This is a genomic window from Methylotenera sp. (assembly GCF_036401095.1).
Classification (GTDB): Bacteria; Pseudomonadota; Gammaproteobacteria; order Burkholderiales; family Methylophilaceae; genus Methylotenera.
The window spans coordinates 1-57,671 of sequence record NZ_DASWWA010000015.1 but is presented as its reverse complement, the minus strand read 5'-3'; the positions used below and the strand labels follow the sequence as shown (position 1 = coordinate 57,671).

Sequence of the window (57,671 nt, the reverse complement as noted above, 5' to 3'; positions counted from 1 at the left end):
TGGCTTCGATTTCATCAATCTCAGCTTTGACCTTGGCGCTCAGGTTTTCCGTGTTTTTAGGAGCAGCGCCAGTTTGTACTGCCGCTAATTTCTGCGCCTTGGCACGTTCAATTGCAGCAGCAATTAATGCTTGCTTATCTATTTTGCTTTGTGCCTCATTAGTCGCCGTGGTTGTGGCGTCAGGTTTCACTCCAGTTGCGCTAGAGGTTGCGTTATCTGCTGGTGATTCAGCTTGTAGTGGCTGTTCGGTACTGGTTTGGGCTGCACCACTGTTTGCCGCCGTCAACTTGAGTGCTTTTGCGCGCTCTACAGCTGCTGCAATAGCTGCTTTTTTTGCCTCTACCACGTCAGGATTATTCGCTGCTTTATCGGTTTCTGCGGATTCTGGCTGGGCTAGATTGTTTTTCGCTGCGGCTGCCCGTTCAGCATGTTTTTGCGCTCGCTCCAGTTTTTCGCGTTCGATACGCGCTAGCCTAAAGTCGTTGCGCTCACGTGCCAAATCAGCTGCTTCTTGTGCTTTGTCTAGGGCAATAATCTCACTTTTTGCGTAGCGATAGTATTGCACGAGGGGGATATTGCTGGGGCAAACGTAAGTGCAGCAGCCGCATTCGATACAATCAAATAGGTTGTAATCTCGTGCCTTTTCAAAATTGTCAGACTTGGCAAACCAATACAGCTCTTGCGGTTGTAAGTTCACCGGGCATGCGTCTGCGCAGCGCGTGCAGCGTATGCAAGGCTGAGCTGGCGGCGGCGGTGCAAACAAGGTGGGACTGGCGGCAATAATACAATTAGCGGCTTTGGTCACGGGTACGTTGAGACTGGGTAAGTCAAAACCCATCATAGGGCCGCCCATCACAAAGTGCGTAGTATCGGGTTTAGCACCGCCTGCCGCAGCCATTAGTAACGGCATTGGTGTACCTAACAAAGCCTCAAAGTTCTGCGGAGCTGTGACGTTGCCGGTTACAGTGACGATGCGGCTGACGCTAGGTTCGCCAAAAGTGAAGTAGCGATAAATGGCTAATACCGTTGCTACGTTAAACACCTGAATGCCGACTTCGGTTGAGCGCTTATGATGAGGCACCTCTACACCTAGTAATAAATGAATGAGCCGGCGGGCATCGCCACTGGGGTAGAGGGTGGGCACAGTTGTAACAACTGCATTAGCTAGAGTTTTGCTGGCAGCACTCATGGCTAGGGTGGCCTCAGGCTTATTATCTTCAATGCCGATGACTACTTTAGCCGCCCCCAGTAAGTGCTGGGCGATGGCTACTCCTTGAATGATTTCGTCAGCACGTTCGCGCATGAGCATGTCATCACATGTGATGTAAGGCTCGCACTCCGCAGCATTAATAATTAGGGTATGGATGGCTGATGATCCATCCTTACGCAGTTTAATGTGGGTAGGGAATGTTGCGCCGCCTAACCCCACAATGCCCGATGCGCGCAAACTGCTAATCAACTCGCTGTGCGCTGTGTTTTTCCAGTCTATCGGTGTTAATGGTTTCCATTGGTCTTTGCCATCTGGCGTTAAGGTCACGCACATGTCGGGTAAGCCGGAAGGGTGCGGGATCACAGCCTCTTCTATCGCGCTAATGGTGCCGGAAGTTGGTGCATGGATAGCGGCAGATACTGTGCCTTCTGCCTCGGCTAGCATCTCACCTTTTAATACGTAATCGCCTACTTGGACTTTCAATTTAGGAATGTAGCCCACATGTTGACGTAAAGGTAGTGTCAGTGCTTCTGGAATCGGAAGTTGCGCAATCGGGCGTGAGGTTGATTCATCTTTATGGCCATCCGGGTGTACACCGCCATGAAACTTATGTACTTCATTTGCCGTGTTAGCAGCAAGGTTTTTAATCAGCTTGCTGGCAAATTGAATAATATTGTTCATGAAGACACCTTGCCGGAGTTTGCGGGCAACGCCTTGATGGGGAATACGGGATACTTCCATTTCCAGTTGTCAGGCGTTTCAGCCAGCGGCACCATGCTAATGCAGTCTACCGGGCAGGGCGCCACACATAATTCGCAACCTGTACATTCGGATGCAATAATCGTATGCATATGCTTGGACGCACCTAAAATGGCATCGACCGGGCAAGCCTGTATACATAAAGTGCAACCAATGCAGGTGGTCTCATCAATAAAGGCAACAGACTTGGGTTTGGGTGAGCCGTGCTCTGCGTTGAGAGGCTTATACTCTACGCCTAATAAATCAGCCAGCGCATGCACCCCAGCATCACCACCTGGTGGGCATTGGTTAATGTCTGCCTCGCCATTGGCGATGGCGGTAGCATAAGGTTTGCAGCCAGGGTAGCCGCATTGGCCGCATTGTGTTTGCGGCAGAATGGCATCTATACGCGCTACCAGCGGGTCGCCCTCTACTTTAAAAAGTAATGCCGCAATGCCTAATAAAGCACCCAGCACTAAGGCTAGCCCAAGCATGACGTAGATGGAGGTTAATAACATATCGCTTTTTGATTATTTTTAAATAAAGTGGCTAATATTTTAATAGTTGCTAATGCTGTGTAATGAAAATGGGCGGCACCTAAATCTGGTTTTTATCCTTAAGCCTAATATTTATCTAGGCCCATAAACCCCATAAATGCCAAGCTCATTAATGCAGCGGTAATCATCCCGATAGCCGAACCTTTAAATGCAGCAGGCACGTCCGCACCTTCTAACCGCTCTCTCATGGATGCAAACAGTATCAACACTAATGAAAAACCAAGTGCGCCACCTAAGCCAAAGAACAGAGACTCTAAAAAGCTATGGCTGGCTTGTGCATTGAGTAGCGGTATGCCTAACACCGCGCAGTTGGTAGTAATTAACGGTAGAAAGATACCCAAGCCTTGATGCAGGGTAGGGAAGTTCTTTTCCATGACCATTTCTGTTAGCTGCACAACGCCAGCAATAATCACAATGAAAGAAAGTGTGCGCAGATAAAATAGGCCATTTGGCTCCAACAGGTAGTGATTGATGCCCCAGCTCGTCATCGAGCCCACGCTTAATACTAGCGCAGTGGCGCCTGCCATCCCAATCGAGGCTTCCAGTTTTTTAGAAACACCCATGAATGGACATAAGCCCAAAATCTTCACCAGCACGATGTTGTTTACAAACACAGTGCCAATCAAAATCATAATGTAATGATGAAAATCGAAAGTCATATTTCAAATATGGGTTTCAGCGATAATTTTTTAGATTATACAGCGTTTGTTCCGGTGTAAATCAGTTAAGGGCACACTTGAGTTAAGTGTTTGATATATAAATGCTGCCATAAGTTTTCACTGCTGCTGAGCTAGTTTCTGCTGGGTGCAGGCACTAGCAATTTTGCAAGGTGATTTTGGTGTTGCAGTTGCTATAAGTTTTAAGATTAGCAACGTCTGCCGAAACGATGCTAGCGAATGTTTTTATAAAATCATCGTCAAATGGAAAATGTGCGTAATAAATACAGAAAATTATGAAACATTCAGGTTAAAATATAACATTATGAATCAGGTAGATTTCCTATGTTGCAAGGCAGTTTAGTTGCTATTGTTTCGCCCATGTTTGAAGATGGGCGTTTAGATATCCCATCTTTAAAAACATTGATTGATTTTCATATTGATCAAGGCTCGGATGGTATTGTGATTGTTGGCACTACAGGGGAATCTCCTACTGTAGATTTTGATGAGCATTGCTTGCTGATTGAAACAGCCGTTGCGCAAGTGGCTGGCCGCGTGCCAGTGATTGCAGGTACTGGTGCAAACTCAACCAAAGAAGCCATCCTGCTGACGCAAAAAGCAAAAGAGCTGGGCGCAGACGCCTGCCTTTTGGTTGCGCCTTACTATAACAAGCCTACACAAGAGGGCTTATACCAGCATTTTAAAGCCGTGGCAGATGCCGTGGCTATTCCGCAAATTCTTTATAACGTACCAGGCCGTACTGGCTGTGACATCAGCAACGATACCGTACTGCGTTTAGCTACCCATGCCAATATTGTCGGTATCAAAGATGCGACAGGCGGCATTGAGCGTGGAACTGATTTGCTGTTACGTGCTCCTAAAGAGTTCGCTATTTACAGTGGCGATGATGCAACTGCATTGTCTTTGATGTTATTAGGCGGGCATGGCGTGATTTCAGTTACCGCCAACGTTGCACCTAAGTTGATGCACGACATGTGTGTGTCTGCACTGGCTGGTGATGTAAAAGTCGCACGTGAAATCAATGCAAAACTGTTCGGTTTACATCAGAAGTTATTTGTAGAGGCGAATCCAATCCCGGTTAAATGGGTGTTGGCAGAGATGGGCATGATTAAAACTGGCATTCGATTGCCAATGGTTAATTTATCAGCTCAGTACCATGAAGTTTTGCGTAAGGCATGTGAGCCTGCGCAAATTCTATAACGAACAACAGAGTTCTAACACGAGGTTTGAATGAAACAAGTTAATTTCAACGCAGGCGCTTATCGTCTAGGCGTGTTGCGTAAAGCAAAGTCTGTAGTGCTGCCTTTGTTTTTAATGGCAAGTTTAAGTGCTTGTGATTCTATTCCTTTTATTGATACAAAATCAGATTACAAAGGTGCAGGTCGTTCACGTCCATTAGAAGTGCCGCCGGATTTAACCGCGAGTCCAGTAAGTGATGCTTATGCTGTGCCAGGTAGTGCGAGCTATTCTAGTTATAGCCAAGCGCAAGAGGGTCAAGAAGCAGGTGTTGAAAAGGTGTTGCAAAACCCTGATGGCGTGCGTATGGAAAAATCAGGCACACAGCGCTGGTTAGTGGTAAACGCGCCAGCCGACAAAATATGGCCGGTGATTCGTGACTTCTGGACCGATATGGGCTTTGCTGTGCGTGTAGAAAACCCACAAGTTGGGTTTATGGAAACAGAGTGGATTGATGCTGAAGCTCTGAAAAAAGATGACTCAGGCAACGCGCTCGATAAGTTTGATAAATGGCTGGATAAATTATCAGGCTTTGCTGATAAGAGAAAATTCCGTACACGCCTAGAGCATGGTAACGATACCGGTACCACCGAGATTTATATGACGCATCGTTCAGTGGTTGGTGCACCAGATGATGGTAAAACCCGTATTAGAACGCAATTGGGTGAAATTGAAACCGGTTACAAAGCTGAAGCAGCAACTAACCCTAGAGATGATGCTTTTGATGCAGAGTTGGATGCTGAACTATTGCGCCGCTTGATGGTGAAGTTAGGTGTAGAAGAGAAAAAATCGCAAACAATACTTGCTGATGCTACAGCGACTAAACATGCTGAGGTGGTGAAAGAGTCTGATGGTAGCGCTAGACTGTTGCTGAATGACCAGTTTGACCGTGCATGGCGTCGTGTTGGCTTGGCTTTAGATCGCGTTGGTTTTGTGATTGAAGACCGAGACCGCTCAAACGGCCTTTTCTTTGTGCGTTACGCTGATGTAGATATTGACGACGCACCTAAGAAAAAGAAAGGCCTGATTGAGAGCCTTAAATTCTGGGGTGATGATGAGGCGAAGAAGCCTGATGCAGCAGCCAAAAAAGAAGATAAGGGCATCGTGGATAGCTTGAAGTTCTGGGGTCGTGATGACAAACAAAAAACTAACCGTGAGCGTCAATACCGTATCAAGGTAAGTGATGCTGATAACGGTGCTGTGGTTACTGTCGTTGATAATGATGGTGCGCGGCTTGGCACCACAACGGCAAATAGAATTATTGCCCTGATGTACGAGCAGTTACGCTAGTTAAATATAAGGCGGCTTGTTAGCCGCCTTTTTTGTTGGTGATGTGGCACAAGCTTACTGGTATAAGATGGGCTGGTTATTAGCTGCCCTCGTTAATGGTCCTCGGGTTTATATGTTTGATGCACACCGACTTAACACTGTGGCTATCTTGCCTTTATTTATTGTCAGTTTATAAAAGAGAGATCAAAGATGCGCTTTGCTTCGCTCGGTAGTGGCAGCGCTGGCAATGCGCTAGTGGTTGAAGTCAATAACACGCGCTTGATGCTGGACTGTGGCTTTAGCATTAAAGAAACCACCAACAGATTAGCTCGTTTAAATTTAAATCCTCAAGATTTGGCAGGCATTGTTATTACGCACGAGCATGACGATCACGCTGGAGGCGCTTTTAAGTTTGCAGCCAGGCATCACATCCCAGTTTGGCTCACTTACGGCACACTTAAAATGGCCGAGCGATATTTCCCCAATCAGCACGATCTGCAGCTTAATGTGATTGATAGTCACACACCGTTTAGCGTGGCTGATATTGAAGTGTGTCCATACCCAGTACCGCATGATGCGCGTGAGCCTGTGCAGTTTGTATTCGGTGATGGTCAGTATCGCCTAGGCGTGCTGACGGATGTTGGGCGAACCACCGTGCATATTGAGCAGCTGTTAAGTGGCTGTGATGCATTGGTGCTGGAATGTAATCACGATAGCGCTATGCTGCGCAATGGACCTTATGCAGCCTCTTTAAAGAAGCGAGTGGGCGGTGAGTTAGGGCATTTGGAGAATTCAGCTTCAGCTGAGTTGCTAGCCAGATTGAATCGCTCCAAATTGCAGCATCTGATCGCTGCGCATCTAAGTGCAAAAAACAATACACCGTTGTTGGCTCAATCTGCGTTAGCAAAGGTTGCTGATTGTACGCTGGATTGGATAGGTATTGCTGATCAGTCCTTGGGATTTGACTGGCGGCAAATCAGCTAGATTGCTTGGTAAGTAAAGCTGATGCTAACTGCTGTAGCCTTAGTCTTTAGACGTAAAAAAGCCGACTTGCGTCGGCTTTTTTAATAACTATTGATTAAACAATAAATTATTTTGCAGCTTCAGCAGGAGCAGCTTCAGCAGCAGGTGCTTCAGCAGCAGGAGCAGCTTCAGCAGCTGGTGCTTCAGCAGCAGGAGCAGCTTCAGCAGCAGGAGCTTCAACAGCAGGAGCTTCAACAGCAGGAGCTTCAGCAGCTTTTTCACCACAAGCAGTAACAGCAAGAGCTAACAATGCAGCTAACAAAACAGAACGTGTCATTTTAAATTTCCTTATGAGTTTAACTGGTTAAAAAACTGTTTTCGATACTACTTAAAAAGTGACTAATAACTATATCGAGTGGCGCAAATTCTAGCAGGAATTAAAAAAAAAAACACTACATTTCAAATATTAAGCTGAAATATAGTAAAAAAGTTCCCGCTTTGATACAGCTTGCCCAAAAATGATTATTCAACACGAATAAAAAGCTGGCTATTCTGGGAAGATTGCCCGCTGCTACTGGTCAATATAGCGCGACTAACCTCGTCTTTGTCTTGCATTATGCCGCCTATATTTACCCATTCACCGCGCTGCGCTCGCACTGTAGATGATAGTTGCTCAAATTCTATACGGCCATCCTGTTGCAGGCTAGAAAATGTAGGGGTGATTTCAAGTTCAACCTGGCTGCCTATGCTACGGGCACGTACTGTAAAGCCTGTGCCTATATCTACAAATTGTGTGCTGACTTGTCTAACGGCGTAGCGGCGAGTGAACAGTACCCATTCGCTAGTGTACGGAATGGATTCACCTACGCTGATATAAGCAGGTGCGCCATCTGTAACCCTAATAAACTGCTGGCTACTTTGTTGTGAGTTGGTTTGGTTGTCTTCTATACCTATTTGAATACCGTCCCTGCCGTTTCTAGCATCATTACCCGTTTGTATGGTGGCATTGCCTATGCGGGTGCGGCCTCTTACTATGCTGTTACGGCTATTGCCTGTAAAGTTATTCTGGCGCTTTACACTAATGGTGAAATTTTCACGTGTAGTGTCCAATGTGGCGATAGTTTGTTCAACTTCAGCCATCGTTTTACTATCGGTACGTACGATGAGTTGGTTTTGTATGGCAGATGCTGTGCCATGGTTGCCAATCACGGCTTGTATCGTCGGTAACACTTCTTCAGCAAAGCGGTACTGTAGGGTGAAAATTTTAAAGTCATTGGCGGCGTGTCCTTGTAGCGTGAGGCTTAATGCCATCAACAGCCACAGCCCACGATTTTTTATCAATAGTCGTATCATGTTAATGCCTTTATAACCCTAATGGTGTGGTGCTCACCGTGTCTTGAATCGCCTCTGTTAGCTCTTCAAATCTGGTGTTAAGTGCTTTAACCGTTGCAATGTCATCATAAGCATACTTAAATCGTGCCTGATCGATATGTATACGCTTAACGTAGTGTTTACCATCCGCAAGAATAAAACAGTCTTTTGCATGCTTTGCGGACTGATTGGTGACATGTACGCTCATTTTGTGCCCAAATGTTTTAAGCAGGTTCAGCAGTCTGGGGCATTTGTCTTGGAAATGAGCGCTATCATGCAAAATAATGGATAAGCGGCTAGTAATCTGCTGGCTTAAGAATCGCTGTAGCAACTCATAGGTCGCCAGACTAGAGAACTCACCTAGCTTTAAGTCTTGGTCAAAGATTAAAAGTTCATGCTCTGCGCTTTGTATAACGAGCTTGATGGCCTCGTTATACAAATGCTCACCAACAATGATTTTATCTGGCATCAATGTGCTGTCCATGATGGTAATAATACGCGCTATATTTAATTAAAGTAAAGGTAGCCAGCCAGATACCAGACATGCAATTGTTCAATGACTGCAGCCTCTATATCGCCTGTTATTGCAATGTCGGCGCTTGCTAATTTACGGTGATCAGCTAATGCGGTGAGCAAGCTTGCTGACGAGCCTGTCGCTGCAATAGCTTCGCCGTTTAAATAAAAATACTGAGCTGTGAACAGCATTTGGCTTTTTAGATCTAGGCAAATACCATGCTTTAGAAGATTTTCATGGAACTTACGTAAGGATATTTTTTTGTTGGGATTAAAAAACACGTCAGGCTTAGGCTCTGATAAATAAGACCCTAAAAAATCTGCCACATGCTGATCTGACCATTGAATCGTTTTTAAAATATCGGCCACTTTGCTGATCATACCGTTGCCAATCTCTGCAGGGTGTTCTTGCAGAGTTAAATCAGCATCTTGATAGATGCCGGGTAAGGCGTTTACATCTTTATTGAGTTTATCTTGCATGAAGCCAAGAAACTCTGTGGCGAGTTCCTGCACTTTTGGCGCTCTAAATCCAATGGAGTAGGTCATACAGTCAGTATTGCCATCAGAAACGGCAATGCCCCAATGTGCTAAGTGCGGTGGTAAATAGAGTAAGTCACCGGCTTCAACTAGCCACTCTTGTGCTGTATCAAAGTTCTTTAAAATGCGTAATGGGGCGCCTTCTACCAAACTCAAATCGGTTTGCTCGCTAATGCGCCATAATCGCTTGCCTTGGCCTTGCAGTAAAAACACATCATAACTATCAAAATGTGGCCCGACACCTCCGCCGTCCGGAGCGTAGCTCACCATCAGGTCATCCAGCCTGGCATGTGGAATAAAATTAAATTGGCTTAGAAGTTCAGCTGCTTCAGATAAGTGATGGTTCACACTCTGTACCAGCAAGGTCCAGCGGTGCTTAGGGTCTGGTTTTTCAGGTAGGTTTGAGAAGTCACTTTCATCAAATGGGCCGTGGCTTGCATGCCATTTGCCTTTAATTTCTTCCACGATGCGGGATTGAACCTCGTCTTCGCAAGCTAGCCCTGCTAGCTCATCTGGGCTTAATAATCCTTTAAATTCCGGAATTGCATTTTTAATCAGCAAAGGTTTTTTATGCCAATAGTGTTGTAAAAACTCGCTGGCAGTGATGCCGCCTAGTAACTGTATTGGTTGGTTAAGATTATTCATGGATCATGTTGATTAAAAATTCAGTCAATAATTATGCCATTGCATTGATATACCGGTGAGTATATATTAGTGAAAAGGTGTAAAAATTAAATCAATCTGTTGCAATCTAATATCACGAATCATCGCTGTATTATTTTTTAAGGATTATTAATGATGAGCGCTCTTACTGACTCTCCTGTTCAAACCTTTCATGGTGGATGCCCACATGATTGTCCAGACACCTGCTCCATGGTGTATACGGTTAAAGATAAAAAACTTATTTCAGTAACAGGTAATAAATCTCACCCCATGACGCGTGGTGGCTTGTGTGTGAAATTAAAAGATTACGAAAAGCGTCACTATCACCCAGATCGTTTGCTCTATCCACTAAAACGTACCGGTCCCAAGGGTAGTAAGCAATTCAAGCGCATTTCTTGGGATGAAGCCTTGGATGAAATTACGAGCAAGTGGAAAGCGATTATTGATGCCGATGGGCCACATGCCATTATGCCGAACAGTTATTTAGGTAACCAAGGGTTGGTGCATGGGCTCAATGGCGGCGATGCATTTTTTAATCGCATGGGTGCAACAGTTTGTGAACGTACTTTTTGTGGCGAAGGCTCTTGTACTGCCTGGTTGCTAACGGTAGGGCCTACAGCAGGGGTAGACCCAGAAAGCTTTGCGCACGCTAAGTATATAGTGATCTGGGCGTGTAACTCAGTGAGTACTAACTTACATCATTGGCACATTATCCATGAAGCACAAAAACAAGGCGCTAAAGTCGTAGTGGTGGATTCTTATGCTTCTAAAACTGCCAAAGAAGCCGACTGGCACATTGCACCGAAACCAGGCACCGATGGTGCTTTAGCCATGGCCATGATGAATGTGATTATTAGTGAAGGTTTGGTAGACCAAGACTACATTGATGAGTACACCGTAGGTTATCAAGAACTAGCCGAGCGTGCTAAAACCAGAACGCCAGAATGGGCGGCGGAAATCACAGGCGTCTCAGCTGCTGATATTCGAAAGTTTGCTCGTGAATATGCGACCACGCCGCCAGCCGTCATCCGTCTGGGCGTAGCACTAGAAAGAAGTTACGGTGGTAGTCAGGCGATTCGTGCTGTAACAAGCCTGCCGGCGCTCATTGGTGCATGGCGTCATGTTGGTGGAGGGGCGTTACAGTTTCCGGTATGGGAGCATCCATATAAATTTGACGTGATTTCACGCCCAGATTTAATTCCGGAAGGGACGCCAGTGGTAAATAACCTGCAACTAGGACGAGCACTCACGGGCGAACTAGACCTTAAAACACCGATTAAATCGATGATGGTATGGAATACCAATCCGCTCACTCAAGCACCGGAAACCGATAAGATAGTCAAAGGCTTGGAGCGTGAAGACCTATTCTTGGTCGTCGCTGAGCACTTTATGTCGGACACCGCGGCTTACGCGGATATTATCTTGCCAGCTGCGATGGGCGCTGAGATGGAGGATATGGTGCTATCGTGGGGGCATTTGTATCTGACTTACAATCAAAAATGTATAGAGCCACCAGGTGAAGCGATTCCCAATAACGAGATATTTAGACAGTTAGCCAAACGCATGGGCTATACCGATGTTAATTTCCAGTGGAATGATACTGAGTGTTTAGAAAACTACGTGGATTGGAATTCACCTACCTGTGATGGTATAGATTTAGATTACTTACGCCAGCACGGCTTTGCACGACTAAAAGCGTTTGGCGACAAAGACACGCGTGCACGTCATGCCAAAGGTGAGTTCCCTACCCCTACTGGCAAATGCCATTTCCTAGTGGAGGGAGCAAAGAACTTTGTGGCGGGACCTTTCCGCCAAATGTATGATGGTTTTCAACCGGGTGAAGATTTAGATAGCTTGCCAGACTACGTGCCATCACGTGAAACGCCAGCAACCAATCCTGAGCTTGCCGCCAAATACCCTTTAAATATTATTTCACCAAAGAGCCATGGCTTTTTAAACTCATGCTATGCCAACGTTACAGAAAAAATTAAGGGGCAAGGCGAGCAGTTTGTGATGATTAATCAGTTAGATGCTACAGCACGTAATATTAAAGCAGGTGATGTAGTGAAAGTGTTTAACGACCGCGGTGCGTTTGAAGGTGTGGCGAGGATATCTGACGATGTGAATGCAGGCATAGTGGTGGCTACGCTTGGTTATTGGCGGCAGTTGAATAATGGTACGGTGAACTGTATCAGCTCGGCAGAGTTTGGGGATATGGGGCACTCGACTACGTTTAGTGATAATTTGGTGGAAGTGGCGTTGGGGTAGTGGTTAGTGTTATCGGATAGTGTTAAGAGAGCTGTATTAGTTGGCTTGTTATAGCTCTCTTTTTTAGCAAGGAGCACTCACCCTCATTTTGGAGATGTTCAAGAATGCAGTAAAATCACGTTATGAATATTTACTCTCTTGCACGTCCTCTATTATTTCAGTTTGATGCTGAATCTGTTCACGACTTTACTTTAAAAAGCTTAAAAACTGCCGAGCGGTTAGGCGTTTTGAAGTTGTATCCATCGGCGCCGATATGCCAGGCTAGACAGGTGATGGGTATTACTTTCCCCAACGCGGTTGGTTTGGCTGCAGGCTTGGATAAAAATGCAGCGGTGATTGATGGCATGGCAGCCCTAGGGTTTGGCTTTATTGAAGTCGGAACAGTTACCCCTAGGCCGCAGCCAGGCAACCCTAAGCCACGTTTATTCCGCGTAGCTGAGGCGCAAGGTATCGTGAATCGCTTTGGTTTTAATAATCTAGGGGTAGATAACCTGATAGAAAACGTGAAAGCGGCCAAATACAAAGGCGTACTTGGCATTAATATTGGTAAAAACTTTGATACGCCCAATGAAAATGCAGTGAATGATTATTTGATTTGCATGCGTAAAGTGTATGCATATGCAAGTTATATCACGGTCAATATCTCCTCACCCAACACTAAAAACTTACGCGCTTTGCAAGAAAAAGATGCGTTGTCAGATTTGCTTGCTACATTAAAAGCAGAGCAGTTGAAATTGGCTGAGCAGTTTGGTCGCTATGTGCCGATTGCTTTGAAAATTGCACCGGATTTAGAGCTTGAACAAGTGAATGAAATTGCAGATTTGCTCATGGCACATAAAATAGATGGCGTGATTGCAACCAATACCACGCTTTCGCGTGATGCGGTGCAGGGGATGCGAAACGCAGCAGAAACAGGTGGCTTGTCCGGCGCGCCAGTACGAGATAAATCCACAGTAGTGATTCAGCAGCTATCGCAGCGCTTACAAGGTGCGCTGCCGATTATTGGCGTAGGCGGTATTTTGAGCGGTGCTGATGCGGTAGAGAAAATCGCCGCCGGTGCTAGCTTAGTGCAGTTATACAGCGGTTTAATCTATAAAGGCCCGCAACTTATTCGTGACGTAGCGCAGGCATTAGGCTAATTTTCATTTTCTGCTGATGACCTTGCCGATTTTATACTCCTATCGCCGTTGCCCTTATGCCATGCGTGCACGCATGGCATTAAAGTATGCTGGTATTGCAGTAGAAATACGTGAGATATCATTGCGCGATAAGCCCTCCCATTTGCTCGAAATCTCCCCCAAAGGCACCGTGCCTGTATTAGTGACTGCAAATGGTGTGGTGCTTGAGCAAAGCTTAGACATCATGTATTGGGCATTGCAGCAAAATGACCCTGACGGCTGGCTTGCGGTAGATGCCACGCAAACACAACAGCTTATTACTGAAAACGATACCAGTTTTAAGCAGGCTTTAGATCGTTATAAATACGCGATACGTTTTCCTGAGCAAGCAATGGAGGATTATCGCTCCCTCGGTGAGGTGTTCTTAACTAAGCTTGAGCAGCAACTGAGTCAAACAGCCTTTTTAATGGGTGCTAAGCTGACGTTAGCCGATATTGCAATCTTCCCATTTGTTCGCCAGTTCTCAGCGGTAGATGCGGTATGGTTTGAGTCTGCAAACTATCCTAAGTTAAAGATCTGGCTGAGTTTGATGCTGTCATCTGCACTGTTTAATAGCATTATGGATAAGCATCCGGTCTACGTTGCGTAGTGAGCCTGCGGTTAACTATAACCCAACGTTTAGTTCGACTCTGTTTTCCAGTGTGGCAGGCGCCATTCAAAATAAATCGCTAAGACACGCAATATCGTCATCAGTGTGGCTGGGATGAAAATGCAAAGCCAGGATGCCAGATGGAGTTGGTTAAGCAAGCATACCAGCAAGCCACCAAAGAACGCAATCACCGCATACGGCTGGTAATCGCTAAAGGCTTTAGGGATTTCGTCGCAAAAGATATCTCGTAATACACCACCAAACACCGCAGTCATCACGCCCATTAAGGTACAGACAATCACTGGTAATTGCTGCTGCAATGCGATTTGTGTGCCTAGCGCTGCATATAAACCCAAGCCTAGGGCGTCAGGGATTAGAATAGCGCGCTCGGTGAGTTGTATATGTTTATTGCGCATAAACAACATGGCCAGCATGCATACGCACAGCATAAGCCATATCCAGTTGGCGTGATCAACCCAGAAGAAAGGGCGTCGATCAAGCAGCACATCACGTAAGGTGCCACCACCAAAGGCTGCTACCCCTGTTACCACAAACACACCAAAGGCGTCCAGCTTCTTTCTGGCACCAGCAACTAGTCCGGAAAGGGCGAAGGCCGAGGTGGCAAAAATCTCAATAGCCACTTGTAGTGTGGATGCAGTGACATCTACCATGGCTTATTACCTTAATAGCAAATAGCGACTGTTTGTTCACTCAAGCACACAACTACATCGTGTATTGCTACGCGATGCATGTCAGCAAACAGTCTACGAGATTTAAGTGGTTGCTAAGTCTTTAGCTTCGTTCTGATTATTTTCTTCAAAGATGAGTTTTACTTCGTCTTTGTCATCAATATCCACGTGTACATTGCCGCCGTTAGCCAATTTGCCAAATAGCAATTCATCAGCCAGCGCTTTACGGATGGTGTCTTGAATCAGCCTTGCCATTGGGCGCGCACCCATTTGTGGGTCAAACCCTTTTTTGCCGAGGTAAGTTTTGAGTGCGTCACTAAATGTAGCCTCAACTTTTTTCTCATGCAACTGGTCTTCCAACTGAATCAAGAATTTATCCACGACGCGGATAATGATGTCGTGTGACAATGCGGTGAACGAAACGGTAGCATCCAACCTGTTACGGAACTCAGGAGAGAATAGGCGTTTGATATCTGCCTGTTCATCACCAGCTTGTTTTGCTGTAGTAAAGCCCATGTTAGATTTAGATAAACTCTCAGCACCAGCATTGGTGGTCATAATGATGGTAACGTTTCTAAAGTCTGCCTTACGGCCATTATTATCGGTAAGCGTACCGTGATCCATCACTTGCAATAAGATATTGAAAATGTCTGGATGCGCTTTTTCAATTTCATCTAATAGCAATACGCAGTACGGATGCTTGGTGATTGCTTCGGTCATCAGGCCGCCTTGCTCAAAACCTACATAGCCCGGAGGCGCACCAATTAAGCGTGAAACTGCATGGCGCTCCATGTATTCACTCATGTCAAAACGAATCAGCTCTATGCCCATGATGTAAGCCAACTGTTTAGCCACTTCCGTTTTACCAACACCAGTCGGCCCGCTGAACAAAAAGCTACCAATCGGTTTGTTATTTTGGCCTAAGCCGCTGCGTGCCATTTTAACGGCAGAAGACAGGGCTTCAATTGCTTTGTCTTGACCAAATACCACTGCTTTCAAGTCGCGCTCTAGTGTTTTCAGCGCGTTGCGGTCGTCTGAAGAGATGTTTTTGGGCGGAATACGCGCAACTTTGGCAATAATGTCTTCAATTTCTTTATTGCCAATGACTTTCTTCTGTTTAGACTTTGGCAAGATGCGTTGTGCCGCGCCCGCTTCATCAATCACATCAATCGCTTTGTCTGGCAGGTGACGGTCATTGATATATTTAGCAGATAACTCTGCCGCTGTGGCGAGCGCCGCTGCTGTGTATTTCACGCTATGGTGCGTTTCAAAGCGTGATTTCAGCCCTTTGAGGATCTCAATTGTCTCAGCTACGCTAGGTTCTACCACATCTACCTTTTGGAAACGGCGAGATAGCGCGTGGTCTTTTTCAAAGATGCCACGATATTCTTGGTAAGTGGTTGCGCCTATGCATTTGAGAGAACCATTAGATAGCGCTGGCTTTAATAGATTGCTGGCATCTAAAGTGCCACCGCTGGCTGAGCCTGCACCAATCAATGTGTGAATTTCATCAATAAACAGAATCGCGTCAGGTTTTTCTTCCAATTGTTTCATCACTGCTTTGAGGCGTTGCTCAAAGTCGCCACGGTATTTGGTACCTGCAAGTAGCGCGCCCATGTCGAGTGAGTACACCACGGCATTTGCAAGCACATCCGGAATGTCTTTTTCTACAATACGGCGAGCTAATCCTTCAGCAATGGCAGTTTTACCAACACCAGCTTCACCTACAAGTAATGGGTTGTTTTTACGGCGGCGGCATAGCGTCTGCACCACGCGTTCTAGCTCAGATGCACGACCTATCAGCGGGTCTATCTTCCCTGCGACAACCTGTAAGTTCAGGTTGAGGGTATAGTTCTCAAGTGCGCCATTAGGTGCGGCTTCTGCCTCGGCTTCTTGCTCACCACCTTCTGGTTTAGCAGTTTCGCCAATTTTTGAAACGCCATGTGAAATAAAGTTGACGATGTCTAGGCGAGTGATACCTTGTTGATGTAAGAAGAACACAGCATGTGAATCTTTCTCACCAAAAATAGCTACGAGCACGTTCGCGCCCGTCACTTCTTTTTTACCTGAAGACTGTACATGCAACATTGCGCGCTGGATTACACGTTGGAAGCCCAGCGTTGGTTGCGTATCCACATCATCTTGCCCAATTACTGTGGGAGTGTGTTCTTCAATGTACTGGTTTAACTCGGTACGTAATGTTTCTAACTTGGCACCGCAGGCACGCAAAACCTCAGCCGCGGTTGGGTTATCAATCATTGCGAGCAGCAAATGCTCAACCGTGATGAGCTCGTGGCGTTTTTGTCTTGCGTCCATAAACGCCATGTGCAAACTAACTTCTAATTCCTGCGCTATCATCTCGGTACCTAACTTTCTATTATGTATCTCGCCTACATTTATGCCATTTCAATGATGCATTGCAATGGATGCTGCGATTGCCTTGCATAGCTCACTACTTGATTCATCTTTGTTTCTGCAATGTCTTGTGGGTAAATGCCACATATACCTGCGCCCTCAGTATGTACTTTGAGCATAATTTGCGTTGCTTGTTCACGGCTCTTGTTAAAAAAACGCTCAATCACTTCAACAACGAACTCCATTGGTGTGTAGTCGTCATTTAACAGTAGCACTTTAAACATGGGGGGTAATTTTGGTTTTGCAACCTCAGGCTTAAGTGCAATGTCATTTTCGTGCGGTTTATTTGCCATAGTATGAGTCTATTTTGAGCCAAACTGAAAAAAATTCAAGTCTAATTTGGTGTATCTTGAAGAGATATTATTGCGAACTGGCAATCAGCGATTGCCTAGGCTAAGGGAAGATTTTGACGCTTTTTACAATTCTATCTTGTGTCTGCAAGATCTCGAGGCGATGAGGGCCAATTTTGAAGCTGGTGTTAGGCTCAGGAATGTCTTCAAAATGTTCAAGAATCAAACCATTCAGAGTGCGAGGACCATCAAGCGGCAGTTCAAGATTTAATTTTTTATTAAGGTCGCGTAAGGTGCTGGTGCCATCGGCTAGCCAGCTACCGTCTTCTTCCTGATGGTAGCTGCCAAGTCTTGAAGGCAACTGGGTATTAAAGTCACCAATCACTTCTTCTAAAATATCTTCTAAGGTGACTAAACCTTTTAATTCGCCATATTCATCAACTACTAGCGCAATTCGCTCGTGGTTTTCTTGAAACTGCTGAATTTGTGTAAATAGCGGCGTGCCTGATGGAATAAAGTAAGAGTCATCAATCACTTCAAGCAGTGCGGCTTTACTAAAATCGTCTCGCTGGTAGTGTTCACGTAACTGGTTGATTACTCTACGCACATGCAAAATACCAATGATTTCTTCTGACTCACCCTGACGCACCGGCAGGCGGGTGTGGTGTGTATTGGTGATATGGCTGAGGATGTCTTCTAATGGCGCATCAAAGTTAATGCTTTCAATCATGGTGTGCGCCGTCATGACATCATCTACAGTGATTTTTTCCAGCTCAAATAGGTTTAGTAGGATAGTGCGGTGCTTCTTGGGCATAAAGTGGCCAGCATCAGTCACAATGCTACGTAACTCATCCATGGTGAGGGATTGTGCTTGCGCATCAAAATTCACTTTAACCCTAAGTAGGCGTAACAAGCCTACGACAAATAGATTAACAAACCATACGATTGGGTACAGCGCTTTTAGTAAGGGGTACAAAATGTAGCTGGCAAAAAATGCGAGCTTTTCTGGGTAGGCCGCCGCGATAACCTTAGGTGAGATTTCGCTAAACACTAAAATAGCAAAAGTCACGGTCATAGTGCCAAACATGAGTGTCCATTCACCCTCACCAAACAGTTCAACTACGATAATAGTGACTAGAGTGGCAGATGCAGCGTTGGCAAAGTTATTGCAGAGTAGGATTACGCCTAGTAGCTTATCTGTTTTTAGTAGCAAAAATGTTGCTAGCCTAGCGCCGCGGTGCCCTTGATTTGCTAAATGCTTTAAACGATAACGGTTAACCGACATCAAGCTGGTTTCAGCCAGTGAGAAAAAGCCTGAAATTAAAAGCAGAATAGCTAGGGCGCCAAGCTGCCAGGAAATGGGTATGTTGTCCAAAGTATGATGTGATGGTTACTACGAGAAGGTAGTGTATACGTGATAAGGGCTTAGAACAAGTGCCGTGATTCTCTTTGTGTTATTGTAGAAGCTACTGTTACTGTATTGCGGGTGATTTTCAGAGAGGCGGTTGTCGCAGGGTGTCGTGTGTAGAGGTATCCCATGGCGCTACAACAACATTTCGATTTATTGTTGTAGCGCCATGGTTGTTTTAAGCAAATTCTGATGGGTCTGGATCAGGATGTGTTTCTTTTTTATCGCCGTCTTTCTTTTCCACGTCACTCATTAAGTTGGCACGGCTAACGCCTAACCACATGGCAATCGGGCAAGCTACCAGTACTGATGAGTAAATACCAAATAAAATACCAATAGTCAGTGCTAGTGCAAAGTTATGTAACACTTCACCGCCAAATAGCAGCATAGACAACACCATCAGCTGTGTAGAGAAGTGGGTGATGATGGTACGTGACATGGTGCGTGTAATCGCATTATCAATCACGTGAGTGACGCTAGCTTTACGCATTTTACGGAAGTTCTCACGCACTCGGTCGAACACCACCACAGATTCGTTCACTGAGTAACCCAATACAGCAAGCACTGCAGCTAGTACGGTCAGGTTGAACTCCCATTGGAAGAACGCGAAAAAGCCCAGAATAATAATCACATCATGCATGTTCGCAATGATTGCCGCAACTGCAAAGCGCCATTCAAAACGTAGTGCCAGATAAATCATGATACCTGCAATTACCAATAGCAATGCTAACGAACCTTTTTCATACAGCTCGGTGCCCACTTGCGGGCCTACAAACTCAATGCGGCTCATTTGTACTGAGTCGTCTACTGCTTTAAGCGAGCCTAATACCTTGTCTGAAAGCTGTGCACCGGTAAGGCCTGTTCTGACCGGTAAGCGAATCAATACGTCACGGCTAGTACCAAAGTTTTGTACGGTGGCATCTTTCAAGCCGATGCTATCAATCGTGGTACGAATCTTGGTTAAGTCTGCTGCATGCGGGTAGTTCACTTCAATCATTGTGCCGCCCGTGAAGTCCACACCAAAGTTCAAACCGCGTGTAGCAAGAAACACAACAGCAAGGATAAAGGTAATCATGGAGATGGCTGTGGTTAGACGGCCATAGCTCATGAAGGGGATGTCTTTTTTTACTCTAAAAAATTCCATAGTTTTTACTCTATATTTTTGTCTGAGGGCGCTAAATTAACTGGAGCGCTTAACCAATTGAAAGGTGTGTTGTTTTACGACGGCTACCGTAAACCCAGTTAACAATCGCACGTGAAACCACTACCGCACTGAACATAGAGGTGAGGATGCCAAGTACATGCACAACTGCAAAGCCTTTAACCGGGCCTGTGCCGAATAAGAATAAGGCAATACCTGCAATCATAGTGGTAACGTTAGAGTCTAGAATCGTATCCCAAGCGCGGTCATAGCCAATGTGGATAGAGGCTTGAGGCGTATTGCCGCTGTGTAGCTCTTCACGGATACGTTCATTCACCAGCACGTTCGCGTCAATTGCCATACCCAGCGTTAGCGCTACCGCTGCTAGTCCTGGTAAGGTTAATGTTGCTTGTAGCATAGACAGTATAGCCACGAGTAGTAACAGGTTAATACCTAGTGCCAATACTGAAATCCCACCAAATGCTAGGTAGTAAATAATCATGAATACTGCGATGGCAGCGAAACCCCACAAGGTAGAGTGCATGCCGCGTTTGATGTTCTCTTCACCCATGCTTGGGCCAACGGTACGCTCTTCAATGATGTCCATTGGTGCAGCCAATGCGCCTGCACGTAATAGTAAAGAAATATCCGTTGCCTCTTGCGTGTTTGCCATGCCTGAGATTTGTACGCGGCCGCCACCAATCTCTTCGTTAATCACAGGTGCGGTGACTACTTCGGTGTTGCCTTTTTCAATCAGCAAGATAGCCATACGTTTGCCCACGTTTTCACGTGTTACTTGCTGGAATACGCGTGCGCCGCGTGCATCTAGTGTTACGTTCACTACTGATTGCCCAGTTTGTCCGTTTACACCAGGGCCCGCATCGGTAATGTAGTCACCAGTGAGTACCACGTTCTTTTTCACCAGAATAGCGCGACCTTCGCGGTCTTTAAATGCATCGGTACCAACAGGTGCTTGGCCTTTTTGAGCTTTTTCCAAAGTCATTGCATCTGACTTTTCTTCATCTACCAAGCGAATCTCAAGCGTAGCGGTGCGGCCTAAAATTTCCTTAGCCTTGGCGGTATCCTGCACGCCAGGTAGTTGAACCACTACACGGTCTGTGCCTTGCTGTTGGATAATCGGCTCGGCAACACCTAGCTCGTTGATTCGGTTGTGTAAGGTTTGAATGTTTTGTTTTAATGCAAATTCTTGAATACGTTTTTGCTCAATCGCGTTCAATGAAGCGCTCAGTACAATGTCTTCGCCATTGACGCTATCTTTAAGCGTAAGGTCCGGATATTGGTTGCTGATGATTTTTCTGGCTTTAGCTAGTTCAGTCGCACTGGTGAAGCGGATTTGTACGGTTTGACCTTCGCGAGTAACGCCAGCGTATGAAACACGCTCTTTACGTAATGCGGTTCTGAAGTCACCAACAAAGCGTTCTGCGGCCTTGTCTAAAGCCGCTTTCATGTCGACCTGCAGCAGAAAGTGCACGCCGCCACGTAAGTCTAATCCCAGGTACATAGGTTTAGCACCTATGCTGCGTAACCAGTCTGGCGAGCGTGATAGCAAGTTTAAGGCGACGGTATAGTCGCTGCTTAGATTTGCCTGTAGTAGGTCTTTGGCCTTGATTTGCGTGTCGGTATTTGCAAAGCGCGCTTTTACACCGCGTGCATCTAAATAAATACCGTCGTATGCAATTTTCTCTTTTTGCAGGATCTGTTCTACTTGCGCAAGTAAAGCGGGGTCAACCTTGCTGGTACTTTTTGCGGGTGTGACTTGAATTGCAGGCGATTCACCAAACAGATTGGGGATGGCGTAAATCAACCCCATCAGAATCATGAAGACAACAAAAATGTTTTTCCACAGTGGGTAGCGGTTCATAGTCAGACTCTAGTCAACGGTTTGCAGTTACTTAGTAGCAGTGGTGCAAGTGTTTAGTTAAATTTAGGATGGTGCTTAAGGGTTAAAAGCCTTGGGCTTAGATGCTTTTAATCGTACCTTTTGGCAATGCGCTTTGAATTGCATGCTTTTGCACGGTGATTTCAGTGTTCGCTGCAATCTCAAGCGTAATAAATGTATCGGTTACTTTAGTGACCTTACCAACGATACCGCCAGAAGTGACTACTTCATCACCTTTTTGTAGCGCTGCAATCATGTTACGTTGTTCTTTTGCTTGCTTCATCTGCGGACGAATAATCATAAAGAAGAACAGTAAAAAGATTACGATCAGTGGTAAAAAGCTAGTGAAATCTGTAGCAGGCGCTGTTGCAGCATAAGCATTTGAAATAAACACGATATAACTCTCTTTAAAAAAACTTAAAAAATGATCTAAAAATTAGCCTTTAATTCTAGCACATACTGTATCTGAATGCAGACGGTGCAGATTTTCGTTCAGTTGACTCAGGTCAAGCTTTTGCGCTTTGCTGCAAATTCTTGCTTGAACGTGTCAAACGTACCTGCTTCAATCGCGTTACGCATACTAGTCATGAGTTGTTGGTAATAATGCAGGTTATGTATGGTGTTGAGGCGTGAGCCTAAGATCTCGCCAATTCTGTGCAAGTGGTGCAGATATGCACGCGTAAAGTTACGGCAGGTATAGCATGTGCAGTCTGCATCCAGAGGGTTGGTGTCGTTTTTGTAGCTGGCATTTTTAATTTTCACGTCGCCATATTGCGTAAATAGCCAACCATTGCGTGCATTGCGCGTCGGCATAACGCAGTCGAACATATCCACGCCTTGTGATACGGCCGCGACTAAATCCTCAGGCGTGCCGACTCCCATCAAGTAACGGGGCTTCTCTTGCCGCATCTTGGGAGCAGTATGCGCCAATATACGCAACATATCCTCTTTAGGTTCGCCTACTGAAAGGCCGCCAATTGCATAACCATCAAACCCAATTTGCTCTAAGCCTTCGCGCGAGACGTCACGTAGTTCTTCGTGCATGCCGCCTTGAATAATGCCAAACAAGGCATTCGGGTTGCCTTCGTGCGCTTGCTTACTACGCTTTGCCCATCTGAGTGAAAGCTGCATAGAGTCGTTTGCCTCTTTGAGAGTGGCAGGGTAAGGCGTGCACTCATCAAAAATCATGACAATATCTGAGTTCAAAACACGCTGGATGCGCATAGATTCTTCTGGGGTGAGGAAGCATGAGTCACCATTGATAGGGGAGCGGAATTTAACTCCCTCTTCAGTAATCTTGCGTAAATCACCTAGACTCCAAACCTGGAAGCCGCCTGAATCGGTGAGGATTGGCTTATCCCAGCCCATGAATTTATGTAGGCCGCCATGTGCCGCAATCACTTCTAGCCCTGGACGCAACCATAGATGAAATGTATTGCCGAGTACGATATGTGCATCAATCTCGGTTAGTTCTAGCGGCGACATGGCTTTAACTGTACCGTAAGTGCCAACTGGCATGAACGCAGGCGTTTCAACTTTGCCGTGCGCTAGTTCTAAAGTGCCGCGACGCGCGAGACCATCTTGTTTGTGTAAGGTAAATTGCATGGTAAAACAATAATATTTTGAATGTCGCGATACTAACATAATATGTTTATGTTTGTAGGAGTCAGCTAATGCTGACATGCTGTAACTTAGTGGGCTTAATATGCTGAATGTTGAACCTTATTAAAACTATTTTGGCTGGCTGCAATCCAACGGTTAGCATTAATATAAATATCTGGAGGGTATTATGAAAAATACAATGGTAGTAAGCTCGGTAATATTAGCTTTGGTGCTTGGTGGTTGTGCCAATATGACAGAAACCCAAAAAGGGACGGCCAAAGGCGCTGCGATAGGTGCCGGTGCCGGTGCTGTTGTAGGTGCGATTGCCGGTAAAGGTAAAGGTGCTGCGATTGGCGCAGCAGTCGGTGCTGCTGCAGGTGCAGTTGCTGGCAACGTTTGGACTAAGCGCCAAGAAGAGCAAAAAAAGAAAATGGAAGAAGCGACCGCTGGCACTGGCGTGGGCGTGACGCAGACCGCGGATAATCGCTTGAAGCTAGACATTCCTAGTGATATTTCCTTTGATGTGGGTCGTGCCGATATCAAATCAAATTTTAGAACTGTGCTGGATACTTTTGCTACCAGTTTGATGGATAATCCAGCAAGTAACGTGACCGTGATTGGTCATACAGACAGCACAGGTAGCGACGCTGTTAATAACCCGTTATCGTTAAACCGTGCTGCGAGTGTGCGTGATTATGTTGCAGCGCGTGGCGTGGCATCGAGCCGTATTGCAATTGAGGGCAGAGGCTCTCGTGAGCCTTTAGTTGCCAATGATACTGCGGCAAACCGGGCAAAAAATCGCCGTGTGGAAATTTTTGTAGCAGAACCAGCTAAATAAAATAAGCTATGGTAGCTAAAACAAGGCCGGCTATTTGCCGGCTTTGTTTTGTAGGGTGGGTTGCTATCCGTATTAAGATTAAAGGTCAGTGTTTTATAAAAGTTTAAAGTGAACAGTGTTTAAATTTGATTTCGAGTATCGCAACAGGCTTTGTTATACTAATCAAAATTTAAATATGATCATATATAAAGGTATGATGTAAAACATGATTGAACCTAAACAAAAAACATTTCGTCGTAACTCTGACTCACCGTCTTTACGTGAGCGCGGTATTTATTTATTGCCTAATTTATTTACTTCTGCCGCTTTGTTTGCTGGTTTTTACGCAATTGTACAGGCCATGAATAGCAACTTTGAGCAGGCTGCAGTTGCGATTTTTATCGCCATGGTGATGGATGGCCTGGATGGCAGGGTTGCGCGTATGACGAATACACAAAGTGCTTTTGGTGCGGAGTACGATAGCTTGTCTGATATGGTGTCATTCGGTGTTGCACCAGCGCTTATCTTGTATGTTTGGGCGCTTAAACCTTTAGGTAAGCTGGGTTGGATTGCAGCATTTATTTATTGTGCTTGTGCTGCGCTGCGCTTGGCTAGATTTAACACCAAGCTGGATGACGTGAATCAAGATAAACGTTATTTCCAAGGTCTGCCTAGCCCGGCCGCTGCCGCTTTGCTGGCTGGCTTTGTTTGGGTGTCTTATGAGTATGGTGTGAATGGCCGCGACGTATTTTTTGGCGTGTTGCAAATGAAATGGATGGCATGGTGCATTACAGTATTTGCGGGTGCCTCTATGGTGAGTGATCTACGTTATTACAGCGGTAAAGACATTAACTTAAAAGCGAGCGTGCCATTTTTTGTCATCCTCGGCATTATGTTGGGCTTTGTATTGATTTCATACAGTCCGCCAGAAGTATTGTTTTTGATTATGACAATCTACGCACTTTCAGGCTATGCGATGTGGCTGCGTGGGAAATTTACTGCCAGATAGTTTAAACCCAAGTTCAAGTGCTTAAGAAATATACCTTAAGAAATAAACAAAGTTAGTTAAGATTTATTGATCATCATGATAAATAAATTCAAATACTTAAGCACTTGCGAAACCACTTAAAAAACATTATATTGCTAGAACTATGTTCAATTTCAATATTACATTTACTCAGTATGCGCTGCATCAACATGCCAGTGCCGATTTGCTACGCAAATTATCTGCTTTACGCCTTCTTAGCTTTCTGCGCTAGTGCGCAGACTAAACATACCCCCAATTCAAGTATTACTACGCGCATCCATTGTTTGCATGAGATGCCAGCTAGCAGCCTGTTGCCTTGTCGTGACCGGCTCAAACAAAATAAAAACTTAAGGTAATTATCATGACACAAGACCAAATTATTATTTTTGATACGACATTGCGTGATGGCGAGCAGAGCCCAGGTGCCGCAATGACCAAAGAAGAGAAAATTCGTATTGCACGCCAGCTTGAGAAGTTAGGCGTTAACGTGATTGAGGCTGGCTTTGCGGCGGCGAGCCCTGGCGATTTTGATGCGATCCACGAAATTGCAAAAATTATTAAAAACTCAACCGTCTGCTCATTGGCGCGTGCCAGCGAGAACGATGTACGTCGTGCTGGTGAGGCAATTAAACCTGCGGCAAAAGGGCGAATTCATACATTTATTGCCACCAGCAAAATCCATATGGAAAATAAACTCCGTATGACAGAAGATCAAGTGGTTGAGCGCGCGGTACAAGCGGTGAAATGGGCGTTGGAATATACAGATGATGTTGAGTTCTCTGCTGAAGATGCGGTGCGCTCAGATATGGATTTCTTGATTCGCGTATTCGATGCGGTGATTCAAGCCGGTGCTAAAACCATTAACGTGCCAGATACCGTAGGTTATTCTATCCCTGCGGCATGGGGCGAGCGTATGCGTGAATTGATTGCACGTGTGCCTAACAGCAATAAGGTAGTATGGTCTACGCATTGCCATAATGACCTTGGCATGGCAGTGGCAAACTCATTGGCTGCGGTAATGGGCGGTGCGCGTCAGGTTGAATGTACGATTAACGGTTTAGGTGAGCGTGCAGGTAATGCTAGTTTGGAGGAGGTAGTCATGGCGGTGAAAACACGCAGTGATATTTTTAACTTAACCACCACGATAGATGCGACCCAAATCGTACCAACCAGCAAGTTGGTGTCTTCTATCACCGGTTATCCGGTACAGCCTAACAAGGCGATTGTAGGTGCAAATGCGTTTGCGCATGAGTCTGGCATTCACCAAGATGGCGTGTTGAAGCATCGTGAGACTTATGAAATTATGCGTGCTGAAGATGTGGGTTGGAACGCAAATAAATTAACTTTGGGTAAGTTGTCAGGCCGCAATGCATTTAGAACCCGCTTGAAGGAATTGGGCATTGAACTTGAAACTGAAGATTTGTTAAATGCAGCGTTTGCGCGCTTTAAAGATTTAGCAGACAAAAAGTCTGAAATTTTTGATGAAGACTTACATGCTTTGGTAAGCGATGAGTTTGTGTCTGAAGCCAGCGAGAACTATAAATTGGTGTATTTGCAAGTAGCATCACAAACCGGTGAAGTACCGCATGCTTTGATTACAGTGAGCGATAACGGTAGCGAGAAAAAAGCGGAAGCTGATGGCGGTGGTCCTGTTGATGCATCCTTTAAAGCGATTGAGCGTATTGTAAACAGTGGTGCAGAGTTGTTGCTTTACTCAGTAAATAACATCACCAGTGGTACAGATGCGCAAGGGGAAGTTACTGTGCGCCTTTCTAAGGGCGGACGTATTGTGAATGGCCAAGGTGCAGATACTGATATCGTTGTAGCTTCTGCAAAAGCTTATTTAAATGGTTTGAATAAGTTACATAGCAAACTAGAGCGTGCGCATCCTCAAGTATAGTTTTTGAATGCAGACGTGTTGTTGATACTAAGTCGGGCGAATCCATGAGTTTGTTAGGGCAGATGAAGCTTCAGGCGCAGCAAACGCTTGAGGAGAAAAGCAATCAAAGCAAGCTAAGTGCTGATTCGCTCGCTTTGCGTAATACAAAGCTTAAAGAGGTGTTTAATTATTGGCGTGAATTCTCAGAGCTAATCCGAGTGATTGAGCCTGAGTTTTCCCATGTAATTTCATTGCCCAGTATCGGTGATTTGTCTGAGTTAAGGGTGACCGAGCCTTTTGCTGAGTATCGATATAAACTCTTGAGCAATGAGGCTTTCTCGGATGAGATTAGCCATGTTTCATTATTCTACTTTTACAAAGCACCACAGGTGTTTAAGTTTGAGCGGGAATTAGGCATTGCACAGCGCATTAAGGATGTGTTGTGGCGTTATGGCATTGTACATACCGCTGAAGATGTGAAAAATGAGCATGCACGGGTGGCTGCGGTGTCTTTTACTATTCCTTGGCAAGTCAAAGGCTCAATTTTGGTCACGGCATTATCTGATTCTGAGGTGTTGCACTTTTCACTAAAGAATATTGCAAAGCTTGGTGAGATGGAGCTAGAGATGCCGTTTGATCAGGTGGACGCAACGTTTTTGGATGAGCTTTCTAAGCTGCTGCTCGGGCAGAACAACTTTTTTTGGAAACTTGCTAAGTTCTAGCAGGGTAACAATATGCGTCTACGTATGAGTCGGCAATCGCTTTTGATTGTGTTGGCATTGTTCTGCACCTACTTTATTTGGGGCTCAACCTATTTAGCCATCCGTTTTGGTATAGAAAGCTTTCCGCCATTTTTAATGGGAGGCATACGCTTCACCATCGCCGGGGCGATTTTGTTTGTGGTGATGCGTTACCTAGGTTCTGCCATGCCTACTGGCCGTGAATGGATTGGCGCTGGCGTGGTTGGCTTGTTGCTACCTGCATTGGGTAATGGCACCGTGTGTTATGTGCAGCAGACAATTTCATCCAGCGTTGCGGCGTTATCAATTGCCACTGCGCCGATTTGGATGGCGATTTTTTCCTCAATTTGGGGGCATAAAATTACGCTAAAAGAGTGGCTGGGCATTGCCATCGGTCTAGCTGGTATTGTATTGCTCAATTTAGGTGGCAGTTTTGAAGGCGATTTTACTAGCGCTTTCTTACTGATCTTCGCTGCAGCGAGCTGGTCGTTTGGCTCGGTGTGGGGTAAGCATTTAGCGATGCCTGCAGGCTTGATGGGCGCTGCGTGCCAGATGCTTGTGGGAGGGCTTGCGCTGTTGTTAGCAAGTGCTTACGCCGGTGAGTCATGGCCGCAGCAAGTGTCACCTAAGTCATGGGGTGCGCTGTTGTTTTTGATTGTGCTGGGGTCGTTAATTGCATACAGTGCATACCAGTACTTGCTTAAGACAGTGCGGCCTTTAGTAGCCAGCAGTAATACTTTTGTAAACCCCATCGTGGCATTTGCGGTAGGAATCTGGTGGGCAGGCGAGCATGTGACCATGGTTGAATTGGCGGCGTTAGGTGTGATTCTGGTAGGTGTGTTTTTAGTACTTTCTGTAACGAACGATAAAGATATTTAATATGAAACAAGACGTAACTCCAACGCAGAATTTAGCGTTGTTTGATTTAGATAATACTTTGCTGGCTGGTGATAGCGATTACAACTGGGGCATGTTTTTGATTGGTCAGGGCTTGCTGGATGGCAAGACGCACCAAGAGCGCAATGACCAGTTTTACCAAGATTATAAAAACGGTAATCTGGATATTTATAAATTCCTTGAGTTTCAGCTAAAGCCGTTAAGTGAACACTCTAAAGAGTTTTTAGATACGCTACATTTGAAATATATGGAGCAAGTGATTCGCCCGATGATGACCGTGAAAGCACAGGAGCTAGTGGATCAGCATAAAGCGGCTGGTGACTTGTGCGTGGTGATTACAGCGACTAATAGCTTTGTGACTAAACCGATTGCTAGCGCATATGGAATTGAGCATTTGATTGGTACCGACCCAGAAATGGTAGACGGCAGATACACCGGTGGCGTGCAAGGTGTGCCGAGCTTTCAAGAAGGTAAGGTAACGCGTATTAACGCATGGTTAAATGCGCGTGGTCAGCAATTGGGTGACTTTGCGAAAAGCTATTTTTATAGTGATTCACACAATGATTTACCGCTAATGAAGTTAGTGACTAACCCTGTTGCGGTTGATGCAGATCCTACGCTTACTAGTTATGCAGAGCAACATCAGTGGCCGCGTATTAGTTTGCGCTCATAGCTGAGTGAGGTCGGCGCCTAGACACAGCGCAGGTCGATTTTTCGCTACGTATAAATTAAAAAACAGCCTCGGGCTGCTTTTAACGTTTTTACCTGTCTAAGTGTTAGTGCCCTAATAATATCTGCGACACAAACTTGCTGCCAATATAAGCCAGCACTAGCAGGACAAACCCGGTTAGGGTCCAGCGGATAGCTTTTAATCCGCGCCAGCCATATTGGTATCTGCCAAACAATAGTGCTGCATAAATAAACCAGCTAGCAATCGAAAAGATGGTTTTATGATTGAATTGCACAGGCTTATGGAACAAAGCCTCAGAGAACCACATGCCGCTTACTAACGTGGCGGTGAGTAAAATAAATCCAAACCCTATCATTTTAAATAGCAGGCTTTCCATCACCATTAATGGCGGGAAGCTAGGCAGTTTAATCAACGTGGTTTTATGGTGCAGGTTGCGTTCTGCAATGGTCATCAGCAAGGCATGTAATGCGGCAAACGTAAATAGGCTGTAAGCGATCATGGCTACCCAGATATGCGCAATAAACAGCGGATTACCAGACTCAGGCAAGAAATGTGTTTCGGTAAAGAAGGCTGGCAGTAGTGAGAAGATGGCAGCAGGTGGCAATACAAACGCCTGTAAGCTGTACAGCTGATGATTGCGGTCTGTTACCCAATACACCAACACTGTTAACCAAAGTATTGCCGAAATCGACTGATAAAAGCCCAAATTAAAACCGATAGCGAAAATGCTTTGGTGTAATAGCCAACCATGAATCAGCAAGCCCAAAGCAATCATGGCTGAGTGCAGTTTTAATGCATCTGGTTTTATATTGGCATGGCTTGGTGCTTTTGCATCGCGCCAGAAGTCAATAGCCACTGCCATATAAATGAACGCAACAATAAAATAAGGAATCAATTTTTGCATAGTGCAATTATGGCGCAATTAGCGCGTAAATATAATAGCTGAGATTAATAAATATAAGATTTATCACATCGCTCACTACGCCAGTGGGCACTATTGCAATCGGGCTGCCAATAGTGAAGTTTAAACTTACTTAATATATTGGATTGATTAAACAAATGTATTAATAGGACAGGTCTGGCGCTTGATGTAAAATTAGGCCTAATATTATTTGTACGAGTATAAAGATGCTAGAAAATTTGACCGAGCGCTTGCAGGGCGTCATTAAAAATCTACGTGGGCAAGCACGCTTAACTGAAGAAAATATCGCCGATGCGATGCGTGAAGTGCGTATGGCCTTGCTAGAGGCTGACGTTGCCTTGCCGGTAGTGAAAGATTTTATTGCTGCGGTGAAGCTGCGCGCGCAAGGTAAAGAGGTGTTGCAGAGCCTAACCCCAGGTCAGGCAGTGATTGAGGTGGTAAATGATGAGCTGACCTCACTCATGGGTAAGGCTAATGAGGGCTTAAATCTGGCAGCAGTGCCTCCGGCAATTATTTTGATGGCTGGTTTACAGGGTTCAGGTAAAACCACCACTTCTGCAAAGTTAGCAAAACTATTAAAAGAGCAAAAAAAGAAAGTGTTGCTGGCGAGTGCCGATGTTTACCGTCCAGCCGCGATTGAGCAGCTTAAAACACTGGCAAAACAGTTGGAGATTGAGTGCTTTGACAGCAATGCCACTCAGGCGCCGCTTGATATTGCCACTGCAACTTTAGATTTTGCCAAACGTGGTTACTACGATGTGGTGATTTTCGATACGGCAGGTCGCTTAGGTATTGATGAAGCGATGATGGCGGAAATCAAAGCATTGCATACCTTCTTGAACCCGATTGAGACCTTGTTTGTGGTTGATGCGATGCAGGGTCAGGATGCGATTAATACAGCGAAGGCTTTCGGCGATACTTTACCGTTAACTGGTGTTATTTTAACCAAGCTGGATGGTGACTCGCGCGGCGGTGCTGCATTGTCAGTGCGCCATGTGACAGGTAAACCAATCAAGTACATTGGTGTCAGTGAAAAGGTGGATGGCTTGGAGCCATTCTATCCAGACCGTATGGCATCACGTATCCTCGGTATGGGTGATGTACTTGGCTTGATTGAGCAAGCGCATAAAAATGTAGATATGGCAGAGGCGCAAAAGCTTGCCGATAAAGTTAAATCAGGTAAGAACTTTGATTTAGACGACTTTAAGGCGCAAATGTCGCAAATGCGCAAAATGGGGGGTATGGGTGCGCTGATGGATAAAATGCCGTCACAGCTGGCAGGTATGGCGGCTAAAGTGAATCCTGACGATGCAGACAAGAGCATTCGCCGTATTGAAGGCATTATTAATAGCATGACACCGTTGGAGCGCCGTAAACCTGAGCTGATTAAAGCGACACGTAAAAAACGTATTGCGGATGGTTCTGGCGTGCAAGTGCAGGAAGTGAACCGTTTGTTGAAGCAATTTGAAGAAACGCAGAAGATGATGAAGATGTTTAGTAAAGGCGGCATGGCAAAAATGATGCGCAGTATGGGTGGCTTGATGGGCGGTAAACTACCTGGAATGCGTTAATGCGCTAGTTAGGGTGAATCAGTGTATTTTAGTAAGTCTTGTTAAAACAATCTCTTACGAAAAATAGAAAACTTTTTTACAAAATAATTAAGTTATTTGTGAATTTCTCATTGACCAACCTGATAGTTTCTATATAATGGCGACCTTTCGTAAGTAACGCGGTTAGTTACGAAATGAATGGGGTGTTAGCTCAGCTGGTAGAGCAGCGGACTTTTAATCCGTTTGTCGTGGGTTCGATCCCCGCACACCCTACCAAGATATATAAGGCTTAATCAGAAATGATTAAGCCTTTTTTCTTTTGTACTATCACCTCCGATTAGCGCTATTATTTAATCCATCTGCAAGCATCTTTGGATGCTGTCTTTTTAATCTGCCTATCAAGATATTTTGAAACCTGAAAATACCAAATCTGCGTTGCATCCGCGTAATCGACATCGCGAGCGCTATGACTTCGATGCGCTGATTCAAACTAGCGCCGCGCTAGCTCCGTATGTGCAATTAAATGCGTACGGTGATGCATCTATTGATTTTGCAGATGCGCAAAGTGTTAAGGCGCTTAACCAGGCCTTGCTTAAACAGTTTTATGCGGTGGATGTTTGGGATATTCCTAAACATTATTTATGCCCACCCATCCCTGGGCGTGCGGACTACTTGCATTACCTTGCTGATTTACTGAGTGAGGTGCATGGTATGGTGCCGCGTGGGCCATCTGTGCGCGTGCTGGATATAGGCGTAGGGGCGAATATGATTTACCCGCTGATTGGCACGCGTGAATATGGCTGGCAGTTTGTGGGTGCGGATATCGACGCTAAGGCACTGCGGAATGCGCAGCAGATTGTGGATGCGAATGCACTAGCCGATGTAATTGAGCTGCGTTTACAGGCTGCACCCTCCTCTATTTTTAAGGGCATGATTCAGCCGGGCGAGTCATTTACATTGACGATGTGTAATCCGCCGTTTCATGGCTCATTAGCTGAGGCACAATCCGGTACACAGCGCAAGTGGCGAGGGCTAGGCAAGCATGTGACGAAGCTTGGCGAGGGTGACAAGCCTGCTGTATTAAATTTTGGAGGCCAAGGTGCGGAGTTGTATTGTGAAGGCGGTGAAGAGACGTTTGTAGTGGCCATGGTTAAGGAAAGCAAGCAGTATGCAGCCCAGTGTTTATGGTTTACCACGCTCATATCAAAAGCCGCTAACTTGCCTAGTGTTTACCGTGCACTCAAAAACGTGCCGGCACGTGAGGTGAAAACGATAGAAATGACGCAAGGTCAAAAGCAAAGTCGCATTGTGGCTTGGACATTTTTAGATGCCAATCAACACAGGCAGGTTTTAGGGTGATGTGACGGATAATCTGCCCATGTAATAGATGTCAAATACGTATGTGATACATAATCAAACAGCCTAGTCGATTCAGATTAGGCTGTTTGATTTTAGCTAGCTAGTTGGCGTTGCAAAAGTGGCTAGTGGATATGTATATTTCTTGACAAGCTCTAGTGCTGGTAGCACAGTGGATATAAGTAATGGTAGCTTGTTAAATTGATTGAAAGTCAACATGATGGCTAGCAAACAACAAGAAAATACACCCGCTATTAAATTCATGTTTGTTTTGGCGCTGGATGCGCTCGTTTGCGAGCATATAGAGGGGAATGCCAAACCTCTAACCGGATGGAGCTCTGCGCAGTTATCAGCATCCAGTCCCGCACTCAAAAGTTTATTTCATCCAGATGACCTAGATATCTATGATGTCATTTTCTCACACACATCTCAGATTGAGCCAGTTAGCCTGACGTTTCGGATTGTTGATAAAAAGGGGCAGGCTAAGATACTGAGGGCTTCCTATCAAAAACATCTAGATGTGGATCATTTAAAAACGCTTATCACGCTCACACTTGCTCAGCCTGAGGTTAATCTCGATGTTGCGCAAGGCATGATGTATAACAGTTTCGTTGCGATGCTGGAAAATACGGATGACTATATCTATTTTAAGGATATCAACCATCGCTTTACCAGTGCTAGCCAAACGATTGTGAATGTTACACATGGCATTACGCATTGGTCAGATTTGATTGGTAAGACCGACTATGATGTTTTATCTAGAGAGTATGCCGATATTTATTACACCCTGGAGAAAAAGATTTTTAATGGTTTTTTACCTATGGCACAAGAGGTGCAGCCGCTGTTAGATAACCATGGCAAGCATAGCTGGGTGGATAACCGAAAGTACGCCATAAAAGATAAGGACGGCAATATTGTTGGTTTGTTTGGCATCGCCAGAGATATTACCGAGTTAAAGCAAGCCGAGGCGCAGCTGCGTAAAAGTGAAGATAGAATGCGCCTTGCGTTACTGGCCGCTAGTCAGGCTTGGTTTGATTTAGAAATTCAGACAGGTGAGATGACAACAAGTGATGAGTACTCCCAAGTGCTAGGTTATGCAGAAGGTGAGCTAGATCATAGCTTGCAGGAGTGGCAGGCAGCATTGCATCCCGAAGATAGTGCTAAGGTGATGTCTATTTTAAATACGTGCATGGCAGGGGGAGACTCGGCCTCTGTAGATTATAGACGTCGTGCAAAGAATGGAGATTGGGTTTGGATGAGTAGTGTGTTCAAGGTGGCTGAGTTTAATGAACAGCTACAGCCGGTGCGCATGATAGGGGTGCATGCCAATATTAATAACCGTAAATTGTTGGAGCTAGAGCTTAGCCAGAAGGCGCAAATTGATTACCTGACGGGGCTAAATAATCGCGGTCATTTTATGGAGCAGGCGGAGAAAGAGTTAAGCCGAAGCCAGCGCTATGCAAAGGAAATGGCCATTTTTATGATGGATATCGATTTTTTTAAGAAAATTAATGATAGTCATGGCCATAAAGTTGGCGACATAGTGCTGAAAAAATTGGCGGAAGTATGCCGCCACACTTTACGTGAAGTTGATATTATTGGGCGTGTCGGTGGTGAGGAGTTTGCTATTTTGCTGCCAGAAACCAATCGCGCAGAGGCGCTTGAAGTGGCTGAGCGTTTAAGGCTGGCAGTAGCTGATTCTAAAGTTCCGATGAGGGATGGATTGCCTGTGCAATATACGGTTTCAATCGGTGTGTCTTCTGTGGTATCCCCTGATGACAATATTGATATGTTGCTTAGCCGCGCAGATAAAGCGCTTTATCAAGCAAAGCAGACAGGGCGTAATCGGGTGTGCGCCGCCATTTAGCACTTGTTGCATATAGTGCTGCATTTTTCGTGTTGGCTAAGCTGGCAGCATGTTAAAGCCTAGTTTTTATTTTTTCTGCTTATTAATTAGTGATTATATAAGTTAATATTCGGCTTGATTTTGTCAGGACTACTTTAAGGGAGCGTCATGTTTTTTATTGAGCTGATTCACAACACGGCTTTGTTAGTTGCGCTCACAACGATCTACCAAGTCACCTCCTCCCGTAGTAAAAAGAATCCGTTAACACAAACGCTATTTTTTGGGTTTTTATTTGGTATTGCTGGTGTGATTGGCATGATGACGCCAGTACAGTACGGTAATGGTGTCATTTTTGATGGCCGTTCCATAATTTTGTTTGTTGCAGGCATGTTTGGCGGCCCTTTTGTGGCGGCGCTGTGTGCGTCGATTATTGGTGCATACCGGATATGGCTTGGCGGGGTCGGTGTTTATATTGGGGTTATCGTCACCGCGATGGCTGCCTTATTCGGCGTGGCATTTTATTATTATCGTAAAAGTGTCGGTGGCTCTTTAAACGCACTGCAACTGTTAGGTGCTGGGCTGCTGGTGCACCTCGTGATGCTACTGCTCTTTTTATATTTACCTGGTGGTATAGGTATTTGGATTGATAAGCAGCTTGGCCCTACCATAATTTTGTTTTATCCGGTGGCGACCATGCTTATTTGCCTACTTTTTCAAGATTACGAAGAAAAAGAGCATGGCCGTGTTGAACTGCACCGTCTGGCATACTATGACTCATTGACTGGTTTACCAAATCGATCACTGCAGATTGATCGCCTTAATCATGCTTTATTGGAGTGCAAAAACACTGGCGCTAAAGGTGCACTCATTTTATTAAATCTCGATCGCTTTAAAACGCTCAATGAGGCGCGAGGACATGCGGTGGGTGACCTACTGCTATGTTTTATCGCTGATAGGCTTAAACTACTGGTAGAAGCCGATGGCATGCTGGCGAGAATGTCTGCTGACGAATTTGCGGTGCTAGTACAGAGAAATGCAGGTAGTACAACAGATATTGACTCTGTTGTTAACCACTTGCTGGACAAAATTAGGGTGCAGCTTAAGCTTCCAATTCAGTTGGGAGATGATGAGGTCATCGCTTCAGGCAGTATTGGTATTGCTACCTTTCCCGTTAATATTGAAGATGATGCTGGCGACGTGTTCCGTCGGGCTGATACTGCCATGCATCGTGCCAAGCAGAATGGTGGTAACCAAAGTATCTTGTTCGAGCAGTCGATGGCGAGCGTGGCTGAGCAGCGTTTCAAAATCGAACGTGAACTACGCTTGGCGATCCCAGCGGGTGAGTTAATGCTATATCTGCAGACGCAAGTGAATGCAGCCGGCGTGATGGTTGGCGCAGAGTCTCTAGTGCGCTGGCAGCACCCTGAGCGCGGCTTGGTGCCACCTTCTTTATTTATTCCGGTGGCTGAAGAAACAGATTTAATTGTAGATGTGGACGTCTGGGTGCTCACGGAAACTTGTCGCATTCTGGCAAGGCAGGATGTTTACAGTTTGCCGATTCGCGTGTCCGTCAATATCAGTCCGCGTCACTTCCGTCAGCGTAGCTTTGTTTCTAGCATTAAAACAATTTTAGCCGATACCGGAGCCGACCCCACTCATTTGACGTTGGAGGTGACTGAAGGCTTGGTGATCGATAACATCAGTGAAGTGATTGCCAAAATGACAGAGCTTACTTTACTGGGGATACACTTCTCTCTGGATGATTTTGGCACGGGTTATTCTTCACTGAGCCATCTTAAGCGACTGCCGATTCATGAGCTGAAGATAGATAAAACCTTTGTGCAGGATGCCCCGCATGACCCTGATGATGCAGCTTTGGTTGAATCAGTATTGGCAATTGCCAAACATATGCAATTAAACGTGGTGGCAGAAGGCGTGGAAACGCAGGAGCAGGCAGACTTTTTAAATGCCAGAGCAGAGGTGATTCATCAAGGGTATTTGTATAGTAAGCCCGTCCCTGCAATTAGCTGGGTTCAGAACTTGGCTTAATGGTGCCAGCTTTAAGCTAGGCCATTTACTGCATGGCGATATAAACCCGATTGCGCCCATATTTTTTAGCCTGATATAGTGCTTCATCCGCTAGGTTCAGCAGCATGTCGATGTTGTCTTGCTTGGATACTCTTGAGGCGACGCCGATTGAAACTGTGAACTGAATGGGAACGCCAGCCTCCAGCGGCACTTTCTCGTTGGCAAGTACTGCACGTAGCCGTTCGGCAACTTCTGCCGCTTGCGCCTTATCTGTTTCCGGCAACAATATGGCAAATTCTTCACCACCCACGCGGCCAATAATGTCGATCTCACGTAAGGTCTCACGGCACACGGCTGCCATCCTTTTCAGTACAATATCGCCCGATTTGTGGCCGTATGTGTCATTGACCTGTTTAAACAGGTCAATATCTAGCATAAAGAACGAGAGTGGCGTGTCATAGCGGCTGGTTCGCTGTATTTCTTGCTCCGCCTGCTCCATAAAATAGCGGCGATTGCTGACTCCGGTGAGAAAATCAATGCGCGCTTGGCGCTTGAACTCATCTTCAAGCTGTTTACGTTCTGTAATGTCGGTAGAGGTGCCTATCATGCGTAATGGTTTTCCATCGCTGCTGCGGCTGATCACCATCCCTCTGTTTAGTAGCCACTTATAAGACCCATCACCACATAGTTTTTGCTGTTCTAACTGATACCGATCAGTTTTGTTGTCTTTCATGGCTTCTATTGCCATCATGGTATTGGTAATGCTGTCAGGATGGGTATGTGCTGCCCAGTGGTGAAACCTTTCGATATCTTCTGGCAAATTGGCATCTAAGCCCAAAATTTCCATGAGCCTAGGAGATGCTTCAGTTTTTCCGGTCTGAAAATCATATTCCCAAACGCCATCTCCTGCGCCCTCTAAGGCAAATCTCCAACGCTCTTCATTCTTCTTTAATGCAAGTTCACTATGATTTTTTTCAATGGCAATACTTGCTAAATAAGCAGCTTGCTCAATCAGCATGATATTGGCCTCAGTTGGCTGATATGTATTCTGATGGTAAATGGCAACGGTTCCCAGTATCTTGCCTTGCGTTGAGCGTATTGGCTCCGACCAGCAGGCCCCTAGCCTTGCCTGACCAGCGAGTTCTTTAAAATAGTGCCAATAAGGGTGGTTTTGAATGTCTTCAACAATCACTCGTTTACCTGTAAATGCAGCTGTGCCGCAGGAGCCAACGCCCTCCCCGATGCTGAGGTTGTTGATGGCAACTACATAGAATCTAGGCAGATTGGGTGCTGCCGTGGCGAGCAGTCGCTTGCCTTCAGAGTCCAGTAGCATAATGCTGCCGCGTATCGCCGGATTTTCTTGTTCCACCCACAAGATAATCGCTCTAAGTATATTGGCTAGCGGTGCACCTTTGGTTATCAGTTCTAATACATGGCTGCGAAATTTTTCTCGTACTTCAGCATGTTTGAGTTCATCGCTATAGTGACTAAGCCTAGTAATGATTAAACCAATGAGGCAGGATGTCAGGGCGAAGAATATCAGAGGGAGATAGCTTTTTTGCGCACTAAGTAATATGCCAAATGGCTTCACAAAATAGTACTCACCGGCTATCGCGGAAAGTATGGCAACTAAAATGCCAGGGCCAGTGCCAAGCAGGTAGAAACTGATAAGTGTTGGTAAATAAAAGGTGATGTATGCCAGATTTTCTTGTGCGGGGGCGATAATAAAGCACAGAAAAAGGGCTATGAGGAACAGCGCTATCGCAATCAGGTAACGATAGGGGAGCGGTAATCTTGTATGCATTTCTTCGAAATTCAACAAAATAATCCTTTCGTTTACTTACGCATTTAGCGTTAATAAACAATGCTACGCTGTTAACTTAGCATCTTAAAAATTGATTATAATGAATTTTAGTGAGTTATTGGTGGTCATTAATAACTCATTCAATTAAATAGCTAGATTAAGTTACTATATTCGTTATGTCTGTTAAACATCCTTTTTTTGAATACCTCGGCGAGAATTACCCCTACGCGCTTGAGGATAAATTTGATCGTATTTTGATACGCATTGAGAAGTTATGGTCTACACCACAAATCCATGATTATTTCAGTGAGTTGATTATTGACTCACGTGGCGGGCGTCAGGGTTTTCCAAAAGATGTGATGGAAGATATTATCAGGCTACGGCAAGTGCGGCAGTCTCAGCACATTCGTGAGGCTGAAGGTATAGACAGTGCCATCAAAGAGTTAGAGCGGTTGGGCATTCCGCGCAATGAAGAGCAGTTACTGCAGGCGATTCATGCCGGTAATCAGGCGGTGGTTGATCTGTTTGTTCGTAGTAATTTCAATATACACATTTCAGATGCAGATGGTACGCCAGCACTGTTGGTCGCGCTAAAAAAAGGCTACACGGTGATTGCGAGTATATTGATTAAAAAGGGTGCGGATGTAAATGCCTACGACCGTAAGACCATGACCCCGCTTTTACTTGTATGTGGTCAACAACAGCCAGGTTATAAAGCGATTGCAGAAATGTTGATTAAAAGAGGGGCTTTTATCAACGATAGGGATAGCCTTGGTTTTACGCCTCTATTGCTTAGCCTGACATCTGGTCAATTTGAAGTGGCAGAGCTACTCATCGAGCGTGGTGCTGATGTATTAGCGCGCGGTAAAAACGGTAAATCTGCTTTAGCTCTAGCAGAGGATGCAGGTAATACCAAAATAGTAGAGCTACTAAAAGCAAAAGGCGCAACTCATTAAGTACAAGCAGAAATAGCCGTTGATGCTATTTCTGCTTGTTATCTCCTAGCTTAGTCCCAGCTTAATGCGCCGCCTGTTTGGTACTCAGTGACACGAGTTTCAAAAAAGTTTTTCTCTTTCTTTAAGTCGATCATTTCACTCATCCAAGGGAATGGATTGGTTGCGCCCGGGTACAGCACATCTAAGCCAATTTGCTGGCAACGGCGGTTGGCAATAAAGCGCAAATACTCTTTAAACATCGTTGCATTCAAACCCAGCACACCGCGTGGCATGGTGGCTTCCGCATAGCGGTACTCAAGTTCCACACCATGTTGAATTAAGCCTTTAATTTCTTCGCGGAATTCAGCCGTCCACAAATGTGGATTCTCCAATTTGATGGTGTTGATGACGTCGATTCCGAAATTGCAATGCATGGATTCATCACGCAAAATGTACTGATACTGCTCTGCCGCGCCTTGCATTTTGTTCTGGCGACCTAATGCCAGAATCTGCACAAAACCTACGTAGAAGAACAAACCTTCCATGATGCACGCAAACACGATAAGTGAACGCAGTAATTGCTGATCAGCTTCCGGTGTGCCGGTTTTGAAAGCAGGGTCAGTCAAGGTGTTGATGAATGGGATCAGAAAATCATCTTTGTCTTTAATGCTTGCTACTTCCTGATAAGCATTGAATACTTCGCTTTCGTCTAAGCCTAAGCTCTCTACAATATATTGATAAGCATGGGTATGGATTGCCTCCTCAAAACCTTGGCGCAGCAGGTACTGGCGTGCCTCTGGTGCGGTAATGTGGCGATAAGTGCCAAGCACAATGTTGTTTGCGGCGAGTGAGTCGGCGGTGGTAAAAAATCCCAGGTTACGTTTCACGATTAAACGTTCATCATCACTAAGTGCTGTGCTGTCTTTCCACTGTGCGATATCGCGGCTCATGGAAACTTCTTGCGGCATCCAGTGGTTTGCGCAACCTGCCAGATACTTATCCCACGCCCAGTGGTACTTGAGCGGCACCAGTTGATTGACATCGGTTTGGCCGTTAATCATGCGTTTATCTGAGGCATTTACACGGCCTGAGATATATGGCTGGTTAGCGGCTACTGGTGGGGGTGCGGCTGTTGCTGTATTTGATGTTGGCATTGGTGCCAATTTTGGTGCAGCTGGTTCTGTATAAACTTCATCTTCAAATGAAAGCATGTTTTTTCCTTAATTCTTCATTTTGGACAAGCAAGCTGGCGAGAGCCATCCAATGCGAGGCACAACAAGCGAAAAAGGCAAGACAGTACAATAAGTACGGCACAGTCTTTGAGCATTGTTGTAACATAGCAAGTGATGGCTCACATACGCTTGCTTACTGGCAGGATTCGCAATCCGGGTTGTCTATCGAGCACATTTTGGGTGCCGCTTCCGGTACATGTGATGCAACCGCATTCAACTCACCACCACTACCAGTCGACTTCTCAGCAGCTGTTGCACCTAATGAACGCAAGTAATACGTGGTTTTAAGGCCGCGCTGCCAAGCCAATAGATAGGTGTCGTTGAGCTTTTTTCCCGATGGCACTGCAAAGTACAGGTTGAGAGATTGCGCCTGGTCTATCCACTTCTGGCGACGTGCTGCCGCTTCAATCAGCCAGGTTGGGTCTACATCAAACGCAGTGGCATACAGTTGCTTCAAGTCTGCCGGTACGCGCTCGATTGGTGCCAATGAGCCATCAAAATACTTGAGGTCTGAAATCATCACGCTGTCCCACAGGTCGCGTGCTTTCAGGTCATTCACTAATTGCTCGTTCACAATCGTGAATTCACCTGATAAATTAGATTTCACATACAGGTTTTGGTATTCAGGCTCAATGCTGGCAGATACGCCCACGATGTTAGAGATTGTCGCAGTTGGCGCAATGGCTACGCAGTTAGAATTACGCATACCGACTTTTAGGATGCGGTTGCGTAGAGCATCCCAATCCAGTGTTTTGCTGCGGTCTACTTCTACATTGCCGCCGCGTTCTTTTTCCAGCAGGTTTAATGTATCTAGCGGCAGAATGCCTTGATCCCACAAGCTGCCTTTAAAGCTGGGGTATGGTCCACGCTCTTCTGCCAACACGGTTGAAGCCCAATAAGCGTTGTAGCACACCATTTCCATTGCACGGTCAGCGAACTCTACTGCTTCCATACTTGCATAAGGAATGCGCATCGCATGCAAGCAGTTTTGGAAGCCCATGATGCCCATACCCACTGGGCGATGGCGCGTATTCGAGTTGCGCGCTTTACCTACCGGATAGAAGTTGATATCGACCACGTTGTCCAACATGCGCATGCCGACTTTAATCGTCGCTTGCAGCTTGTCGTTATCTAGCACTAAATTTCCGTTTACTTCTGTTAAATGCTGCAATAAGTTCACTGACCCCAAATTACATACCGCAATTTCCGTATCCGAAGTATTCAACGTGATTTCTGTACACAAATTAGAGCTATGTACTACACCCACGTGTTGCTGTGGTGAACGAATGTTGCATGGGTCTTTAAAAGTGATCCATGGATGGCCTGTTTCAAACAACATGGAAAGCATCTTGCGCCACATCTGTACTGCCGGTACACGCTTGAATAGCTTGATTTCGCCGGTATCAGCACGGCGCTCATACTCCACATAAGCGGACTCGAAAGCCTTACCGTATTTGTCATGCAAATCTGGCACATCGGATGGTGAGAACAACGTCCAATCGCCCTGCTCTGTCACACGGCGCATAAACAAGTCTGGAATCCAGTGCGCGGTATTCATGTCATGCGTACGACGGCGGTCATCACCGGTGTTTTTACGTAAATCTAAAAACTCTTCAATATCCAAGTGCCAGGTTTCTAAATAACCACATACTGCACCCTTACGTTTACCGCCTTGGTTTACCGCTACCGCAGTATCATTCACCACTTTCAAGAATGGAATCACACCCTGGCTCTTGCCGTTCGTGCCTTTGATGCGTGCGCCTAATGAGCGTACTGGCGTCCAGTCGTTACCCAAACCACCCGCGTATTTTTGCAAGAGCGCATTTTCTTTAATGCCTTGATAGATACCATCTAAGTCGTCGCTCACGGTAGTGAGGTAGCAAGAAGAAAGCTGTGAATGCAGTGTGCCAGAGTTAAACAGAGTCGGCGTTGAGCTCATAAAGTCAAACGTGCTTAATACGTTATAGAACTCGATTGCACGTGCTTCTCGGTCAATTTCGTTAATCGCCAAACCCATCGCCACGCGCATAAAGAAAATTTGCGGCAACTCGATACGACGCTCTTCTATATGCAAGAAGTAGCGGTCATACAAGGTTTGTATGCCTAGATAGCCGAATTGGAAATCGCGCTCTTTTACCAAAGATGCGGCCAGTTTATCTAAATCGAACTGAGCTAAACGTGGGTCTAGCAAATCTGCAGCTATGCCGATTTTGATATAACGTGGGAAGTATTCTACATAATGCGCGTCCATCTCGGCATGGCTTACACGCTCGCCCAGCACTTCAGCACGTACTAAATCCAGCTGCAAACGTGCAGTGACATAGTTATAAGTAGGTTCGGTTTCAATCAAGCTGCGCGCAGATAAAATCAGAGCTTTGTAAACCTCTGTGAACGGAATGCCATCGTATAAATCACGTACCGCTTGCTCAACCACGATTTGTGGCGACACTTCATCACCTAAGCCTGCGCAAGCCTCTGTTACCATGGCGTTGAGTTGCTTAATATCAAGTGGCATAAGTTTGCCATCGATATTTACATTAAGCGCATGGTTAGGTTCCGTATCGGTATGGCTCGCTTTTTCTGCGGCTCGCTCAGCATTGCGCTTCTCGCGGTAAAGTACATAGGCACGTGCTACGTCATGGTTGCCGCTACGCATCAAGGCTAGTTCAACCTGATCTTGAATGTCTTCAATATGGATAGAGCCGCCAGCAGGTAAGCGACGAATTAAGGCGTTATTAACGACTTGGCTTAATGAGGTCACTTGGTCACGTACGCGCTGTGAGGCGGCACTTTGGTTACCTTCAACCGCCAAGAACGCTTTAGTGATCGCGATAGCAATTTTGTCTAAATTAAATGTTACGGCTGCACCATTACGGCGAATTACCTGCAATATAGGCAATAGTGTAGAGTGTACTGAGTCAGTACTTGAAGATGGTTTTATGTCATCCATTTAGATTTCCCTTTTTTAATAAAGGGCAGGTACGCTTCATAGGCGAGCATCTTCTACAATAGAAAAGTACGCCAAACAAAGACCAGCATGGCGGATAGATTGAGTCTACCCATCTGCCGAGGACACCCCGCCTCAAACGTTATAAAAGTATTCACGCAAGTGCAGCGTGAAAATGTCTACGGCAGGTCTCCTGGCTTTCAGGTCATCATCATTTTGCTAGCCTTCCCAAATTTTAATTAACTAAAATTCAGTGGCGAGAAATACAAAACAACTCTCTGATTACAGTTGCGGGGGCAGCCCCGGTATTGATGTTTGCGCTAGGTCAAACTTCGCACCGGATTCCCTATTATCTTAATTTTCGACTGAAAAATAAGAACCGTGTACAAGCACTATAACGCAACATAGTGGGTAGTTTCAATATATAAAACACAATATATTGATATTTTTTATTCTATTTTTCCATATCTATGTTTTATAAGGATTTTTTAACGAGCTAATTTTTAGATTGACTACATAGCAAAAAGGGCAAGAGATTTTAAGTCTCTTGCCCTTTGCAACCAGCTAAATTAAGAGGTATTTAGCGTTTAAGTATTGAGCTATTCAGCTTAGGTGGCAGCGTATCTATTATTTTTTTGCAAGGGTGATGATGCCGGCAATAATTAACATCGCACCTATCATCATGCGTAAAGTGATGGCTTCTTTAAATAGCAGCCATGCCAATATCACGGTAACTACTACGCTACCTTTATCAATCAGGGCAACAGTTGCTACATCCCCCATTTTTAGTGCTTTGTAATAAAAAATCCAAGAGCCGGCAGTGGTGAGAGCTGATAGCGCTAGCCAAATATAATGATGTTTTTGCAGATTTTTGATTTCAGCGGGTGTGACAGCAAGCAAGCCAAACAAAATAATAAATGCACAAACAAACAGTGTTCTAAGCGTTAAACCAAGCTCCGCAGAAATGCCAGTTAAGCCCTGTTTTGCAATGACGGCGGTAAAGCCTGCAAACAGCATAGAGATAATGGCGTAGGCAACCCAGCGTTCCATCGTGAATTAATTTACTTTCATGTTTGCATGGTTATTAGCGATAGCTGCTGATTTTAATACTGTATTTTTAGAGAAAATACCTTTTTTGGCAGCGCATATGTGTGAATCTAGCTCATACGAGGCCAGTATAGTACAAAACAAATCGTCATGGCTCAGTGCATGGTTTTGATACGATTTAATGTCATCTAACCGGTAATCAAAGCTTTGCCCAGTCCATACAATCGCTGGCACATGTGTTTGTTCTTTAGGCGCTATCATGTATGGAGCGGCATGTAAGTAGATGCCATGCTCACCCAAAGACTCACCATGATCTGCAATGTAAAGCATTGCTGTTTCGTGTGTGCTGTCGTATTTTTTGAGGAAACTAATCACCTCAGATAAGAAATAGTCGGTATATAAAATTGCATTGTCATAGGCGTTGTCAATTTCCTGTTTAGAGCAATCTCTCAGTTCGCCGGTTTGGCAGGCAGGTTTAAAGCGTTCAAATGCTTTTGGGTATCTTCTGTAGTACTCAGGCCCGTGATTGCCCATTTGGTGCAATACAATCATCATGTCTTGAGATTTGTGCGCTTCAATATACTTATCAAGACCGCTCAACATGCCTATATCTCTGCATTCACCTTCGCAAACTGGATTAAGCGTTGGCGATTTAAAGTCTTCATATTTAACTCTGGTGGCAACGCCTTTAGAGTCTGAGTTATTGTCACGCCATAGCACCTCGATGCCATTCTTCTTAAGCACGTCTAAAAGATTTTCCTGTTCTAAGGCCTTCTCTTTATCGTATTTATCCCGTCCTAAAGATGAAAACATGCACGGCACAGAGACTCCGGTAGAGGTGCCACATGAACTGACATTGCTAAAACTTACAACGTTTTGTTTGGAAAGTAATGGGTTGGTTTCTCGTTGATAGCCGTTTAGTGAGAATCGGTCTGCTCGGGCAGTTTCACCCACGACCAAGATGATGAGCTCTTTTTTGCTAGTGCTTGGGTCAATTAAAACTGCATCTTCTGCAGTTTTGTTTAAAACCGTATGACTTGCGATTTTTGATTGATCTGTGAGGTATTTAATGGCCGAATACACTGAATAGGTAGGATTTGCGTAGAACCTGACAATTTTATGTTCACGTATAAACGAGCTATAGTCAGCGGTGAACGGCATTACTAATAAAATAATGCCTGCTAAACAAAAGAGGATGGTTTTAAGTCTGGATTTAATTTCTGCCTTGAAATTAGTCGGAGAAGGGCAGTACTTAACAATTAACCATGCCGGTATGATGCCTAACACTAAAGTTCTGATGATTAAGCTGGTAGTGATTAAGCTGGCAAACTCGTTTGTGTTAGTTTGCATGATGTTATCAATCATCACGGTATCAATAATGACACCTAAGTGGTCCATATAATAAGCGGCTTGTGATGCAACAATGACAAACAATGCCAATATCCAGCGCGTTAATTTTCCATGGCAAATGGATAAAAAGAAAACTGCGGTCAGTGCGCTAAAGAATAAAGCCAATGAAGTTAAAAACGGAACATTAGCAACCGTTAGCGGGTATATGTGCACAATGCCGTGAAACAGGGCGAAGTTGCCTGTTAGCATAATGAAAATAACAACTAACAATATAGCTTGTGTTTGATTCAAAAGTTTTGGTGGTGCCGTATTCTCAGCAACTTCTGTATTCGTTAACTGCATAGTATAGGGTGCGCCTTAGCTTTAAATATTCTTAAATTAAGAGCAGTAAATATGCCAGATGCCTATTTAATTGATTTATATAAGTAAAAATTAAATTTTAGTGTCGCATGATGCAATAATTGTATGAATTGATAAAAGCATTTAATCGACCACTGCACAAATTGTAGATACATGATTGCCTGGTTCATTGCATCGTTATATGCAAGTAAAGCTAGGCAATAGCGCTTGATATGCATCTACAGTACATTGTGGTGCTGGTAATTAAAATGCTGTGATGCAGGCTGAAAGTAAGCTGACATTTGGATTCTGGTGCTAAACTTAATGCTGTATGCGATAGGTGAGGACGACCTTACTTATTTGAGTTAATTTAGGGACGACCCAATATTTTTTGTGAGGTGTTTTAAGATGAGTTGGGCGATTCTTGTTGCAGCAGGGCTGTTAGAAGTGGTGTGGGCAATCGGCTTGAAGTATACCGAAGGTTTTACGCGGCTGTGGCCAACATTAGGCACTGTACTGGCAATGATACTTAGCGTTTGGTTACTAGGGATGGCAATGAAATCATTACCTGTAGGGACTGCGTATGCAGTTTGGGTGGGAATCGGAGCCATCGGTACAGCGATATTCGGCATATTGTTATTTGATGAGTCTGCAAACTTAGGCCGCTTGCTAAGTTTGTCATTCATCTTTATCGGTATAGTCGGGTTGAAGTTAAGCACGGCTATATAGCACTTTTGGCCTGTAGCTGTTTAAAGTTGCAGGCCAAGTCATACACACTCTTAGCTTAGCATCAGTAGCCAAGAACCACTCCGCACTTTACGTGCGCATACACAGTAAGTGGGCACTCACATTAGATGTATGCCATACTAGCTAAGGATATCACTAGGTACTGATCCTCTCTTAAGGAAACAATACGTGGTCAGTTGGCCAAGTTCCTTCATAGACGGCTTCTGGATGTTTTTTAATCAAGATATCGCGAATCTCCATCAGCCTATGTAGTGGTACAGAAACAATCATTAACACCTTTCCAGCATTAATTTGTTGTTTATATGCTTCTAGTCTATGGTTAGGGACACCAGTCGCTAAAGTGCCAGCCCAAATTGCACTCGCCACCGCGCCAATCAGCATGGTGTAGGGGATAATCGCCGTAGAAACCGGCCCAAACCACCATGGAACCATAATGGCCAACACTCCAGCCAAGGCACCTAGCACAGCCCCCAGCAACATGCCCACACTTGCGCAAAAAGCGAGCTCTGATCTTTCTAGTACGCTTGCTTCAGGAAGGTTCTCCAACGATTTGTCTGACCTAGCCAAAAAGTGAATATGATTAGCGTTAATGCGGGCCAGCAACAATTCATTCATCATCACTTGCGCGCTTTTAATATCTGGTAACACGAAATAAAGTCTACGTCTCATCGCGTTCTCCTATGTGATTTGCAGTTGAATTTAGCTTAGCCTGACTAATTGAGATGCAACAACACTTAGCTCAATTAACTTGGTCATCTAATGCTATTTAACAATTGCTTTTGTTGATTGCTACATTGAATTATCGGTAGCTTTATCAACGCCATTTCTGGCCTGCACTTTCACTTGTCAACAGCAATGACAACTCACAGCCACGCCACTTTTCGATTACTGCATTGGACGCACGACAGATGTATAAGTCGCGCCAATTAAATTCAGACCCGATTTAAACTTCAAAGTTCTGATTGACGCGATTGCAAATACATCCGCATCTCTCTCTGGAGTACCCAGAGAGAGTAATGCCAAGCTTAGCTCTATCACGCTGCTTTACTGTACCGCGTTGCTTCTTCCCAACCCTTAGTTGCGTTGCCAGTGCTATAAGAGTGTGCGCCTGCGCCAGCTAAATGGCCGCCATCTACAATCAGATACTCTTCACGAATAGGTCTACCTTCAAACCAGCATTCCAGAATTTCACGCGTACCCGCGGCATAGCGTGCTTGTGCACTAAGGCTGGTGCCTGATACGTGTGGTGTCATCCCATGATATGGCATAGTACGCCATGGGTGATCTTTTGGTGCTGGTTGTGGAAACCACACATCACCTGCATAGCCCGCCAGTTGACCGCTTTTTAATGCACGTGCTATCGCATCCTTGTCGCATATTTTGCCGCGCGCAGTATTCACAATGTAAGCGCCTCGTTTCATCTTAGCAATCAACGTATCATCAAACATATGCTCGGTTTCTGGGTGTAGTGGGCAATTAACCGTCACCACATCACATACATTCACCATAGACTCCACATTGGGGTGGAAGGTGAGTTGAAGCTCTTTCTCGATGTCTGGTGATAACCGATGCCGGTCTGTGTAATGCAGTTTTACATCAAATGGTTTCAGTCGCCTCAATACGGCCAAACCGATACGACCAGCTGCTACCGTGCCAACATTCATGCCTTCTAAATCGTAAGAACGGGTTACGCAGTCGGCAATGTTCCAGCCACCGCTCACTACCCACTGATATGAAGGGATGTAATTGCGTACCAAACTTAGAATCATCATCACCACATGCTCAGAAACGCTAATGCTGTTGCTATAGCTCACTTCTGCAACGGTGACGCCATGTCTGATGGCAGCTTGTAAATCTATATGGTCCGAGCCTATGCCTGCGGTAATGGCTAACTTTAATTTGGGTGCATTGGCCAATCTATCTTCGGTCAGGTAGGCAGGCCAAAAAGGTTGGGAAATAATAATATCGGTGCCCGGTAGCTCTTTCTCTAATTGCGAGTCAGTGCCGTCTTTGTCTGAAGTAACCACAAATTGATGACCGCGTGATTCTAGAAACTTACGTAAACCGAGCTCACCAGAGACACTGCCTAATAACTGCCCCGGCTTGAAATCAATGGCTTCTGGAGTAGGTAAGGTCTGCCCGCCAGGGTAGGTCTTGATATCAGGTATTCCGTCACGTGGGTATGATTTTGGATACCCCGAGATTGGATCGTCATAGAGCACACAAAGAATTTTGCTCATTTCAGCCTCCTTTCGATAAACGATAGAAAGCTTAGAAGGCCTTTCTTAGTCTGAAATACCAGTCTTAGGATTGGTATTTATCTTTGTTGCTAGCTTTCCTGCATCTTCTATCTTTATCTTGCGCTTAAGCATCGCCTCAAGAGCAGCTGAACTGCTACGCAATAGCGTAGACAGTAGTGCAGTGTTAAGTTCTAATGCAACGAGCGCATTCAAACCTCCTCATATCTTAAGACATTGTAGATACTAATAAATTGCATTCGTAAGTGTGTTATTGCCTGGTTGCCATACGCTCTAATAGAGACTACCTTATTAACACTGGTGGATTACAGGGATTGGATAAGAGCGATATAAAAGACAAAAGGCTTACAGTCGTTAAACTGTAAGCCTTTGTTTATTTGGTGCGCCCAAGGTGATGGAAATGGGCACTGGAATATAAAAATCGTACTTTAATAAATGTCCTTTATATCTGCGTCGGCGCTTTGTTAATCACGGCTTTTCTAGGTGACTATTTACTTCCCATTTGCAAAGATGTAAAAGAACAAAAAGGGTTTGAGGTTTGAACTGATTTTCCTTAACCCAAATTTCAAATTAATCCAGAAAATACACAATGACGTAAATAGGGGCGAATCTACTTGTCTCTTGAGTTATAATCCAAATTTTATAACCATCGAGATTATGAAGATACTAACCTCGGCAATGCTCACTGCTGCTCGTAAACGACTGATTAGAATGCACTTTGACAGTGGTGTAGGTCATATAGGCGGTAATCTGTCGGCACTTGACTCAATACTTTTGGTTTTTCACGAATACCTTGGGGAAAATGATAAATTCATTTTGTCGAAAGGGCATTCGGCAGGGGCACTTTATGTCTCTCTATGGAGTGTTGGTCGTCTTGATGAAAGCCAGTTGGCACTTTTTCATAAAGATGACACTCTACTGGCTGGTCATCCTCCTGCTCAGGGAATTGCCGATATTCCATTCTCTACAGGCAGTTTGGGTCATGGGCTATCGCTTGCGGCAGGTACAGCGCTGGGGTTTAGGTTAAAAAATAGTGATGCCAAAGTGATTTGCCTGACGTCGGATGGTGAATGGCAGGAAGGCTCGATGTGGGAAGCTTTAATATTCTCCTGTCATCACAAATTGTCCAACCTCACTGTCCTCATTGATCATAATAATTTGCAGGGGTTTGGATCTCCAGAAGAGGTCGCTTCAATGTCTCCTCTATGGGAAAGATTTAAAGGCTTCGATGCGGACATTCAGATCGTCGATGGTCATGATATAAGTGCTATACGTTTTGCACTGTCAAAAGAGTGTAATGGCCTCAAGATTGTAATTTTGAAAACTATAAAGGGTCGAGGTATAAGCTTTATGGAAAATCGGATGGATTCTCACTACTTACCTCTGTCTGAAGAGCAATTCATTATTGCCACAAAGGAGCTTTGCTAGGTATGAGAATGCAACTTTGTGATTCATTATTAGCGAGATCTAGTAACCCCGAGATGGTGTTTCTCACTGGCGATCTTGGTTTTATGGCATTGGAGCCGATTCAGGCAGCGATGGGGGGGCGATTCATCAATGCAGGAATCGCTGAGCAAAACATGGTGTCCGTAGCTGCTGGGCTAGCTAAACAAAATTTTGAGGTGTGGGTATACAGTATCGCTCCCTTTATTTATGCTCGACCTTTTGAGCAAATACGTAATGATATCGCCTTTCACAATTTGCCAGTGAAGTTAATTGGCAATGGTGGAGGCTATGGTTACGGCGTGATGGGACCCACTCATCATGCAATTGACGATTATGGTTCGCTACTAACCCTACCTAACATGTCCGTCTATGTACCTGTTTTTGACGAAGATGTGGGGGCTGTAATAGAAAGGGCAGGTGGCTCTAGTCGTCCAGCGTATATCAGAATGGGACGAGGGGAGCACCCAAAGGGCTATAATGTACCTTTATATGCGCCATGGAGGCAGCTAACTCATGGCAAAGGAGCGGTTGTAATAGCCGTAGGTCCGTTGGCAGGAACCTATATTGATGCATTTTTGCACATTCCAATAGAGTCTCGGCCGAACCTTTGGGCCGTTTCTGAACTGCCAATTGATCTAACGCCACCACCGGATAGCTTGCTCAATCAAATTAACGCTAGCTCTGTTCTTTGTGTTGCCGAAGAGCATGTCCGCCATGGCGGCTTTGGCTCGGACCTCTTGCTTTATTTGGCTGGTTTGGGAGTTTCACCTCAAACATTCGTGCATCTTTATGCACGTGCACATAACTTTGGGCGTTACGGATCTCAGAGGTTTATGAGACTTCAGTCCAAGTTGGATGTAGATAGCATGCTTTCTGCGCTGAACAGGAGTGTTCATGGTTAATTTACAGTCTTATATTCGTGGATTAAAGGGGCCAATACTAGTTGCTGGTGCCTCTGGCTTTGTTGGTGCTAATTTATTCAAAATGGTTGCTGATGTGCGGGACGATGTGTTTGCCGTTGTGCGTTCTCATAAAGGATGGCGACTTGCAGATGTTCATGATGAGAAAATCATTACCGCCGATGTGACTAATTATTCAGCCATCAAGAATCTTATCAACTCTATTGGACCTCAGACTGTTTTTGATTGCCTTGCTTACGGTGCTTACTCGTTTGAGCAGGATGCTAATCTAGTCTATCAAACGAATTTTCAATCGATCATCAATTTTATTGAATTGTTGGCGACTCGCCCCTTTACTGCCTATGTTCATGCAGGGAGTTCTTCTGAGTATGGAACTAACTGTTCAGGCCCGTCGGAATCGGCTTTATGTGAGCCAAATAGCCACTATGCAGTGTCAAAAGTTGCGATTTCTAATTATCTTTTTTATGTCGGTAAGCAGCGAAATTTTCCGTGTGTAAATCTCCGGCTATATTCCGTGTATGGTCCCTTGGAGGACACGTCTCGCTTGATTCCTAATGTCATTCGGCATGCTCTCAATGGCAAGTTGCCTCCATTGGTCCACCCGCTTACATCTCGTGATTTTGTTTATATTGATGATGTCTGTGCTGCGTTCATTATGGCCGCTGCGAAAATGCACCCTGGGCTATATGGTGAAAGTTTTAATATAGGTACCGGAGAAAAAACTACAATTTCAGAGCTGGTTGAAGTGGCGAAAGCTGTGTTCAATGTCGAAGAGGAGCCTCGATTTGACACTATGGAAGGACGCTCGTGGGATCTTGCTGAGTGGTACTCCAATCCAAGTGCCGCTCGCGAAAGTCTTGGTTGGAGTGCAACAGTAAAACTTCGAGACGGAATTCAGCTAATGGCACAATGGGTTTCGCAGCTGTCAGACAATCAAATTTTAGCTTCAACGAAGAAGAGTAATAGTGACCGTAGGCGTAGTGTTTCCGCAATCGTAGCATGTTACAAGGACGCTCAAGCGATTCCTGTGATGCATAAGCGTCTTACAGACACATTTAATAAGTTAAAAATTGATTATGAGATTATTTTTGTTAATGATGGAAGTCCGGATGATAGTGCAAGTGTTATTGAAGAGTTAAGCGCTAATGACCCGCATGTAGTGGGAATTACTCATTCGAGAAACTTCGGCTCGCAGATGGCGTTCCGCAGTGGTATGGAGTTATCCACTAAAGATAGTGTTGTTCTGCTTGACGGTGATCTTCAAGATCCTCCAGAGCTTATTGAAGACTTTTATGCGCAATGGGAACGTGGCTTTGAGGTTGTTTATGGGCGAAGGGTCAAGCGAAATATGGCCTGGCACTGGGGTTTGATGTACAAGCTTTTTTATCGTATATTCGCAATGTTTAGCTATATAAAAATCCCACTGGATGCCGGTGATTTTTCGCTGATGGACAAAAGGGTAGTTAGATGGCTGCTCAATTGCCCCGAGCGCGATCTTTTCTTGCGAGGCTTACGTGCGTATGTTGGGTTCAAACAGACGGGAGTAGACTATGTTCGCCCAGAACGCGTTTTTGGGGTCACAACCAATAGTTTTATCAAGAACATTGATTGGGCAAAGAAGGGGATTTTCTCTTTTAGTAATACACCACTTACCATTCTTACTACTGTAGGTGTTGTTACACTTGCACTTTCCACGCTAACTGCGATAGTGGTTGCTGGTTTGCGGCTCTTCGTTCCGGACATTGCACCTCGTGGCATTACTACTTTGCTCATCACTGTTCTGATGTTTGGCTCTTTTAATATTTTCGCTGTTGGTCTAGTGGGCGAGTATGTAGCTAAAATTATGAGTGAGGTGAAAAGGCGACCACGGTTGATACGATCTGCTCTTATTCGAAATGGCGAATCGACCTCTCTATTGCCTGATGGTAAGGATGTAAAGTGGCCTTAAAGAAGGGCTCTAGTGGCTCACGTTCGCAGAAATCATTTCAGCCGGTTTTGGTAAAGTCGGCTGCGAATCCCCTACTTTTGTTCAAGATAAGTTGTTCGATCTACCTTCAGTTAGGAACGATTGTAAAATACCTCCGTCCGCCCCTTTCGCAAGTTACTTCCCGTTCCCAGGCAGGAGTCCCGGCGGCGGCCTCCTTGACGTGAGTTGCTGCTGACACATAATAGTTATTTGAGGACCATAATATTGATTAAAAGCTCTCGCTCTTGTCCGATCTGCAATACGCAATCGTCCGAGGCCAAACTATTCCTTAAAAAGAATATTGACCCTACTCAGATGTCGGCATTCAGCTTTGCATCGCGCAAGCTGCCAGAGTTCATGTGCCATCAACTCGTACAGTGCCCAACATGTGATCTGGTCTACGCTAACGAACCTCCTGATCAAGCGATTCTGGCTCACGCCTACCACGTCGCTGATTTCGACAGTGCGCAAGAAGCTGACGATGCTGCCGCGGCCTATGAACGTGCGGTTCAGCCCGTATTGAATAAGCTTACAAATAAAGGTGCAGCCCTGGAGATCGGCACTGGCACTGGAATTTTTCTTGAGTCGCTCAAAAGTAAAGGCTTTGGTACTCTTATTGGTGTAGAGCCTTCATCTGCTGCAATAGCAGCAGCTCCTGCGCACCGTCAAGCCTGGATTCGTGAGGCAGTCTTCAAAGAGTCCGACTTCCAGCACGAAAGCTTTGATTTTATCTGTTGCTTTATGACTTTGGAGCATGTCCCAAACCCTCATGAAATCGTCTCAGCAGCAAGTCGGTTACTGAGGCCGGGGGGGGCAATTGCTTTAGTCACTCACGATTATCGCAGCCCCATCAACCGATTTCTGGGCAGGCGCTCACCCATCATCGATATTGAACATATGCAGTTGTTCTCTCCAGTCAGTATCAGGCAGCTTTTGCAGAGAAATGGCTTCGAGTCGATTGAGGTTAATAGCTTCAAGAACTGCTACTCGCTTCGTTACTGGATTCGGTTACTCCCGATCGGGTTGGGGTTGAAGCTGAAAATGATCAAAAGACTTGACGCCGTAGGCCTTGCTGACACTAAGCTCAGCTTTAATGTGGGTAACATGATTTCGTTTGGCTATCGTCCTAAATGATGACACTCAAGCCTAGAACTACCTTCCTTCGCTTCTTGATTGCGGGGGGCTTCAACACCCTATTCGGATGGCTTGTTTACGCTGCTTCCATTCTTATGGGAGCGCCGCCTTGGCTAGCTCTTATTATTGCGATCGTAACAGGTATAGGGTTCAATTTTGTTACTTTAGGGAGGTATGCGTTTCAGGACATGGCAATGAAACGTTTCCCTCGTTTTGTGTTGTCATATGTCTTGATATACATAACCAATCTAATCTGCCTGAAGGCGTTAGAGCCATGGCAGAGCAGTCCCATATGGGGGCAACTAATATTAACCCCACCATTAGCAATCTTTTCTTATGTTTTGCTGTCTCGCATAACATTCAATAGTAAGAAGTCTTAAGGGCGACTACATCTGAGGGGCTGATCGGTGGTCACTTTTATGGTACGTGTTAGGCGTTATGATTTATAACTATTTTCGAAAGTTGACGTGAGTATGACTGTAAGCCGGTTGAGTACGGTTTTTGTTGGTTTTTTTGAACGGAGCGAAATGATATTAAGGTATTTTCTCCTGATATTTTTGCTTTCTGCAGTCTGTATATTTTCTGTCTGGCGAGGTACATATAACTTCGATCCTCACCACTGGGGTTTAATGCTTAGCAACGCACAAGATCTTGCTAGCGGAAAAATCCCATACCGAGAAATATTTATTCAGTATGGATTTCTAACAACTGTTATTCATGCGATAGGCTATAAGCTTATGGGCGAGAATTTGCAATCAGTTATTGCAATAACGAGTATGCTCTATGCGCTAGGCTTGCTGGGAATTTATCAGCTTAGCTATAGAGTAAGTAATAGCCGTAAACTTGCAATGTATTCCTTTGTAACATGTGTTTTGGTTCATACTCTCGCTATTTATCCGTGGTCGAATTATATTGCATTTCCATTTATTGTCTATGGTGTGTTCTTTGCGCTTGACCCTAAACCGAGCAAAATGTCTTTATTCTATGCAGGCTTGCTATTCGCGATTGCTGTGCTTTGCAGGGAGGGACTTTTCCCTGCTATCTTTGCGATTGTTATCGTAATTAGCTTTCTTAATCGACATCTTAAAGTGGAGGCTAGCGGGGGTCGGAGTTCTGGGCTGGTAACTTTTTTGGTTGGTTTTTGTATTCCATTATTCAGCTTCTTTTTTTACCTATGGATAGCTGGAAATTTTCACTATTGGAAAGTCACAGCTTTCGACTTACCAGAAATATACTCAAGCATATTCCTACCTAATGGACTGTTGTTTGCTGTGTTTGATCTAGGTAGGCGTTTGTTATTTGAGGCCTACAGATTTAACGTAAGAATTATTTTTTTCTGCCTAGTTCTTGCATCATCTGTTTTCACGTTGTTTGCAGTTTTTTTTAGGATGGGCTCGTTTTATAGACGCTGGGACTATTTTGTAGTATCAATGCTTTCTATATTGCTTCTTAGCTCCGCTCTGCACTTAACGGAAGTGTTTAGACTAGCCACTGGGGTTGGTTTTGGTGCAATAATTCTCTACCAACTGGCAGCTAGAATAAAATTAGACGATATTTTATTTTTTGTTTTTGTTATATGTTTATTGGCTCGTGTTGGTTACAAAACCCCTGATGAAATCATTTATGAGCCTACTCCATTGCAATTATCTAATACGGTAAGTGGAGAGTTTCCCAGTCAGTTTGGCAAGCAGGTGTGGCCCAAAGAAACTTTCGAATATTATCTTAGTTTTCAAGGCGTGATGCTTGCTATTGATAAGGCTGGCTGCGGGGTTAAATATTATTATAATGATACTATGGATGCTTTCTTAGCGGTTTTAAGCCCTTTTCAGCAATATCAAATTGCACCTTTTGGACATGGGCTACATTCAATTCCAAGTTTAGATTCTTTGCGCCCAGATCTTGACTATCAGCGTAAGATACAAGTCGATAAAGATATAGTTGTTTTTCAGGGGGTTCCCAATGATAGTGTGGAAAAATATGACCCACCTGCCGGGTATGTAGTCATAACAAGGTTGGAGACTCCCCCTGTTAGGTATGATCCCGTAAAAAGTTCACTTCTTATTCTAGTCCCCCAAGCTTGTGCTGCAAAGTTGTAAGGACGTAACCTTATTGAATATGCTGATCAGGTTGTCCTTGGGACTGGCTAAAGCCAGCCCCTTAATTCAAGCGTTGTGTATCTATTTGGGGCCGGTACCGTCATAAAAAAATGACCACTTAGTTTTAGTGACCGTAAATGCTTAGGCCTAGAATCTCTAGTAGCGCACTAGATAGCTTTGAGTTGTGATAATGGCAACTAAAGACTAGCTGTAAAACTCATCCAGCTGTTGTATTTAAACAAAGAAGGCTGAAACCTTAATTGGTTTCAGCCTTCTTTTAGTTCATTGTGGAGATATTATGATGAAGCCAAATAGTGGTAACAATATGGTAATTGTTTGTAGTTAAAGCCAAATTGTCATTGACCTAGTTTTGATTTGAAGTTTTTCTTGGCATGCTATTTCTAATCTAGATATGTTCGGAATAGTAAGGCTCGTAGTTTCTTTATATTTTTTAGCAAATTTTCTCACCCTGTTTTTTAAAAG

General features: G+C 44.9%; 47 protein-coding genes, 1 tRNA gene and 1 riboswitch (1 of these 49 running past the window's edge). Of the genes, 25 read left to right on the top strand and 23 right to left on the bottom strand.

Features of this window, described 5'->3' with window-relative positions; translation table 11 throughout:
• The 3 genes from rsxC to rsxA all read right to left on the bottom strand — a co-directional run.
• Positions 1–1,891, bottom strand: the 5' portion of a protein-coding gene (rsxC, locus tag VGD82_RS08845; protein ID WP_331020051.1) for an electron transport complex subunit RsxC. 47 nt of this gene lie to the left of the window's left edge; 1,891 of the gene's 1,938 nt are visible here — the first part of the coding sequence; the start codon lies at positions 1,889–1,891; the stop codon falls past the left edge of the window.
• Positions 1,888–2,466 carry an electron transport complex subunit RsxB gene (gene rsxB / locus VGD82_RS08840; RefSeq protein ID WP_331020050.1) on the bottom strand — a complete coding sequence of 193 codons (579 nt, stop codon included), beginning with the start codon at positions 2,464–2,466 and terminating at the stop codon, positions 1,888–1,890. The genes rsxC and rsxB overlap by 4 nt, the downstream gene beginning before the upstream one ends.
• 104 nt (positions 2,467–2,570) lie before the next feature.
• Positions 2,571–3,164 carry an electron transport complex subunit RsxA gene (gene rsxA / locus VGD82_RS08835; RefSeq protein WP_135278586.1) on the bottom strand — a complete coding sequence of 198 codons (594 nt, stop codon included), beginning with the start codon at positions 3,162–3,164 and terminating at the stop codon, positions 2,571–2,573.
• Between the two features lie 342 nt (positions 3,165–3,506).
• Here rsxA and dapA point away from each other — a divergent pair, with 342 nt between their 5' ends.
• From dapA to VGD82_RS08820, 3 genes are all read left to right on the top strand, one after another.
• Complete coding sequence (gene dapA, locus VGD82_RS08830; RefSeq protein ID WP_331020049.1) at positions 3,507–4,382, top strand: 4-hydroxy-tetrahydrodipicolinate synthase; 876 nt, start codon at positions 3,507–3,509, stop codon at positions 4,380–4,382.
• A 30-nt stretch (positions 4,383–4,412) separates the two neighbouring features.
• Positions 4,413–5,708, top strand: coding sequence for an outer membrane protein assembly factor BamC (gene bamC / locus VGD82_RS08825; RefSeq protein WP_331020048.1), 1,296 nt, complete (start codon positions 4,413–4,415; stop codon positions 5,706–5,708).
• Positions 5,709–5,897: 189 nt separating this feature from the next.
• Entirely contained in the window at positions 5,898–6,671 is a 774-nt protein-coding gene (locus tag VGD82_RS08820; RefSeq protein WP_331020047.1) for an MBL fold metallo-hydrolase, read from the top strand.
• A 106-nt stretch (positions 6,672–6,777) separates the two neighbouring features.
• Here the strand turns inward: VGD82_RS08820 and VGD82_RS08815 are convergent, their stop codons facing one another.
• From VGD82_RS08815 to VGD82_RS08800, 4 genes are all read right to left on the bottom strand, one after another.
• Positions 6,778–6,987 (bottom strand): hypothetical protein, encoded by a 210-nt coding sequence (locus tag VGD82_RS08815; protein ID WP_331020046.1) that lies wholly within the window; start codon positions 6,985–6,987, stop codon positions 6,778–6,780.
• A gap of 185 nt (positions 6,988–7,172) precedes the next feature.
• Positions 7,173–8,003: a secretin N-terminal domain-containing protein gene (locus VGD82_RS08810; protein WP_331020045.1), complete on the bottom strand. Its 831-nt coding sequence runs from the start codon at positions 8,001–8,003 to the stop codon at positions 7,173–7,175.
• A gap of 10 nt (positions 8,004–8,013) precedes the next feature.
• Complete coding sequence (locus VGD82_RS08805) at positions 8,014–8,505, bottom strand: hypothetical protein (RefSeq protein ID WP_331020044.1); 492 nt, start codon at positions 8,503–8,505, stop codon at positions 8,014–8,016.
• A gap of 23 nt (positions 8,506–8,528) precedes the next feature.
• Positions 8,529–9,716 (bottom strand): cupin domain-containing protein, encoded by a 1,188-nt coding sequence (locus tag VGD82_RS08800; protein ID WP_331020043.1) that lies wholly within the window; start codon positions 9,714–9,716, stop codon positions 8,529–8,531.
• Positions 9,717–9,866: 150 nt separating this feature from the next.
• Here VGD82_RS08800 and VGD82_RS08795 point away from each other — a divergent pair, with 150 nt between their 5' ends.
• The 3 genes from VGD82_RS08795 to VGD82_RS08785 all read left to right on the top strand — a co-directional run bounded on the left by VGD82_RS08795 (position 9,867) and on the right by VGD82_RS08785 (position 13,769).
• Positions 9,867–12,002, top strand: coding sequence for a molybdopterin-containing oxidoreductase family protein (locus VGD82_RS08795; RefSeq protein ID WP_414684492.1), 2,136 nt, complete (start codon positions 9,867–9,869; stop codon positions 12,000–12,002).
• A 122-nt stretch (positions 12,003–12,124) separates the two neighbouring features.
• Positions 12,125–13,141 carry a quinone-dependent dihydroorotate dehydrogenase gene (locus VGD82_RS08790; RefSeq protein ID WP_331020042.1) on the top strand — a complete coding sequence of 339 codons (1,017 nt, stop codon included), beginning with the start codon at positions 12,125–12,127 and terminating at the stop codon, positions 13,139–13,141.
• A gap of 16 nt (positions 13,142–13,157) precedes the next feature.
• Positions 13,158–13,769, top strand: a complete 612-nt coding sequence (locus VGD82_RS08785) for a glutathione S-transferase (RefSeq protein WP_331020041.1) — start codon at positions 13,158–13,160, stop codon at positions 13,767–13,769.
• A gap of 29 nt (positions 13,770–13,798) precedes the next feature.
• Here the strand turns inward: VGD82_RS08785 and VGD82_RS08780 are convergent, their stop codons facing one another.
• From VGD82_RS08780 to tgt, 8 genes are all read right to left on the bottom strand, one after another.
• Positions 13,799–14,440 carry a trimeric intracellular cation channel family protein gene (locus VGD82_RS08780; RefSeq protein ID WP_331020040.1) on the bottom strand — a complete coding sequence of 214 codons (642 nt, stop codon included), beginning with the start codon at positions 14,438–14,440 and terminating at the stop codon, positions 13,799–13,801.
• Between the two features lie 102 nt (positions 14,441–14,542).
• Positions 14,543–16,816, bottom strand: coding sequence for an ATP-dependent Clp protease ATP-binding subunit ClpA (gene clpA, locus VGD82_RS08775; RefSeq protein ID WP_331020039.1), 2,274 nt, complete (start codon positions 16,814–16,816; stop codon positions 14,543–14,545).
• Between the two features lie 38 nt (positions 16,817–16,854).
• On the bottom strand, positions 16,855–17,166 hold the full coding sequence (gene clpS, locus VGD82_RS08770; protein WP_135278575.1) for an ATP-dependent Clp protease adapter ClpS: 312 nt from the start codon (positions 17,164–17,166) through the stop codon (positions 16,855–16,857).
• 100 nt (positions 17,167–17,266) lie between these two features.
• Entirely contained in the window at positions 17,267–18,538 is a 1,272-nt protein-coding gene (locus VGD82_RS08765) for an HlyC/CorC family transporter (RefSeq protein ID WP_331020038.1), read from the bottom strand.
• A gap of 211 nt (positions 18,539–18,749) precedes the next feature.
• Positions 18,750–19,715, bottom strand: coding sequence for a protein translocase subunit SecF (gene secF / locus VGD82_RS08760; RefSeq protein ID WP_331020037.1), 966 nt, complete (start codon positions 19,713–19,715; stop codon positions 18,750–18,752).
• Between the two features lie 49 nt (positions 19,716–19,764).
• Positions 19,765–21,594 (bottom strand): protein translocase subunit SecD, encoded by a 1,830-nt coding sequence (gene secD / locus VGD82_RS08755; protein ID WP_331020036.1) that lies wholly within the window; start codon positions 21,592–21,594, stop codon positions 19,765–19,767.
• 97 nt (positions 21,595–21,691) lie between these two features.
• On the bottom strand, positions 21,692–22,006 hold the full coding sequence (gene yajC, locus VGD82_RS08750) for a preprotein translocase subunit YajC (protein ID WP_331020035.1): 315 nt from the start codon (positions 22,004–22,006) through the stop codon (positions 21,692–21,694).
• Between the two features lie 107 nt (positions 22,007–22,113).
• Entirely contained in the window at positions 22,114–23,217 is a 1,104-nt protein-coding gene (tgt, locus tag VGD82_RS08745) for a tRNA guanosine(34) transglycosylase Tgt (RefSeq protein ID WP_331020034.1), read from the bottom strand.
• Positions 23,218–23,401: 184 nt separating this feature from the next.
• On the opposite strand from tgt, the gene VGD82_RS08740 reads away from it, so the two are divergent.
• The 6 genes from VGD82_RS08740 (at position 23,402) to VGD82_RS08715 (ending at position 29,247) form a co-directional block, all read left to right on the top strand.
• A complete protein-coding gene (locus tag VGD82_RS08740) occupies positions 23,402–24,052 on the top strand; it encodes an OmpA family protein (RefSeq protein WP_331020033.1) in 651 nt (216 codons plus the stop codon).
• Between the two features lie 205 nt (positions 24,053–24,257).
• Positions 24,258–25,040 carry a CDP-diacylglycerol--serine O-phosphatidyltransferase gene (gene pssA, locus VGD82_RS08735; protein WP_331020032.1) on the top strand — a complete coding sequence of 261 codons (783 nt, stop codon included), beginning with the start codon at positions 24,258–24,260 and terminating at the stop codon, positions 25,038–25,040.
• Between the two features lie 379 nt (positions 25,041–25,419).
• The gene (locus VGD82_RS08730) at positions 25,420–26,958 is read left to right on the top strand and encodes a 2-isopropylmalate synthase (protein WP_331020031.1); all 1,539 of its coding nucleotides are present in this window, start codon (positions 25,420–25,422) and stop codon (positions 26,956–26,958) included.
• A gap of 44 nt (positions 26,959–27,002) precedes the next feature.
• A complete protein-coding gene (locus VGD82_RS08725; RefSeq protein ID WP_331020030.1) occupies positions 27,003–27,659 on the top strand; it encodes a hypothetical protein in 657 nt (218 codons plus the stop codon).
• 12 nt (positions 27,660–27,671) lie between these two features.
• Entirely contained in the window at positions 27,672–28,556 is an 885-nt protein-coding gene (gene yedA / locus VGD82_RS08720) for a drug/metabolite exporter YedA (protein WP_331020029.1), read from the top strand.
• A 1-nt stretch (position 28,557) separates the two neighbouring features.
• Positions 28,558–29,247 carry an HAD family hydrolase gene (locus tag VGD82_RS08715; protein ID WP_331020028.1) on the top strand — a complete coding sequence of 230 codons (690 nt, stop codon included), beginning with the start codon at positions 28,558–28,560 and terminating at the stop codon, positions 29,245–29,247.
• Positions 29,248–29,350: 103 nt separating this feature from the next.
• Here the strand turns inward: VGD82_RS08715 and VGD82_RS08710 are convergent, their stop codons facing one another.
• Positions 29,351–30,169, bottom strand: coding sequence for a cytochrome C assembly family protein (locus VGD82_RS08710; protein WP_331020027.1), 819 nt, complete (start codon positions 30,167–30,169; stop codon positions 29,351–29,353).
• A 224-nt stretch (positions 30,170–30,393) separates the two neighbouring features.
• Here VGD82_RS08710 and ffh point away from each other — a divergent pair, with 224 nt between their 5' ends.
• From ffh to VGD82_RS08685, 5 genes are all read left to right on the top strand, one after another.
• Positions 30,394–31,758 carry a signal recognition particle protein gene (ffh, locus tag VGD82_RS08705; protein ID WP_331020026.1) on the top strand — a complete coding sequence of 455 codons (1,365 nt, stop codon included), beginning with the start codon at positions 30,394–30,396 and terminating at the stop codon, positions 31,756–31,758.
• A gap of 179 nt (positions 31,759–31,937) precedes the next feature.
• Positions 31,938–32,013: transfer RNA gene (locus VGD82_RS08700), tRNA-Lys, on the top strand.
• Positions 32,014–32,145: 132 nt separating this feature from the next.
• A complete protein-coding gene (gene rlmF, locus VGD82_RS08695) occupies positions 32,146–33,096 on the top strand; it encodes a 23S rRNA (adenine(1618)-N(6))-methyltransferase RlmF (protein ID WP_331020025.1) in 951 nt (316 codons plus the stop codon).
• 214 nt (positions 33,097–33,310) lie between these two features.
• Entirely contained in the window at positions 33,311–34,960 is a 1,650-nt protein-coding gene (locus VGD82_RS08690) for a diguanylate cyclase (protein WP_331020024.1), read from the top strand.
• Between the two features lie 147 nt (positions 34,961–35,107).
• Complete coding sequence (locus VGD82_RS08685; RefSeq protein ID WP_331020023.1) at positions 35,108–36,988, top strand: EAL domain-containing protein; 1,881 nt, start codon at positions 35,108–35,110, stop codon at positions 36,986–36,988.
• Between the two features lie 25 nt (positions 36,989–37,013).
• Here VGD82_RS08685 and VGD82_RS08680 read toward each other — a convergent pair whose 3' ends face one another.
• Complete coding sequence (locus VGD82_RS08680; protein WP_331020022.1) at positions 37,014–38,786, bottom strand: diguanylate cyclase; 1,773 nt, start codon at positions 38,784–38,786, stop codon at positions 37,014–37,016.
• 161 nt (positions 38,787–38,947) lie between these two features.
• Between VGD82_RS08680 and VGD82_RS08675 the strand changes: the two genes are divergently transcribed.
• Positions 38,948–39,727, top strand: a complete 780-nt coding sequence (locus VGD82_RS08675) for an ankyrin repeat domain-containing protein (RefSeq protein ID WP_331020021.1) — start codon at positions 38,948–38,950, stop codon at positions 39,725–39,727.
• Between the two features lie 50 nt (positions 39,728–39,777).
• Here the strand turns inward: VGD82_RS08675 and VGD82_RS08670 are convergent, their stop codons facing one another.
• From VGD82_RS08670 to VGD82_RS08655, 4 genes are all read right to left on the bottom strand, one after another.
• Positions 39,778–40,917 carry a ribonucleotide-diphosphate reductase subunit beta gene (locus VGD82_RS08670; protein WP_331020020.1) on the bottom strand — a complete coding sequence of 380 codons (1,140 nt, stop codon included), beginning with the start codon at positions 40,915–40,917 and terminating at the stop codon, positions 39,778–39,780.
• Positions 40,918–41,071: 154 nt separating this feature from the next.
• Positions 41,072–43,888: a ribonucleoside-diphosphate reductase subunit alpha gene (locus VGD82_RS08665; RefSeq protein WP_331020019.1), complete on the bottom strand. Its 2,817-nt coding sequence runs from the start codon at positions 43,886–43,888 to the stop codon at positions 41,072–41,074.
• Between the two features lie 163 nt (positions 43,889–44,051).
• A riboswitch (cobalamin riboswitch) is annotated at positions 44,052–44,284 on the bottom strand.
• A gap of 228 nt (positions 44,285–44,512) precedes the next feature.
• Positions 44,513–44,935, bottom strand: coding sequence for an EamA family transporter (locus VGD82_RS08660; RefSeq protein WP_331020018.1), 423 nt, complete (start codon positions 44,933–44,935; stop codon positions 44,513–44,515).
• Positions 44,936–44,941: 6 nt separating this feature from the next.
• On the bottom strand, positions 44,942–46,624 hold the full coding sequence (locus tag VGD82_RS08655) for a phosphoethanolamine--lipid A transferase (protein ID WP_331020017.1): 1,683 nt from the start codon (positions 46,622–46,624) through the stop codon (positions 44,942–44,944).
• Positions 46,625–47,029: 405 nt separating this feature from the next.
• Between VGD82_RS08655 and sugE the strand changes: the two genes are divergently transcribed.
• Complete coding sequence (gene sugE / locus VGD82_RS08650) at positions 47,030–47,350, top strand: quaternary ammonium compound efflux SMR transporter SugE (RefSeq protein WP_331020016.1); 321 nt, start codon at positions 47,030–47,032, stop codon at positions 47,348–47,350.
• 171 nt (positions 47,351–47,521) lie between these two features.
• On the opposite strand, the gene VGD82_RS08645 is transcribed toward sugE, so the two are convergent.
• Entirely contained in the window at positions 47,522–48,037 is a 516-nt protein-coding gene (locus tag VGD82_RS08645) for a hypothetical protein (protein WP_331020015.1), read from the bottom strand.
• Positions 48,038–48,402: 365 nt separating this feature from the next.
• Positions 48,403–49,608, bottom strand: a complete 1,206-nt coding sequence (locus tag VGD82_RS08640; protein WP_331020014.1) for an NAD-dependent formate dehydrogenase — start codon at positions 49,606–49,608, stop codon at positions 48,403–48,405.
• Positions 49,609–50,283: 675 nt separating this feature from the next.
• On the opposite strand from VGD82_RS08640, the gene VGD82_RS08635 reads away from it, so the two are divergent.
• The 6 genes from VGD82_RS08635 to VGD82_RS08615 all read left to right on the top strand — a co-directional run bounded on the left by VGD82_RS08635 (position 50,284) and on the right by VGD82_RS08615 (position 57,188).
• On the top strand, positions 50,284–51,054 hold the full coding sequence (locus VGD82_RS08635; protein ID WP_331020013.1) for a 1-deoxy-D-xylulose-5-phosphate synthase N-terminal domain-containing protein: 771 nt from the start codon (positions 50,284–50,286) through the stop codon (positions 51,052–51,054).
• Positions 51,055–51,056: 2 nt separating this feature from the next.
• Positions 51,057–51,974: a hypothetical protein gene (locus VGD82_RS08630; protein ID WP_331020012.1), complete on the top strand. Its 918-nt coding sequence runs from the start codon at positions 51,057–51,059 to the stop codon at positions 51,972–51,974.
• Positions 51,967–53,940, top strand: a complete 1,974-nt coding sequence (locus tag VGD82_RS08625) for an NAD-dependent epimerase/dehydratase family protein (RefSeq protein WP_331020011.1) — start codon at positions 51,967–51,969, stop codon at positions 53,938–53,940. The genes VGD82_RS08630 and VGD82_RS08625 overlap by 8 nt, the downstream gene beginning before the upstream one ends.
• 243 nt (positions 53,941–54,183) lie before the next feature.
• Positions 54,184–55,092 (top strand): class I SAM-dependent methyltransferase, encoded by a 909-nt coding sequence (locus VGD82_RS08620; protein ID WP_331020010.1) that lies wholly within the window; start codon positions 54,184–54,186, stop codon positions 55,090–55,092.
• Entirely contained in the window at positions 55,089–55,472 is a 384-nt protein-coding gene (locus VGD82_RS13040) for a GtrA family protein (RefSeq protein WP_414684489.1), read from the top strand. The genes VGD82_RS08620 and VGD82_RS13040 overlap by 4 nt, the downstream gene beginning before the upstream one ends.
• A 93-nt stretch (positions 55,473–55,565) precedes the next feature.
• Positions 55,566–57,188: a hypothetical protein gene (locus tag VGD82_RS08615; RefSeq protein ID WP_331020009.1), complete on the top strand. Its 1,623-nt coding sequence runs from the start codon at positions 55,566–55,568 to the stop codon at positions 57,186–57,188.
• The last annotated feature ends 483 nt before the right edge of the window (positions 57,189–57,671 follow it).

Bases quoted from the DNA above. Each gene is read 5' to 3' on its own strand.
- VGD82_RS08740 (WP_331020033.1), top strand. From the start codon at position 23,402: ATGAAAAATACAATGGTAGTAAGCTCGGTAATATTAGCTTTGGTGCTT.
- yedA (WP_331020029.1), top strand. From the start codon at position 27,672: ATGCGTCTACGTATGAGTCGGCAATCGCTTTTGATTGTGTTGGCATTG.
- VGD82_RS08785 (WP_331020041.1), top strand. From the start codon at position 13,158: ATGACCTTGCCGATTTTATACTCCTATCGCCGTTGCCCTTATGCCATG.
- VGD82_RS08800 (WP_331020043.1), bottom strand. From the start codon at position 9,716: ATGAATAATCTTAACCAACCAATACAGTTACTAGGCGGCATCACTGCC.
- pssA (WP_331020032.1), top strand. From the start codon at position 24,258: ATGATTGAACCTAAACAAAAAACATTTCGTCGTAACTCTGACTCACCG.
- VGD82_RS08665 (WP_331020019.1), bottom strand. From the start codon at position 43,888: ATGGATGACATAAAACCATCTTCAAGTACTGACTCAGTACACTCTACA.
- clpA (WP_331020039.1), bottom strand. From the start codon at position 16,816: ATGATAGCGCAGGAATTAGAAGTTAGTTTGCACATGGCGTTTATGGAC.
- VGD82_RS08660 (WP_331020018.1), bottom strand. From the start codon at position 44,935: ATGGAACGCTGGGTTGCCTACGCCATTATCTCTATGCTGTTTGCAGGC.
- VGD82_RS08710 (WP_331020027.1), bottom strand. From the start codon at position 30,169: ATGCAAAAATTGATTCCTTATTTTATTGTTGCGTTCATTTATATGGCA.
- rsxB (WP_331020050.1), bottom strand. From the start codon at position 2,466: ATGTTATTAACCTCCATCTACGTCATGCTTGGGCTAGCCTTAGTGCTG.
- VGD82_RS13040 (WP_414684489.1), top strand. From the start codon at position 55,089: ATGATGACACTCAAGCCTAGAACTACCTTCCTTCGCTTCTTGATTGCG.
- VGD82_RS08780 (WP_331020040.1), bottom strand. From the start codon at position 14,440: ATGGTAGATGTCACTGCATCCACACTACAAGTGGCTATTGAGATTTTT.
- VGD82_RS08630 (WP_331020012.1), top strand. From the start codon at position 51,057: ATGAGAATGCAACTTTGTGATTCATTATTAGCGAGATCTAGTAACCCC.
- VGD82_RS08715 (WP_331020028.1), top strand. From the start codon at position 28,558: ATGAAACAAGACGTAACTCCAACGCAGAATTTAGCGTTGTTTGATTTA.
- ffh (WP_331020026.1), top strand. From the start codon at position 30,394: ATGCTAGAAAATTTGACCGAGCGCTTGCAGGGCGTCATTAAAAATCTA.
- secF (WP_331020037.1), bottom strand. From the start codon at position 19,715: ATGGAATTTTTTAGAGTAAAAAAAGACATCCCCTTCATGAGCTATGGC.
- VGD82_RS08725 (WP_331020030.1), top strand. From the start codon at position 27,003: ATGAGTTTGTTAGGGCAGATGAAGCTTCAGGCGCAGCAAACGCTTGAG.
- bamC (WP_331020048.1), top strand. From the start codon at position 4,413: ATGAAACAAGTTAATTTCAACGCAGGCGCTTATCGTCTAGGCGTGTTG.
- VGD82_RS08640 (WP_331020014.1), bottom strand. From the start codon at position 49,608: ATGAGCAAAATTCTTTGTGTGCTCTATGACGATCCAATCTCGGGGTAT.
- VGD82_RS08685 (WP_331020023.1), top strand. From the start codon at position 35,108: ATGTTTTTTATTGAGCTGATTCACAACACGGCTTTGTTAGTTGCGCTC.
- VGD82_RS08625 (WP_331020011.1), top strand. From the start codon at position 51,967: ATGGTTAATTTACAGTCTTATATTCGTGGATTAAAGGGGCCAATACTA.
- clpS (WP_135278575.1), bottom strand. From the start codon at position 17,166: ATGGCAAATAAACCGCACGAAAATGACATTGCACTTAAGCCTGAGGTT.
- VGD82_RS08690 (WP_331020024.1), top strand. From the start codon at position 33,311: ATGATGGCTAGCAAACAACAAGAAAATACACCCGCTATTAAATTCATG.
- VGD82_RS08670 (WP_331020020.1), bottom strand. From the start codon at position 40,917: ATGCTTTCATTTGAAGATGAAGTTTATACAGAACCAGCTGCACCAAAA.
- sugE (WP_331020016.1), top strand. From the start codon at position 47,030: ATGAGTTGGGCGATTCTTGTTGCAGCAGGGCTGTTAGAAGTGGTGTGG.
- tgt (WP_331020034.1), bottom strand. From the start codon at position 23,217: ATGCAATTTACCTTACACAAACAAGATGGTCTCGCGCGTCGCGGCACT.
- VGD82_RS08655 (WP_331020017.1), bottom strand. From the start codon at position 46,624: ATGCAGTTAACGAATACAGAAGTTGCTGAGAATACGGCACCACCAAAA.
- VGD82_RS08615 (WP_331020009.1), top strand. From the start codon at position 55,566: ATGACTGTAAGCCGGTTGAGTACGGTTTTTGTTGGTTTTTTTGAACGG.
- rsxA (WP_135278586.1), bottom strand. From the start codon at position 3,164: ATGACTTTCGATTTTCATCATTACATTATGATTTTGATTGGCACTGTG.
- VGD82_RS08820 (WP_331020047.1), top strand. From the start codon at position 5,898: ATGCGCTTTGCTTCGCTCGGTAGTGGCAGCGCTGGCAATGCGCTAGTG.
- dapA (WP_331020049.1), top strand. From the start codon at position 3,507: ATGTTGCAAGGCAGTTTAGTTGCTATTGTTTCGCCCATGTTTGAAGAT.
- VGD82_RS08675 (WP_331020021.1), top strand. From the start codon at position 38,948: ATGTCTGTTAAACATCCTTTTTTTGAATACCTCGGCGAGAATTACCCC.
- secD (WP_331020036.1), bottom strand. From the start codon at position 21,594: ATGAACCGCTACCCACTGTGGAAAAACATTTTTGTTGTCTTCATGATT.
- VGD82_RS08645 (WP_331020015.1), bottom strand. From the start codon at position 48,037: ATGAGACGTAGACTTTATTTCGTGTTACCAGATATTAAAAGCGCGCAA.
- VGD82_RS08810 (WP_331020045.1), bottom strand. From the start codon at position 8,003: ATGATACGACTATTGATAAAAAATCGTGGGCTGTGGCTGTTGATGGCA.
- VGD82_RS08795 (WP_414684492.1), top strand. From the start codon at position 9,867: ATGATGAGCGCTCTTACTGACTCTCCTGTTCAAACCTTTCATGGTGGA.
- VGD82_RS08730 (WP_331020031.1), top strand. From the start codon at position 25,420: ATGACACAAGACCAAATTATTATTTTTGATACGACATTGCGTGATGGC.
- VGD82_RS08635 (WP_331020013.1), top strand. From the start codon at position 50,284: ATGAAGATACTAACCTCGGCAATGCTCACTGCTGCTCGTAAACGACTG.
- VGD82_RS08790 (WP_331020042.1), top strand. From the start codon at position 12,125: ATGAATATTTACTCTCTTGCACGTCCTCTATTATTTCAGTTTGATGCT.
- VGD82_RS08805 (WP_331020044.1), bottom strand. From the start codon at position 8,505: ATGGACAGCACATTGATGCCAGATAAAATCATTGTTGGTGAGCATTTG.
- VGD82_RS08815 (WP_331020046.1), bottom strand. From the start codon at position 6,987: ATGACACGTTCTGTTTTGTTAGCTGCATTGTTAGCTCTTGCTGTTACT.